The following is a 47,076-nucleotide window of genomic DNA, read 5'->3' as shown; positions in this document are numbered from 1 at the left end:
GATCACCGCCGACCGGCTCATCGACGAACTCGACCGCCTCGCCGCGACCCGCGGCTACCCGAGGGCACTGCGCTGCGACAACGGACCTGAGCTGGCGTGCGCCGCGATGGCCGATTGGGCCGGTGAACGGGTCGGGCTGGCGTTCATTCCGCCTGGTCAAAGCCGGATACGCTGCCACCTGTATCCACCGATAACCGACTCTCACTCCCGGTGGACCACATCACGGGGACCCGTCAAGACGGGATCGCCGTAGTATCAGCCGAATTTCGGGCGGACAGCGTAGCTGCTGGTCAGTGGGGTGCGGGAGGCGCCGCCACCGCATCGAACCTCACTTGAAACCCAGCGTGCCTCGTCGCTGTCCCGCGCTGAATCATAAGGGTTACGGCGCCAGCTGCACGGTCGTGCTTGTTCGACGGTCCCGTGCACCGAGGAGGTCCTTGGCCGAACTGCTCAGCTGATACCGCCGACTTGTTTGGCGATGGTGGCGAGTCGGGTTTGGGCGGCCGAGACGACACCGCTGCGGTTTTTGTGTGTTTCCTCGTAGGTGATGATCGTTCGGATGTCGGTGGGTTCGGTCAGCTCCTTGACCGCGGCGACGGCCTCGTTGACGTTCAGCTCCTCGTAGTCGTCGATGGGTAGCTCGTCGACGACGCCGGTGGCGGTGCGGATCGAATGCAGGACACCGGCGGCCGTGGCGGCGCCTTCGCGGCGGGTGACCTGCTCGGCGGTCTCGAGCGCGGCGTCGCGGGAGGCGGTGAGGGTTTTGACGGCGACATCACTGGCCTGGCTGCCTTGGGTGAGGAGGTCCCCGACCGCGGGCGGGGTGGCCCGGACGGTGTCGAGTACCCGGTCCAGGCCGCGGGTGGACCAGGTGATCGGGAGGTTGACCAGTTTCACTGCGGTGCCGGCGGCCGCCTGCAAGGGTGTGCGGCGCAGTGCGGCCGGCCCGCCGAGGGCGTCCTCGGCCAAGACGGTGCTCAACCAGTCCACGGTCGCGGTGTGTGCGGCGATCAACCGCTCCGCCAAGGCCACCACACCCGGTTGTTGGGCGGCGGTGGCCAACACCTTGAGGTATCGGGCGCGGTCGAGGAGCTGGTGTTCGAGGGCGAGGTCGCCGAGCAGGGCCTCGTCGAACGGCTGGGCCTGTTCGACCAGCGCCTTGACCACGGCGGCGGCCCGACCGAGGAGAGGGCCGGTCAGCTGCGGCACACCGCCGAGGTCGCGCAGGGCGGCCTCGATGGTCTCGGCGCGGGCGCGGGCGTTGTCGGCGTTCTCGGACAGCTCCCGGCGCACCGCATCGGTGCGGGCCTGCGCCATCCGGGTTTCGGCGGTCTGGATCTCGGTATTGGTCAGAGCGAGGACGGCACGCAACTGTGCCCGCAGAGTCATGGTGGCGAGGGTGCTCATACAGAACTTGTCCTTTCTACGGGTGAACGGCATCGAGTCGGCGCAGGACACGCCGACACTGCGACTACCCACAGAATCCAGCGGTAACCCGATCCTTGACATGTCTGCCCCGGCAGACATCGCATCCAGCGTGTCACCGGACGGTCCCGGGTGGGGCTGCGAGCATGAGCGTCCATGACCAGGGTGAAGAGGAGGACCGCCATCCAGAGCGTCTGCACGTCCATCCGTGCGGCCGGTGCGCACACCTCGAGGCGAGAGGGTGGTCTTGTCACGGCAGTGCGAGCCGACATCTGGCGTCGCCGCTACCCACCGGCGAGCGTGATGCAGGCCCTGGATACCGAATGCGGGCACCCGGTGCGCGGAGACGACAGGCGCGTATTCGTCGGGCTGGACATCCTGCTACGCGTCCGCGGCCGGCGCTTCATCGGAGAATGTTCCGGTCCGGAAGTACTCACCTTAAGCTACGAACCCTCTCAGGCCGGGTTCGAGCACCCCGGCCGCGGTCTCTGGCCTGCCGCCCCGGTCGTGGTGGTGTCGGATCGCTCGAATCGCACCGCATCGCCGCGGGATGTGCGGTCGAAGTCCTGCTGGCCGGTGCCCCACACGGCCACGCTCACCTCACCGATCTGCGCGGCCTCACCGCGTACCTGGATGTCCTCGAAACGCACCGCCCTGGTACCCCGGTCCGGGTCCCGTTCCCGATCGGCCGAGCCCGAGCCCGAGCCGGGCAACGGGGACACCGAGCCGACCCCGTAATTCCGAGCCGAAATGTCACCTGACGAAAATGTCCCGCAGTGCGTGCACGCCAGCACCATTGATGTCGAGTGCTGGTGGGGACCGGTTTCGAGGGAGGCTGTCCGGCCTGGTCGTTGAGGGATAAGATTTGAAAGGTGACTGAAGGCAATGATGCGTCGTCGGTTTCCCGAGTGGAGATCGAGCATCGGATGGCCGGCGAGGTCGCGGTCATGGCGGTGACCGGGAAGGTCGATCACGCGACCGCCCACCAGTTGGTGGAGGCGGTGCGTACGGGGTTGGACTGCACCCGCGGCGGGTTCTGCGTCCTGGATCTGACCGCGGTGCAATTCCTGGGCGGCCACGGCCTCAGCGCCTTGCTCAAAGCCGCCAGGGCTGCTGAGAATCGCCAGCAGCCGCTGCGGATCGCCGTCGACCACAACCGGCCCGTGATCCGCCCGCTCGAGATCACCGGGCTGGAGGAGTTCCTTGCGCTCTACCACAGCGTCGAGGAGGCGCTACAGGCCTGAACAGGGTCTGCGGCCACCGGCCTGGCCCTCTGCTTTGTTCGGCTACGACCGCCCAGCCGAGCCCCGGCCCCCGTACCGACCCCGCCGTCGTCGACCGACGCAGCCGAAACCACCGGAACGGCGGTCGCCTGAAACTCGCCGATACACGGGATTTGACAATATCTCTGGGCCACTGGTGGGCGGAGCGACCGGAGTGGGAACCGGTGGCATCAGCTGGTAGCCGGTTTCGGCGCCGTGCTGGCGTGCATAGATCAGCCGTTGGCGTAATTACCGCACACAGGCCGCAGCTATGCGCGGTAACCCGCTACCGCTGGTTTTTCGCAGAATTGGACTACTACCCGGGAATCCACAAGTCGAGGCGCTGCACATCACGCAAGCGCCAGATCTCGGGAATCTGGACCCCACGGGGCCGTCCCGGAACGGTCACGCTGCGACTTCGTGCACCGCGGCATGGGCCCGCGCGTCGAGAACGGCCTGCAGGACCGTTCGGGGCACCACCATGTCAGACAAGTGTCCAGGCAGTGTTATCACCGCGCAAGCGTCGGCTCGATAACATTCCTGGACGAGATCGACGAACGCCGGGGGAAGCAATCCGCTCTGTGGTGTCGGCTCGTGGAAGACCGTGCCCAGCTCGTATCCGAGGGAGCTGGCAGCGGCTCGGAGCCTGCTTTCGCTCGTATCGGTATCGCGGTCGTGAAGTAGGTCATCGCGTAGATAGCCATAGGCAAGAGGCAAGAGTGTAGTCATCAAATGAGCCAGTTCTCGATCGTTCGGCCACGCAAGGCCATATTCCTGGCAGCCGGATGGACAGGTCATCGCAGGGCAACGTAGTGCGCCTGTTCGCCGGGCTCGGCAGAAGCCGAGCTCGGCCGTCGAACTTTCGGTTATCTGAATGTGTGGACGCGGGTTCTGCGCTTCCGGGCGGTCATCGCGCTGCCACCCGGAAATTTGTGCTCCGTGACCACTCGCACCGAACGACTGCCAGTCTCGGGAACGGCCACAACCTCCGAGCGACGCTGCTCGAGCTTGGCTGCACTTCGTTGTGCGCCGAAGGTTCCGTGCCCGTCCTCGGCGCGTTCGGCCGCGCGATCGAGTAGTTCTTCGGTACGGCGCCGGCGGCTCCCACCGTCGACACGTTCAAGTCTTATCGTCTAGACATGGGCCCGAATCGGTAAGAACAGTCCTTTTCCCTTCCAACTACCTACCTAAAGTCCGATTCGGTGGGTCGAAGCGATCCCAGAGCAGCTGATTTACGACCAGAGGTTCCGGTAGTAATCGCCGAAAAGCCAACAGAAATGACTTACCCGTGGTCGGGGATGTGTGCGGCGTTAAGGCGGTCCAGGCGGCTACTAGTGTCCCGGGCCGGGAATTCGTTTGCAGATTGTCGTTGGGGGTGGCGTGTCAGGGTGTACTGGGCCTGCATGCGGGCGTCGAGCAATGCGATCCGGGCGATGACACAGCCAGGCCGAGAAGATGGCCGTGGCCATGGAGACCGACCGGGCCGGGGTCGGGCCGGGTCGGGCCGGGGGCCTCAACCGGGTGGGGTTGGGAACGCTCTCCCAATCCATATTCTGGTCGTTGCGCTGGCCGGTCCGGGCGCATTGACCAGTACAGCGGCGGTCAACGCGAGTATCGAAGCGCAAAGTCTTCCACGAACCACTTGGGTGCCTTCCGGTGTCGGCAGGCGGTGGGACAGATCTGTCGAGCACACCGCAGCCTAGACCCCATCACACAGCGGTTATGCGTAAGCCCTATGAATGGTCCTGCCAAGATGCTGGACACCTGAAATCCAGGCAGAACGAGAAACCGGTCTGCGGTAACTGCTTGCGTGACTTCTCTCGCGGATGTTCCCGGACCCCCCACACCTCCGGGAGATCTGGACAACAGCCCGGGCAGAGCCTCCCTATGCCGCCGGGCTGTCGCAGGTCCGGACGCTACGCGCCCGCGACCGGACCGTCCACCCCAATGTCCCGAATAGGTCACGAATTGGTCACGGCGGTTGGCGGGCGGCCCGGCATGGGTACTTTTCTCCGTTCCGGGGCCGCGCGGCGGGCGGCAATGTTTCCGGGTAAACCCCGGGTACCACCGCGCCGGAAACGCGCGCACACTCGAAGGCATGGGTGCCGACGAGGACGCGCGCCGCGGCGAACCCCTCGCCGACGCGGCGGTCATACTCCTGGGCCTGGTGGCCCGGGCCGAGCAGGAGCGCGCCGGCGAACCCGACGGTCCTCTGGCGCAGTGGCTCGATGCCCTGCTCGTCGAGCTGTACCCGATCGCCGAGCAGGTGCACGACCTGGTGGTCGCCCGGCAGCTCTTGGGGTCGCTGGCGGCACGGACCGGGCCGTGGCCGGCCGCGGATCTCGCGGCCATCGCGGGGGTCGACCCGGCGGGTCCTCGACCGGCTCACCGTCGCCGGGATCGCCCGCTTCGAGCCTGGCGGAGGGAGAAGTATCAGGGTGCTGACCGCCGGTAACGGAAATCCTGACAGCATGAATCGAGGGGAACCCCATGGGCATACAGACTGACAGCGGGCACGAAGGCGCGGTCCTCCACCTCTTCGCCGACGGCGCCTCCGGGAGCAGCTGGGGCGCCGGCGGCCCGCTGGAGACCACCGCCGCCGACGGCCGCCGGATCCCAGCCGACCGGTGGCCCGAGCACAGCCCCGACGAGATCGTCGGCTGGCGCGCGATCTGCACCATCTACCCACCGGACCACGGGTACCGCCGATGCTGGACCGGCCCGGCCTGGACCCGCGTCGCCACCCCGGCCGACCAGGACCTCGCCGCCCGCAAGCTCTACTGGCCGGGCGGCGCGGCCTTCCTCGACCCCGAATCCGAGGACCTGATCATGGGGGACTGGGAAATCCATGTCGGGCCGGCCGAGGAACTGCACGAAGTCGGACTGGCCGCCGACGCGGTCTCCGACGCCCAGCGCACACTCAGCCAGGCCGTGCGCGCCGCTCGCGATGCCGGCGCCTCCTGGGCAGGTATCGGCCGCGCGGTCGGGATCTCGCGGCAGTCCGCGCACGAACGCTGGGCCAAGATTGTCGTCCAGGCCGAGCGATGACCGGCACAGATGCCCGGAAGGCCCTCGCGCCGGCGATACATGCCGGCGACAACGCCGACCTGGACCAGCCGTGGACCTGGGCCGCCAACGTGCGCGCCCTCGACGCCGCGGACCTGCTCGACCACACCACTGCCCGGGAACTGATCTCTGCGCCGGGCTTCCGGGGGTAGAAGCTCATCCGCCAGCAACGCCTAATGCGCCAGGGCAACCGGACAGTTACCGCGCAGTGTGCCACTACCTGCCATAACTCGTTACCGCCGGATTTCTGGCGGATGAGCCTCTACCCCGTGAGCAGGTTCGCCCGCATCGTCACCGGCCACCGCGGCCGCGACCTCGACGACTGGATGAGCGGCGCCTGCGCTGCGGTGCTACCCCGGACTCGACCTGTTCCTGCGCGGCATCGACCGCGACTACCACGCGGTCCTGGCCGGACCCTGCATGCCCTACAGCAACGGCCCGGTCGAGGGGGTGAACACGAGAACCGAACTGATCAAACGACAAATGTATGGCCGCGCCGGATTCCGGCTGCTCCGCCACCGCATCCCCCTGGCCTGAAAACCCCAGCAGCCACCACCGAAAGTGGGCCAGAGTCGTTACTGATCGATGGCCGCGATGGTGATGCTCTGGCCGCATGGCTGCGTGCCAGACCCCTGCCGCAGATCGTCTGCCGGGACCGGGCCGGCTGCTATGCCGAAGGCGCACGGCAGGGCGCCCCGGACGCGCTGCAGGTCGCCGACCGCTTCCATCTTGTGGCAGAACCTCGGCCAAGCCGTGGAGAAAGACCTCTCAGCGATCCGCCGAGCCCTTGCTGAGGCCTTGCCAGCGGCAGCTGCCGCCGAGGCCTCCAGTCGGACGCCTGCGGCCCTCGACCATCGTGAATTGAAGGTGGTCAAACGATTCCGGCATCAGCATGCCGCGGTTCACCAGCTGCTGCAGCGGGGACTGAGCAAGTCCGCGATCGGTCGCGAGCTGGGCCTGCATCCAGCGACAGTGTGCAAGTGCGAGCCCGGATGAAATCCACGTTCTTCCGGAGCGGGCGTCATAGTTTCTTCATCCCGTACCACGTTGATCCTCTCATCAGTGCTTCACCGAGTTTCTGGTTGTCGCCGGCGAGCATGACCAACTCCCGGGGTGAAGGCCGAGGCCTCAGGACAGGTGGATCTCCCGTCGGTAAACCGTCGAACCGGGCGCGCATATCTTCGAGTAGCGCTCTGTCGCGGGGACTCAAGGCGCCGATCGCCCCGCCGAGCAGGAGATCGATGCGGGATACAGTGCGCGACGGGGAACTCTCCGCCGTCGACGGCTATAACAGAATTGCGCTACACGACGCAAAGATGCGAGAGAAATACCAGCAAGTCGGGGAATAAGTCAGTTCTTCACCTCGCGTGTCAGCGGCCATAATGGATGGGATGGTGCTGGTGTCCTCGCTGGCCACGCTGAGCTGACGGGTGCCAGCCAGCTCGCCGGGTGGCGAGACCGCTGCTCGGCTTCCGGGCATCTTGTTGATCAATCGGCCGGGCGCGAAGTGCATGTCGCAGGTTCGTGACCCCAGGAATCGAACCTGCGACATCTCACCTGGGTTTTGCGTCCAGCGGCGGCCTCGCGCGGGAGCACGGTGGCCCGGAAAACGTTTTGAACTGCGATAATAGTCGGCGCAGGTTTGTGCCCTCGGCAGGATTCGAACCTGCGACACCCGCTTTAGGAGAGCGGTGCTCTATCCCCTGAGCTACGAGGGCCCGGGCCGTGGCCGGTGGGCAGAGTCTACCGGGTCACCCGCTCCGGGGCCGCATCGTGGGGAGCGGCCCGGTGCGGTCAGGCCGCGTGGCTGGTCTCGTAGTCGGCGGGGTCGAAGCGGCGGGTCTTCCAGCGGTAGAGGACCGTGGCGCCCGGCCAGTTGTTGGTGATGCGGCCGGAGGTGTTGCGGTACCAGCTGGAGCAGAAGTTCCAGGGGGTGTCCTTCAGGCGTTTCTGGAGCCAGTCGTCCCAGCGCTGTTCGGTTTCCGGGCGGGCGGACAGGCCGCGGCCGGGGTGGGTGCGCAGGTGTTCGACGGCTTGGCGGATGTAGCGGGCCTGCGCTTCCAGCATGTAGATGATGGAGCCGGAGCCGACGTTGGTGTTCGGGCCGTACATCATGAACAGGTTGGGAAAGTTCGGTACCGAGACGCCGAGGTAGGCGCGGGCGCCTTCGGCGGCCCAGGTGTCGGCGAGTTTGCGGCCGCCGGTGCCGTAGATGTTCATGGGGGCGAGGAATTCGGTGCCCTTGAAGCCGGTGCCGTAGATGATGACGTCGACTTCGTGATGGATACCGTCGGCGGTGCGCACGCCCGTGGAGGTGATCTCGGTGATGGGGTTGGTCTCGACGGTGACGTTCGGCCGGCTCAGGGCGGGGAAGTAGTCGTTGGAGAAGAGGGCGCGTTTGCAGCCGGGGGCGTAATCGGGGGTGAGTTTCTCGCGCAGGATCGGGTCGGGGACCTGGCGGGTGCGGTGGGCGTCGGCGACCTTCACCACGGGGGCCTGGACGCCCTGGAGGTCGGTGAGGGCCAGGGCCATGACCTCGAAGAACATCCACCAGCCGAAGCGTTCGGCCCAGCGGACCGGCGGCAGGTACTTGAAGACGGCGTGGTGGCGGGGGGCGTAGGCGGCGTCGGCCTTGGGCAGGACCCAGGCGGCGGAACGCTGGAAGAGGGTGAGGTGTTCGGTGATCGGCTGGATGCGCGGGATGTACTGGATGGCGCTGGCGCCGGTGCCGATGCAGGCCACGCGTTTGCCGGTGAGGTCGACGGAGTGGTTCCATTCGGCGGAGTGGAAGGCGGGGCCGGCGAAGGTATCGATACCGGGGATGTTCGGCATGGCGGGGCGGGACAGCTGGCCGACGGCGGAGATGAGGATGTCGGCGGTCAGCCGGTCGCCGTCGGTGGTGCGGATCTGCCACTTCGCGGCGGACTCGTCGTATTCGGCGTCGCTGATCTCGGTGCCGAAGCGGATGTGGCGTTCGAGATCGTATTTGCCGACCACGCGACGCATATAGGCGTGGATATCGGACTGCTCGGAGAAGCGGCGGGGCCAATCGGAGCGCGGTTCGAAGGACCACGAGTACAGCGGGGACGGCACATCGCAGGCCGCGCCGGGGTAGGTGTTCTCGCGCCAGACGCCGCCGAAGTCCTGGGCGCGTTCGAGGATGACGAAATCTTTCACGCCGGAACGCAGGAGCTCCAGTCCCATACCGAGCCCACCGAACCCGGCTCCGATGATGATGATCGACGGCGATGTCATGCTCTCAGAGTAGGTCGAACGAGGGTGCCACCGAAGAGAACGACGGTCAGTGAATCAATATTTTCGGCCATGCGATCCAGGCTGCGGACGGCGTGCGCGTGCATATGTAAGCGCGCGCTCGCATCATCGGCCGTTACCGGCGCGAGTGGGTGAATCCGGTGGTCGACGGCCTTTCGAGCTGCGGATATTCATCCCATCAATGGGTCATGAACCGGGCTCGTGTCTCGTTTGGATGTCATTTCGTTATCTGACTTGGCAGCGGGCCGGAATCCCCGTTATCACAGTGGAGTGCTCGGCGGCGATGGCGCAGTGCCGGTGGCCCGCAGGGGGCGTCGCGGGCATTGCGTTCCATCCCGCCGTCCGGCGCCGATCATCTGCCCGCCCCTTTGCCACGCTGACCAGCGCTCCCGGTGAATCCGCCCGGTTTGTGTCTACCCTCACCACGCCCGGCTACCGCACGGTAGTGTTCGGCGGTGTGATGTGAGTCATGTCCACCCCTGTGTCTCACAGGGGCGTGACCCGGGCTCACCGCGCGACCGTCCGCCGCCCAGATGAGTTAGGGGTATTTCCGATGTTGAGCACCATGATGGACGACCAGCTGTCATTGGCCACGCTGCTGCGCTACGCGTCCACCTTCGTCGGCGATTCCACGGTGTCCACCTGGACCGGGGACGGAGTGCGCACCATGACCTATCGCGAGGTCGGGGCCGACTCGGCCCGGCTGGCCAACGCGCTCACCGATCTGGGGATCGGCGAGGGCGACCGGGTCGGCACGTTCATGTGGAACAACAACGAGCATTTCCTGGCCTATATCGCGATTCCGGCCATGGGGGCGGTGCTGCACGCGCTGAACATCCGGCTCTCGGCGGAGCAGTTGATCTTCGTGGCGAACCATGCCGAGGACCAGGTGGTACTCGTCGACGCCAGTCTGGTGCCGCTGTTCGTCCAGTACCTGCCGCATCTGAAAACGGTCCGGCACGTGATCGTGGTGAACGGCGACGCCGCCTCGCTGGCCGCGCCCGAGGGCGTAACGGTGCACGATTACACCGAGTTGCTGGCGAAATACCCGGCGGAGTTCGACTTTCCGGTGCTGGACGAGCGCTCGCCGTCGTCGATGTGCTACACCTCCGGCACCACCGGCGATCCGAAGGGTGTCGTCTACTCCCATCGGTCCAACTGGCTGCACGCCATGCAGGCGACCACGCCCTCGTCGATGGGGACGCGCAACGACGACACCATGCTCGCGATCGTGCCGCTCTTCCACGCCAACGCCTGGGGCCTGCCCTACACAGCGCTGCTCACCGGGGCGAATCTGCTGATGCCGGACCGGTTCCTGCAACCCGCGCCGCTGCTGGAGATGATGGCCGCGGTGAAACCCACCTTCGCGGCGGCGGTGCCGACCATCTGGGGCGGAGTGCTGGCCGCGCTGGAGGCGCATCCGCAGGACATCACGCATCTGCGTTCGGTGGTGGTGGGTGGTGCGGCCGCGCCGCCGTCGATGATGAAGGCGTTCGAGCAGAAGCACGGGGTGCGGGTGGTCCACGCCTGGGGGATGACCGAGACCTCACCGCTGGGCAGCGTGGCGCAGCCGCCGCAGGGCGTGACCGAGGAGGAGGCCTGGGCCTACCGGGTCACCCAGGGGCGGTTCCCGGCCGCGGTGCAGGCCCGGCTGGTCGGCGACGACGGAAATGTGGTGCCCAACGACGGCAACTCGCTCGGCGAGGTGGAGGTCCGCGGGCCGTGGATCACCGGTTCCTACTATTCGCCCGACGGGGTGGAGGTGGACCCCGGGAAGTTCGACAACGGGTGGTTGCGCACCGGCGATGTGGGCAAGATCAGCCCGGACGGCTACCTGACGCTGGTCGACCGGTCCAAGGATGTGATCAAGTCCGGCGGGGAGTGGATCTCCTCGGTGGATCTGGAGAACGCGGTGATGGGTCATCCCGCGGTGGCCGAGGCGGCGGTGATCGGTATCCCCGACGAGAAGTGGGACGAGCGCCCCCTGGTGGCGATCGTGCCGGCCGAGGGCGCGTCGGTGGAACCCGCGGAGCTGCGCGAATTCCTCGCGGATCGTTTCGCGAAATGGCAGCTGCCGGAGTACTGGACCTTCATCACCGAGGTACCCAAGACCAGCGTCGGCAAGTTCGACAAGAAGCGGCTGCGGGCCCAGCACGCGGACGGCGAGCTCATCGTCACGACCGTGCATTGAGTCTCGGGGCCGGTTGCCGGCCGGATGCGCGGTCCCCGGCGCAAATTCGCGCCGGGGACCTGCCGGATCAGCAGTTACGTAGTTCCGGGCTCTGGTTGAGTAGCTGGTTGCGGGGGCTGATGAAGCGGCTGTAGGTCTCGCCGCCGACGGCCGATAACGGGAACGCCGCCACCCGGTGGCAGTTCTGGAACGCCAGTTTGACGCCGAAGTGCCGTTCCAGGCCGCCCCGGATGGCATCCGAGGCCAGCGCGCGCAGCAGCTGGCCGCGCGCCGTCTCGTCCGGCGGGGCCACTTCGTTGTCGGCGAATTCGGCGGTGCCGGAACCGAGTTCGCCGGCGACGCGACTGACGACCTCCCACGCGTACGGCAGCGAGTTGCGGACGCATTCGACGAATTCGGCGTCGGTCACATCTCCGCGTTCGGCACGTTCCAGCAGAGCGGTGGGGACATCTAGGGACACGGCGACCTCCTGGGTCAACTGGTCTTGCGGCTGATGGTGCGGAAACCCGCGTGCAGATCTGCCGGGCCGAGTCTAATCGAAATTGGTTGTCAATAGCAGTGGATTGGTCGTGAAAGTCGTTCGAACGGTGCGGCTTTGGTGGTAGCCCGCGCATTGCTGTGCCGGCGTGCTGCCGCTGCGGCGGCGAGGGGCAGGTGCTTTCGCGTGCCGGTGCGCGGGATTTGCCGGGGGGTGACCGCGCCTGCGCGGGCTGCTGTGAGAACCTCGCAAATATTACGAAAAAGACAGTGTTCACAACTGGGCGCGAGCACTGTATTACCCGTTTGAGCTGGTCTTTTTCCGGAAAGGTTGCGATATGATCACGGGCCGGTAGAGTTACCGTCACAACGGATGCCGAAACGTTACGTTCACCCCGGCTCGAGTAGCTGGATCCGTGCACGGCGTTCGACCCTGATGACCGGATAGCGAGGACGGACCTTTGGCACACCATCGATTAGGCCCCAGCTCCATCACCGTTATGAGCCTTGTCGGTGACGATGTGCAGGTCCGCCCCCGCCGGCACCGTGCCGCCGCCACCGCGGCCGAAAAGGTCCGCGCCGCAGCCGGAGCCGCTGTCGCGGCCGGCGCCTTGATCGGTACCGCTTCCCAGCTCGCTCCCGCCATCGCCTACGCGACACCGCTGCTGCCCGGCGGTGGTGACGAGGAGGCCGTGAAGGCCGAGCCGGTCACGCCCGCCGCGGACGCGTCGCCCGCGGCCGCCGAGCGGATGGCGCAGGGCGCGCCGGTCGCCGATGCGCAGTCCATGCCGGTCCAGGCCGCCCCGATCGCCGCGCCCGCGCCGGTGGCCGCGCCGTTCGGCCTGCAGAATCTGCCGCCCGAGGTCGCCGCCCCGCTCACGCAGGCCGAGCAGACCCTGAAGCAGTTGCACCAGCAGCTCGCCCCCGCCGCCGCGGTCCGTCCGGTCGCCGGCGTCGTCAGCTCCACCTACGGCAGCAGGTGGGGAGCCATGCACTACGGTATCGACTTCGCCGATACACTCGGCGCGCCGATCAAATCGGTTGCCTCCGGCACGGTGGTCGAGGCCGGTCCGGCCTCCGGCTTCGGAATGTGGGTCCGGGTCCTGCACGACGACGGCACCACCGGCGTCTACGGGCACGTCAACGATATCTACGTCAGCGAAGGACAGCGGGTGAACGCGGGTGATGTGATCGCCACCGTGGGCAACCGCGGGCAATCCACCGGCCCTCACCTCCATCTGGAGATCTGGGACCAGGGTGGTAACAAGATCGATCCGATGACCTGGATGGTGTCCAAGGGGGTGCCACTGGAGTGGGGACCCTCGCACTGAGATCGACAGAATCGCTCGACCGCCCCGTCCTTGCCACCCCCGCGGGGTTGCAGGCAGAACTGCGGACGCCCGGCATGACCGAACTGGCCGATATCTTCGAACCCGACTCGATCCACGGGCGCGTGTACGCGGCTCTGGTACAGCGGCCGCGTTCGGGACTCGCCGATATCGCCCGGCACACCGGACTCTCCGAGACCGTGGTCGAGAACGCGCTCGGCGATCTGTGCGGACTGCGTGCCGCGATCCGGCTCACCGAGCCCGACGGCACCCCGCGCTGGGACGCCCAGGCGCCGGAATCGCTGTCCGAAGCCGAGGCTCGGCGGCGACGCCAGGAGATCAGCACCATGCACGCGGCCGCGGCCCGGCTCAGCGAGACCTTCCGTTCCGTACGGCGCTCGCAGGGCTGGAACGGGGTGATCTCGCCGGTCTTCGAGCGGGCCGAACTGCTCGCCGACTTCGAGTCGCTGCACGCCAACGCCGAGAGTTCGGTGAAAATGGTCGAGCGCAGCCCGCATATCAGCGACGCCGAACGCGACAGCCGGATCGCCGAACTCAAACGGTCCCGGATGGCCGAGGGCGTGCGATATCGGATCCTCTACCAGGACACGATCTATCAGGACGCGGACCGGCTGCGGCACACCCTGGCCACCAATGCCCGTGGCGCGCAGGCGCGCACCCTGCCCGATCCGCCGTTCAAGCTGATCATCGCCGACGACGAACGCGCCAGCCTGGTGCTGCACACCGACGAACGCCGGCCCGACCCGATGGCGCTGCGGATCAACGGGTCACCGCTGCTGGATATGTTGATCCGCAGTTTCGATGTGCTGTGGACGCTGTCCGCGCCGATCTCGGTGCAGCCCGAAGCCGACGAACTCGACGAACGCGACCGGGCGATCCTCACCATGATGGGGATGGGCGCGACCGACGATACGATCGCCCGCCGGCTCGGTATGTCGCGGCGCACCGTGGTCCGGCGCACTGCCCGGCTGCTGGAGCGGCTCGGTGCCAGCACCCGTTTCCAGGCCGGGGTACAGGCGATTCGGCGCGGTTGGTTGTGAACCCGGGCCTCGGCCGGGTCCGGGCGAGGGCGGCCGGGCTCGTTCGTTCGGCCTAGCCGTGGAACCCGGACGGCGGCAACCTCCCGGCGGGGCGTGAGGGCCATCGGTCGTGGCTCGTTCCCCGGGCGGCGACCCGGGGCAGTCCCGAATATGATGGCCACACCGCGCCGGCCCCGGTCCATATGCCCTTCCACCCCCGCTGGGTATGTGAGGGGCCGGGACCTGGCTCGATGCGAGAGGTGAACGCACCCGAATGCACACTGCCCGCCGTCCTTCTCACGGTAGTCGACGGCGTCGTTCGGGAAGCCCGCTGTTCGCCCAGCTGCTGACCGCCGCCGTCGAATCCGCCGCCACGGAGGTGGCGATCCTCTTCAACCCCACCGGCGACCCCGCCCACCAGCGCGAGATCACCTACCAGGAGCTGGACGAAGGATCCTCACGACTGGCCCGGGAACTGATCGAGCGCGGGATCGGACCGGGCGACGTGGTGGCGATCGGGCTCGCACGCAGCCCCGAATCGGTGCTCGCGATCTGGGCGATCGCGAAAACCGGGGCCGCCCATGTGCCGATCGACCCGGGCCTCCCCGGCGATCGGATCGACCGGATCGCCGCCGGTTCGGGAGCCGCCCTCGGTCTCACCACCTCCCGGTACCGGACCGCACTCGGCCGGTCCCTGTACTGGATGGAACTGGACGACCCGGTGCAGGCCGAACGAATCTCGCGACGGGCGCGGCATCCGATCTCCTACGCCGACCGGGTCCGCATGCTCGACGCGCGCCATCCCGCCTATATCGCCTACACCTCCGGGCCGGGCGGGGAACACACCGGCGTGATCGTCCCGCACAGCGGACTGGCCCCGGTGGTCACGGCGGCCGCCGACCGGTACGGCATCACCAGCGATTCCCGGGTGGCCCATATGTGCTCCCCGGACGTGGACCTCTCGGTACTGGAACTTCTGCTCACCTTCACCTCCGGCGCCACGCTGGTGCTGGTCCCCGCGGGTACACCCGACGGCCGGCACCTCACCGGCCTGCTGGCGCGGGAACAGGTCACCCATGTGCTCACCACGCCGGCGGCACTGGCCGCCGTGGACCCGGCCGAGCTCACCGATCTCCAGGTCGTCACCGCCATCGGCGGCGCAGGCGATTTCGACCCGATCGGCCGGTGGGCGCACGAGCGGAACTTCTTCACCGGTTACGGCCGCATCGAGGCCGGCGTCCTCGCCACCGGACCCGGCACGACAGCGCCCGGGGCCCCGATCACGGTCGGCACCGCCCTGACCGGATCCGGTCTCTTCGTTCTCGACACCCGGTTGCGGCCGGTACCCGTCGGGGTGGCGGGTGAGCTCTACCTGGCCGGGCCTGCGCTGGCGCACGGATATCTGGAGCGGCGCGCACTCACAGCGCAGCGTTTCGTCGCCGCGCCCTTCGGCGCCGAAATCGGCCACCCGGGCGCCCGGATGTACCGCACCGGTGATCTGGTGCGGCGGATCGTCACACCACGCGGCGAAGAGATCGAATATCTGGGCCGCATCGGTTCTCGGGTAGTCGGACGGGGAGAGGTTCCGCGGTCGGACGGCGGGCTCGGACCGGGAGTGCTGCCGGAACGTTCGTATGGATTCGACGGGGAAGCGGCCGCGCCGACTCCGAGGGGCGGGGCGGAACGGGGAACTCCGGCCGCGAACGGGTCCGGGCCGGGGCCCCTTCCCGAGCCCGGTCATGGTGGCCTGCGGGAGAGCGGACGTGCGGCGGCGTCGCCGGGGGACGCTCCGCCTTCGGGACGCGAGGGCGGGCGTGGCGTCCTGCCGCAGCGCCGGCGCGAAGCGCTCCCGGTGGCTCCGGCCCGGCAGCCCGATCAGGGTGTGCTGCCGGGATATTCGCGGGAGGTCGGGGCCGGGTCGGTTCCGGGGGTGTCGGCGGGCGAGGCCGAGCATGTTGTGTTGGCGCAGCGGTCGCGTGGGCTGGGTGGGGCAGAGCCCGCGGGGGCGTCGGCCGGCGAGGTCGATCGGCCTGTGCTGCCGGGATATCCGCGTGGACTCGGGATCGGGTCGGTTCCCGGGGCGTCGGCGGGCGAGGCCGAGCATGTTGTGTTGCCGCAGCGGTCGCGTGGGCTGGGTGGGGCAGAGACCGCGGGGGCGACGGCGGATGAGATCGAGCGTGCTGTGCTGCCGACACGCTCGCGGGGACCCGTGGGGGAGGCGCTGCCGGTTCGGGGCCGCGAGTCCGACGGAGGTGGGTTGCCGCGGACTTCCCCCGGGTTCGAGAGCAATGATTCCGCGTCGGTTCCGGGCCGGGAAACCGGTCGAGGTGGGCTGCGAGGATCTGGGCATGGAGTCGGGGTGCCGCCGGTTCCGGGTCGCGAGTTCGGTGGCGGTGGCATGCCGGGAACTTCGCTCGAGTTCGGTGGCGGTGGGGTGCCGCCCGTGTCCGGTCGCGAGTTCGGTGGGGAGGGATCGCCGGGAACCTCGCGCGAGCTCGGGGCTGCCGGGGCGCCGTCGGTTTCGGGTCGTGAGCTCGGCCGGGGCCGGCCGCCGGGAGCTGGGCATGGTGTGGGCGGTGGGGTGCTGCCCGTTTCCGGTGGGCGGCCCGGTGGGGGTGGGTCGCCGGGGGCTTCGGTCGAGTTGGGGGCTGCCGGGGCGCCGTCGGTTTCGGGTCGTGAGCTCGGCCGGGGCCGGCCGCCGGGAGCTGGGCATGGTGTGGGCGGTGGGGTGCTGCCCGTTTCGGGTGGGCGGCCCGGTGAGGGTGGGTCGCCGGAGGCTTCGGTCGAGTTGGGGGGTGGAGGGGTGCTGCCCGTTTCGGGTGGTGAGTCCACTGGAGGTGGGTTGCCGGGGACTTCGGCCGAGGTGGGCGGTGATGGGGTGTTGCCCGTTTCGGGTGGTGAGCCCGGTCGGGTTGGGTTGCCGGGAACTTCGGCCGAGTTGGGCGGCTCTGGGGCGCAGCCGGTTTCGGGTCGTGGGTTCGGTCTGGCCGGGTTCCCGGAGGCCGTGCCCGCACCCGGGCCCGGGGAGATGCCGCCGGCTCGGGGATTCGGGCCCGGAGCCCTTCCACGAAACGGAAGCGAGCCGGGTCACGGAGAGATTCCGCAGCGTGGGGACGGCGCGCCGGCCCGGAGCGCCTTGCCGCGACGTTCGCGTGGGTTCGGGGAGGAAGCGGCCGCGTCGTCCGTGGCGGGCGAGGCCGTGCGCGACGCCCGGCCCGGATACCGGCGTGCGGACAGGCAGGGGGAGAGCCCGGTGCCTTCGACCCGCCGGGCCGCGCCCGGCGCCCCGCCGGAGGACCGGCGCGACCTCCGCGAGGAAGCGATCGTGCCCGTTCCGGCGGAGCAGCCCGGACACCGGGCCCGGCGTGGGTACGCGCCCGGGTTCGGACGGCCCGAGACTCCGGCGATCCCGGCCGACGGTATCGGTGCCGTGCCGCCGACCCCGATCCTGGCCGAATACTTGGCGGGGGGCGTGCATTCCGGCTTCGCGCAGACCGCGGTACTGGCGCTACCGAAGGGAATCGACCGGGCCTGGACGGCCGCTGTCCTCGGAGCCGTGGTCGAGCGGCACGATATGTTGCGGGCGCGGCTGGTGGCCGAAGACGGGCAGTTCCGCTGGGAGGTTCCCGACAGCGGTCCTATCGGGGAGAGCTGGCTATCGGCCGAGGTCGAGGTGCCGGCGGGGACCCGCCCGGCCGAGGTCGCCGCGATCGCCGGATCGACGATGCAGACGACGGTGGCGCGCCTGGACCCGCTCGGTGGCCGGATGGTGGCCGCGACCCGGCTGTGCCGCCCGGGCGCCCGCGACGCCCTGCTGCTCGCCGTGCATCGCTACGTGATCGACAGTGTGTCCTGGCGGATTCTCCTGGCGGATCTGGCCCTGGCCTGGTCGCATGTGGCCGTGCGGCGGCGTCCCGAACTGCCGGCTGTCCCCGCCTCGTTCCGGCGCTGGGCGCAGGTAGCGGCCGAATCCGTCGCGCCGCGCGACACCGAACTCGCCCATTGGCGGGAGGTGCTGGCCACCCCGGACCCGCTGCTCGGCGATCGGGCGGTCGACACCACCGTCGATACCCACGCGTCGGTGCACCGGTTCGCGGTGGAGGTGCCAGCGGACACCGCCGAGGTGGTGCTGACCGAAGTGCCGGCGCTGTACCGGACGAATCCGGAGGCTCCGTTGCTGGCCGCGCTGGCCCTGGCGGTGCGGAACTGGCGGTCCCGCCGTGGGGTGGACTGCGCGACCACACGGGTCCGGCTGCACGGCGACGGACGGGTGGAATCGGTGCTGCCCGCGGCTGATCTCACCCGTACCGTCGGCTGGTTCGATACGGCATATCCGGTGGCCCTGGATCTGTCCGATATCGATCCCCGGGCGGCGCTGGCCGCGGGCCCGGTGACCGCCGCGCTGCTGCGTGCGGTGAAGGAACAGCTGGTGACTCGCCCGCGGCCGCTGGGTTTCGGGTTGCTGCGCCGGTCCGGCGCCGGTGAATTCGACGGGCCTGTGGCACAGATCGGCTTCGCCTGGATGGGCCGATTCGCCGCCGGCGTGCCGTCCGGTGACGACCAGGCCTGGCGGCCCATCGGTGAACTCGGCGGGTTCCGGACGGCATTCGACCGGGACATGCCGGCGGAGACGGTGATCGATATCGAGGCCGTCGCCGGCGGGGACGGCCGGATCACGGCCTCGTTCGCCTACGCCGTCGATATCGTCGACGAGCCGGCGGTCCGGGAGCTGGCCGACGAATGGCTGGCCGCCGTCAATGCCATCGCCCGGCATACCGCCGACCCCGCGGCAGGCGGGCCGACTCCCTCGGATCTGCCGCTGGTCCGGGTCGGGCAGCCGGAACTCGATACCTGGCGCGCGGAGTACCCGGGCCTGGTCGATGTGCTGCCGCTCGCTCCACTGGGCGCGGGACTGTTCTTCCGTTCCCACCTCACCCTGGATGGCCCGGACGACTACGTCATGTTGTTCGCGGTCGAGCTAGGGGGCGTCATAGATTTGGACCGGTTGCACCGGGCCGCGCAGGGGCTCGTCGACCGGCATCCGGTACTGCGCACCGCGTTCGTGACGGCCGCCGACGGGTCGCCGGTGCAATTGGTGAGCGAGGCCGTCACGGTGCCGTGGCTGGTGGCCGACGGCGTCGGTGACTACGAGATCCCGGAACTGCTGGAGAACGAGCGGCTCACCCGGTTCGCCCTGGATACCGCGCCGTTGCTGCGGGCCACGGTGTATCGCACGGTATCCGGCCGCACCCACCTCGTGCTGGCCGCGCACCAGCTGCTCTTCGACGGCCGGTCGGCGCCGATCCTGCTCGCGGATCTGCTGACCCTCTACGCCCGCCACGGTGACCCGGCGGCGCTGCCGCAGCCTCCTGCCTACCGGGAGCATCTGGGATGGCTGGCGCGACAGGACACCGCGGCCGGCCGGGCCCGCTGGGCGGAGGCGCTGCGCGGTGCCCGGCCCACCGCGCTCGCGCCGGTGCTCGCTCCCCCCACGCAACCGGAGACCGGTATCGGGAAGGTCGATCTCGCGCTCGGCGATGCCGAGACAGCCGCCATGGCGGCGTACGCGGCCGCGGCCGGGGTGACGGTCGAGACCGTGGTGCAGGCGCTGTGGGCGCTGCTGCTGGCGGGGCTGACCGGACGCCGGGACATCGTGTTCGGGGCCGTGGTGTCCGGTCGTCCCGCCGGGCCGAGCGCGGCGGACCGGACGGCCGGGCTGTTCGCGAATACCCTGCCGATGCGGGTGCGTTTCGAGCCCGGGTGGACGGTGCGGGAGCTGCTGACCCGCATCCGCTCCGAACAGGACGCCCTGCGCGACCATCACCATCTGAGCGCCGCCGAGACCGCCCCGGGTGCGGCCGGACTCTTCGACACCCTGCTGGCCTACGACCCATACCCGGTCGGCGCGGCGCGACTGCCCGGAGCCGGCGGCGGCCTGGACGGACTCGAGGTGCTGGAGCTGACCTCCCACGTCCACACCCACTATCCGGTGACACTGGTGGCGGAATCGGCGGACCGGCTGCTGCTGCGGCTGTGGTACCGGCGCGAGCTCATCGCCGAATCGGCGGCCGGCGCCCTCTCCGTCCTGCTGCACGCACTCGTGGGTCAGCTGCTGGCGGTGCCCGCGGAGCTGGGGCCCACCCCGGCCGCGGATTGGTGGCGGCCGCCCGGCGTGCTCGTCGGCCGCGCCGAACTGCCCGCCGATCGGCCGCGCCCGGCCACCCCGTCCGGGCGGTGCGGTCAGGTGACGCGGGAGCTGAGCATCGATCTGCTCGATGCGCTCAACGATATCGCGACGCATCAGGAGACGACCGCGTTCACCGTGATCCAGGCGGCGCTGGCGATTCTGCTGGCCCGGCTGTCGGGGCATCGGGATATCGCGGTCGGCGCGTTCAGTACCCGGCAGGCCGGGGCCGGATTGTCGGTATTGCATACAGATCTGGATCCGGCGCTGCGCTTCGACGAGCTGCTCGGCACCGCGCGCATCGCCGGTGGTGCGCTCTTCGAGACCGGGGGTCGCGGCACCGAACGGCTGGGGCAACTGATCGACACGGTGCGCACGGCCGCCGGGCAGCCGCCGTTCCGGGTGCTGCTGGCCACCACCGACGCGCCGGCCCGCCTGCCGGAAATGCTCGACCTGCGCGTGGACCTGCTGGACACCGGCGCCGAGGCGCGGCTGACCTTCACCTACAGCAGCGACCTGTTCGACGCGCCCACACTCGGCGACCACGCGGACCGGTTGGTGCGGATCCTGCACGCCGTAGCCGCCGACCCGTATCGGATCGTGGGCGATATCGATCTACTCGCCCCCGGCGAACGCGATCTGGTGCTGCGGGAATGGAACAGCGGCGGGGTCCGGGTACCGGCGGTGACACTGGTCGACCTGATCGAGGCCCAGGCCCGGCTGCGGCCGCGCTCGCCGGCGGTCCGGTGCGGTGGGGCCGTGCTGAGTTTCGCGGAACTGCTGAGCCGGTCGTATCAGGTGGCACGTGCCCTGATCGCGGCCGGGGCGGGCCCGGAAACACTGGTGGCCGTGGCGGTGCCGCGGACCGAGGACTTGCCGGTCGCGCTGCTCGGCGTGCTGCTGTCCGGTGCCGGTTACCTGCCGATCGACCCCACCGGTCCGCGAGAACAGGCGGAATCCGTTCTTTCCGACTTCTATCCGGTCGCCGTCCTCACCACCGCCGCCGAGCGTGACGCGATCCCGGCCGTGCACGCGCCGGTGATCCTGCTCGCCGATACCGTGAACCGGTCCACCGAGCCGGTCACCGATGCCGACCGCCGGGCGCCGCTGCGCCCGGACAACCTGGCCTATGTGGTCCACACCTCCGGCTCCACCGGTGTCCCCAGAGCTGTGGCGGCGGCGCACCGCAATGTGGTGGAACTGTTCGCCAACACCCAGCTGCTGTTCGAATTCGACGACACCGATGTGTGGACCCTGTTCCACTCGATCGGCTTCGACTTCTCGGTGTGGGAACTGTGGTGCGCGCTGGCCAGTGGCGGGTCGGTGGTGGTGGTCGACGGGCCCACCGCGAGCTCACCCGAAGAGTTCCGGGAACTACTCGTCCGCGAACGGGTCACCGTGCTCAACCAGACGCCCTCGGCCTTCTACCGGCTCGCCGAGGCCGACCGGCTCGCCCACACCGCCCGCGCGCTCGCCCTGCGCTATGTGGTGTTCGGCGGCGAGGCGCTGGACCTGCGCCGGCTGCGGAGCTGGTACGAGCGGCACGGCGGACCCGAAACGGACGGTCCGTGGCTGGTGAACATGTACGGCCTCACCGAGACCACCGTGCACGTCTCCTTCCTGGCACTCGACGAGAAGCTGGTGGACAATCCCGCCGGCGTGATCGGCCGTGCGCTGCCCGGTCTGGACGCGTTCGTCCTCGACGAGCGTTTGCACCCGGCGCCGGTCGGGGTGCCGGGCGAGATCTATGTATCGGGACGGCAACTGACCCGCGGCTACCCGAACAGCCCGGGCCTCACCGCCACCCGCTTCGTGGCCGACCCGTTCGGCGCACCGGGCTCGAGGATGTACCGCAGCGGTGATATCGGCCGCTGGGCCGCTTTCGGTGGTCGCGCCGACCTGGAATACGCCGGTCGCGCGGACGCGCAGGTGCAGCTGCGGGGGTTCCGGATCGAACTCGGTGAGGTCGAGTCGGCCCTGCTGCGCTGCCCGGGGGTTGGCCGGGCGGTCGCGCTGGTGCGTACCGACGCGGTGGCCGGAGAGCGGCTGCTCGGTTACGCGGTGCCTGCCGCGGAGCAGGAGGTGGTGCTCGACCCGGTACTGCTGCGCGAACAGGTCGCCGAGTTCTTGCCCGAATATATGGTTCCCGAGGCGCTGGTCGTCGTCGAAGAACTGCCGCTGACCGCGCACGGAAAGCTGGACCGGGACGCACTGCCGGTTCCGGCGGTGGCCGGCCGGGCGCCCTACACCGCCCCGGCGGGCCGGGTGGAAACCGTGGTGGCGGAGGTGTTCGCCGATCTGCTCGGTGTCGAAGATGTCGGCGCCGAGGACGATTTCTTCGTGCTCGGGGGTAATTCACTGACCGCCACCCGTGCGGTGGCCCGGATCAACAAGGCGCTGTCGGCCGAACTCGCGGTCCATGAGCTGTTCGAGGCGCCGACAGTGGCCGCGCTGGCCGCGCGAGTGGTCCCCGCGGTGCTCCCGCCGGTGGAACGACCGGTCTTGGCGCGGGTCGATCGGCCCGAACGAATCCCGCTGGCGCCCAGACAGTATCGGTGGTGGCCGGGCGACCGGCTCGCGCCGGATTCGGCGGCCCACAATATTCCGCTCGCCATCGGACTCAACGGCGCGCTCGATACCTCCGCGCTGCGCTACGCCCTGTCCGATGTGCTGGAACGGCACGAGGTGCTGCGCACCCGCTATCCCGGCGGTCCGGACGGTGTGCCGTATCAGGAGATCCTGCCGGTGGCGCAGGCGCTGCGCGGCGGCCTGGAATCGGAGGACACCGCGGACGCTCTCGGCCGGATCAGCGAATTGCTCGCGGCCGGTTTCGATGTCACCACCCAGGTGCCGGTGCGCGGGTTGCTGCTCACCACCGGCCCCGACCGGCATGTGCTGGCGCTGGTCGTGCACCGCATCGCCGCCGACCCGGCCTCGCTCGCACCGCTGGCGCGCGATCTGATGACCGCGTACCTGGCCCGCGTCGGCGGGGAATCGCCGCGCTGGTCACCGCTGTCGGTCCAGTACGCCGACTATGCGATCTGGCAGGGTGCGGTACTCGGTGCCGGTGCCGACGAGAACTCGGTCGCGGCAGCGCAATCGGGGTACTGGCGCGACCGGTTGCGCGGCGTGCCGGCGGAGCCGGGGCTGCCGCTGGACCGGCCGCGTCCGGCGATGCCCTCGCTGCGCGGTGGCACCACGGGTTTCGCCGTACCCGCCGAAGTACACGAGGGACTGGACCGGCTCGCCCGGGATCGCGGCGCCACGCTGTTCATGGTGTTGCACGCCGCGGTGACGGTGCTGCTGCACCAGCTGACGGGCGCGGAGGACATCGCGGTGGGCACCCCGGTCGCCGGCCGGGGCGAGCGGGCGCTCGGCGACCTCGTCGGAATGTTCGCCAATATTCTGGCCTTGCGTTCGCGCGTCGACACCGCCCGGCCGTTCGCCGAACTGCTCGATGAGACACGGGATGCCGACCTGTCGGCGTTCGACCATGCCGAGATCCCGTTCGAACAGGTCGTGGAGGTCGTGGCGCCGGATCAGGTCACCGCGCGCAGTCCACTGGTGTCCGTACTGCTGGCGGTGGGCGACGGAGAGCAGCTCGCGCTGAAACTGCCGGGCCTGTCCGTGTGGTCGCTCGATTGCCGGGAGCTCACCGCCACATTCGATCTGCGGGTGGATATCGATCCCGGCCGCGATGCCGACGGTGCGCCCGCGGAGCTACACACCGTACTGACCTATCCCACGGATCTCTTCGACGAAGAGACGGTGCGGTCGTTCGGCCACCGGCTGCGGCGGATCCTCACCGCGGTCGCCGCCGACCCCTCGGTGGCGGTGGGCGATATCGGCCGTTCGGAAGCCCCCGAGCGTCCGCGCGCACTTTCCCCCGCCGAGCAGTCGGTACCCGCCGCGACCGCGGGCACCGCGCTGGCGCAGACCCTGAGCGCTTCGGTGGAGGACGATCCGGACGGTCCCGCGGTGGTGTGCGGCGAGACGGTGGTGAGCTATCAGGAGCTCGACGCGCGGTCCTCACGACTCGCGCGGGTGCTGATCGCGCGCGGATACGGGCCGGGTACCGGCCTGGTGAGTGCGCTGGAACGCGGAGTGGACGCGGTGGTGGCGACCTGGGCGGTCCTCAAGGCGGGCGCCACCCTCGTGGCCGCCGACGCCGTGGAGGTCGCGACGGCCGCGGACCTGGTGGTCGCGGCCGGACTGGCCGTGGGCGGGGCACCGGCCGCGCCCGACCTCGAATGGCTGCTCCTCGACGATCCGGTGCTCGCCGCGGAGATCGCCGCCGAATCGCCACGCCCGGTCACCTACGCGCACCGGGCGCGACCGCTTCGCGGCAGCGATCCGGTCGTGGTGGACGGTACCGGCCGGCAGGTGAGCTACGACCAGCTGGCCACCGCGGTGAACCGGGTGCACACCCGCACCGGCCTCACCTACGAGGCCAGGACCTACCGCGCCGGCCGTGGCGACAGTGCGTCGGCGGTACTGGAAACAGTGGCCGCCGGCGCCGCGGGCGCCTCGGTGGTGCTGCTTCCGGCAGCGCGGCCGGACGCCACCCCGGCGGGTGAGTGGATCACGCATCTGTGGTCCGACGGTGCCGGTCTGGCGGTCCTCGACCCCGGCGCCCTGGAGGACCTGACCACGCTCGTCCTCGACGAGCAGGAGGAGCCGGGCCGGGCCTGGTCCGGCATCGGGACGGTACTGGACCTGCCCACGCTCCTGAGCTGAGCGGGGCCGGGACGATTTCTTGCCCGCCGCGGACTGTTTCGGTGCCGTGAGGCCCGGACGTGCCGCCGGGGCCGGATTTCGCGGGGTGTAGCTGTGCGCGGCCTCGACCGGTAACCTGCCGGGTGCCATACCGGGTACCGGCGCATTGTGGCAGGCTGCTGTCCAAGCTGCGGCACGGCAGGGCGCGGCGGTGAAGTGCGATAGGCAGGCGAGGCGGACAGATGGATGCGGTAGTCGGTCAGCGGTGTGACCACCTCCGGAGGGCGAAAACGGTATGACGCGGCCAGTCCGGACCCGGCCCCACCGAACCCGGCGGCCCCGCGTGACCACCCTTCCGCAGCTGATCGCGAACGCTGTCGAGACCAATCCCGACGGTGCGGCGCTCGTCCTCGCCGACGGCACCGGCCCGCTGGAGCAGGTCAGTTATGCCGACCTGGACGCCTGGTCGAGCCGGCTGGCACGGTCGCTCATGGCGCGCGGTATCGGTCCGGAGGATCTGGTGGCCGTGGCCATCCCGCGTTCGCTGGACGCGGTGCTGGCGGTCTGGGCGGTGGCCAAGACGGGTGCGGGGTTCGTGCCGATCGATCCCGCCTATCCGCCGAACTGGATCGCGCATCTGCTGGTCGATGTCGGCGCCGTCTACGGTCTGGCGGTCTCCTGGGTCCGTAACGAACTCCCCGACGAGATCGAATGGTTGCAGGTCGACACGGTCGACGCCGCCCGCTCGCTGGAGCAGTTCTCCTCGGAACCGGTCACCTACGCCGACCGGATCCGTCCGCTGCGGGCCGAGCATCCCGCCTATGTCAGCTATGTCAGCGACGGTGAGGCCTCACCGGACGGTGTGGTGGTCACCCAGGCCGGGTTGTCGGGTCTGTGCGCCGAACAGCAGGGCCGCTTCCGGGTCGAACCCGAGGACCGCACGCTGAACTTCGCGCCGCTCCCCTCGGATTCGGCCGTCCTCGAACTGCTGCTCGCTCTCGGTGGCGCCGCGACCATGGTGGTGGTCTCGCCACTGGTGTCCACAGCGGACGAATTGACCGAACTGCTGCGTCGCACCGGTGTCACCCATGCCTATCTGACACCCGAAGCGCTGGAGGTGATGGATCCGGCGGGGCTGGACGAACTGGGTGTGGTGATCGCCGGCCGCCGGCCGTGCCCGCCCGAACCGGTGTCGCGCTGGGCGATCCCGGTCGCCGGCGGGGCGACCCGGGTGCTGTACCAGGGTTACGGACCGGCCGAGGCCACGATCATGACCAATATCAGCACCGCGCTGACCCCCGGCCGGGCACCGACCGTGGGTGCGCCGATCCGCGGTGTGACGGCCCACATCCTGGACGGACAGCTCGCGCCGGTGCCCGCCGGTTCAGTGGGGGAGCTGTACCTCGGCGGTCCGCAACTGGCCCGCGGCTATCACCGCCGGCCCGGGCGGACAGCGCAATTGCTGGTCGCCGACCCGTACGCCGACGACGGTTCCCGGCTCTTCCGCACCGGTGACCTGGTGCGCCGCGCCGACGACGGCGAGCTGGAATATGTGGGCCGGGTCGAACTGCCGGCCCTCTCGGATGCCACGGGCCCGAGATCTCTGGATACACCGGGGGTCGCCGTCGTCGAAGCGGCCGCGGATCCGGAGGTGGCGCTCGACGAATCGCCGGCCGACTTCGAACAGAGCCTGCCGATCCGGGAAGTCGCGGCTCTGCCCGGGACATCCGATCTCCCGGCCGCCGAAGCGGAGCCGCCGGTCGCGGAGAACACCTTCGCCGGCTACGGCTACGGTCTGTCCCATCAGGAACCCGTCGCCGATGCGGCGCCCGTGTCGCCCGCGCGCGGACTGTCCGGGGAGGACAGCAGGCTCGCGTCCGAGCGGCGCGATATGGAACTGCCCGGCCGCGGCTACCTGGATATGCCCGACCGTTCACATCCCTTGGGCGCGCGCGGCGCCCGGGCCGCGGAAACCGCCTCTCCCACGGCGGAGACGAACGAACTCGCGGATCCGGACGCCGGCTCCTGGCCGAGCGGCAGCCGGCAACTGCCCGCGGCGAGTGACTCCCAGACCTCCCGCGGGAGTTCGTTCCGGGCGGCCGGTGACGCGCTGGCGTTCTACGAGAACATGCCGGAGGGCGCCGCCGCCCCGCGCCCGGAGAACCGGGGACCGAGCCCGGCCGTACTACCCGCCACCCGCCCGGAGCCCGGGGCCGCGGAGTTCCCGTTCGGCGCCCGGGACAGCAATGCCCGGAGCCCGCTCTGGCCCGAGGCCGCCGGTGCCGCGGCGGAACATCCGGCGCCGGAACCGGTGTCGGCGCCCGACGACCGCACGGCACAACGACCGGATTCCATCCCGCTCTCGCCGGGGCAGCTGCGGTTGTGGGAGCGCAACCGGTTCACTCCCGAAGAAGGCGTCGACACCGTCACCGCCGCGATGACCCTGACCGGCACCTTGGACGCGGCGGCCATGCAGGCCGCCGTCGCCGATGTGGTCGACCGGCACGAAACGCTGCGCACCGTCTACCCGGAAGTCGGCGGTACACCGCATCAGGTGGTCCTGCCGCGTGAGCGGGCTGTCCCGGAGGTCGTCGCCGAACCGGTCACCTCCGCCGAACTGGCCGGCTGGCTGCAGGCACTGTCACGGACCGATTTCGATGTCGCCGATCCCGAGCAGGTGCCGGTCCGGTTCGCCCTGGCCGAAACCGGTCCCCGCGAACATGTGGTCGCGGTGGTCGTGCACCGCATCCTCGCCGACGAGGTGTCGGCCGGGCTGCTACTGCGGGACCTGCTGCGCGCATTCCTGGGCCGGCGCAACCGGTCGCGGCCGCTGTGGCAGCCGCTGTCGGTGCAGTATCTGGACTATTTCCTGAGCCGGCAGGCCGAACTCGGCGACAGCACCGATCCGGACTCGCTCGCCGCGGCGCGGCTGGCGTTCTGGCGTGAATACCTGGCCGGGTTGCCGCCGCGGCTGGAGATTCCGGCCGCCGGCGGCCGTTCCGGCGCCACGGGCTACGGCGTGCACGGTTTCGAGATCGGCACCCGCACCCATCGGCGGATCGCCGATATCGCCCGCCGGGGTGAGGTCTCCGAATTCATCGTGGTGCGCGCGGCGTTCGCGGTGCTGCTGGCCCGCTCGGCCGCCGTCACCGATATCGTGCTCGGCAGCTCGGTGCGTGGGCACGACGAACGCGAACTCGACGACGCGATCGGCCCCTACGCCAACACCGTCGTCCTGCGCACCCGCATCGACCCCGCGGAGTCCTTCCTCGACCTGGTCGCGCGGGTCGCCGAATCCGATCGCGCGGCATTCGCCCACGCGGATCTGCCCTTCGAGATCCTGGACGCGGCGATCGGCGCCGGTGCGCCGCTGTTCGATATGGCGATCGCGTTACGGCACAACGATGTGCCGCGCCTGGAGATGCCGAGCCTGTCCACCGAGCCGATCGAGATGGCGAACTCGTCCGCCGAGTGCGGTTTGCGGCTGGTGATCGATCCGCACCGCGCGCCCGACGGTTCCCCGGACGGGATCGCGGCCGCGGTGCACTACGCGGCCGACCGGTTCGATATCGCCACCGTCACCGAATTCGCCCGCAGGCTGCAGCGCGTGCTCACCGTCGCCGGTGGCGACCCGGACAGTCCGGTCGGCGATATCGACCTGCTGTCCCGGGCCGATCTGGATCGGTTGCTGGTGGTCTGGAACGACACCCGGTATCCGGTCGCGCCGGATCTGCTGCTCGACGGTTACCGCCGCACCGCGGCCACCCGCCCCGATACCGTGGCGGTGGCCGACGCGGAATCCGAGCTCACCTATCAGGAATTCGACGCTCGGGTGAACCGGCTGGCACGGCGTTTGATCGAGGCCGGTGTCGGCACCGAGACCCCGGTGGCTGTGGCGCTGCGGAACTCCACCGAACTGCTGGTGGCGATCTACGCGGTGCTGACCGCCGGCGGCGTCTGCCTGCCGCTGGACCCCGACGATCCGGCCGGCTGGAACGCGCGGATCGTCGACCTCGCCGGACCGGCCTGTGTGCTGGTGGCCCCGGCCGACGAAGCGCGGCTCGCGGCCGCGGTGGAAAACACCGCCCGGCCGCCGATCATCGTGACCGGTGCCGAGGATCTCGCTCGCCACGCCGCCGATCCGGTGCGCCCGGAGGAACTGATCCGGCCGGTACGTCCCGGTCACGCGGCCTATCTGCTGTGCGCCTCGGTGTCGGCGGACGGGCCGGAACTGGCGGTGCTCTCGCACGCTGCGATCAACAACCAGATCACGCTGATGCTCGCCCAGTATCCGATGGGTTTCACCGACGTCTACCTCCAGCGGAATCCACCGACCCGCGACACCTCGCTGTGGGGTACTTTCCTGCCGCTGCGCGCCGGCGCGGAACTGGCCCTGGCCCCGGCCGGGGCGGAGGATCCGGAAGGTATCGCCGCGACGATCGCCGCGCGGGCCGTGACGGTCAGCGATTTCGGGCCCGGCGAACTCGCCGCGTTCGCCGAGCATGCCGATCCGGGCCCGGTGCGCAGTCTGCGTGAGGTGTTCGTGACCGGCGGTCCGCTGGCGCCGGAAACCGCGCGGGCGGTACGGGAACGTTGCGGTGCGCGGGCGCAGAATCTGTACGGGACCGCGGAAACCGCGGTGTCGGCGACCTCCTGGCCGGCGGCCGGGTCGGCCGATCGATCGGTGCCGATCGGCCTGCCGCAGTGGAACACCCGGGTCTACGTTCTGGATTCGCGGTTGCGGCCGGTCCCGCCCGGGGTGCCCGGTGAGCTGTACCTGGCCGGTGACCAGTTGGCCCGCGGATACCTCGGCCGGCGCGGCCGCACCGCGGACCGGTTCGTGGCCAACCCCTTCGGCTACGGCCAGCGCATGTACCGGACCGGCGACCTGGTGCGCTGGCGCGATGCCACCGCCACCACCCCGCAGCGACTCGACTACCTGGGCCGCACCGATGACCAGTTCGGTTACCGGGGGCACCGGATCCGTCCGGCCGCGGTCGCGGCCGCGCTGCGCACCCTGCCCGGTGTCGCCGCGGCCGCGGTGCTCACCCGCGGCAGCGGTCCGTCCTTGTCGTCGGCCGCGCGTCCCGGCGCCCGCCTGGTCGCCTACATCGTTCCCGAGCAGGCCGGGACCGAACCGGATGTCGTACAGATCCGGGCGGCCCTCGCGCAGACGATGCCCGCAGATCTGGTGCCGTCGGCTTTCTCGGTGGTCGAGCAGATTCCGCTCACCGTCGCCGGCACACCTGATCGGGACCGGCTCCCGGACCCCGACGACATCGCCCCGCTGCCGCCGGACCCGGGTCCCTGGGCCGCGGACGCGCTCGTCGAGACCACCGGCGCGCCCGATGCCGCGGCGACCACACCGGCCCGACCGCAACCGCAGCGGACCGAACCCGCCGGTGCCACGCCGGCCCCGTTCACCGGCGCCGCACCGGAGGCCACCGGTGAGCTGCCCGTGACCCCCACCGCCGCCCGGCTGCTGGACAATCCCGTGCCCGGCGTCGAGGTCCGGTCGGTGGTGCTGGATCTACCGGCCGACCAGCCGCTGAGCCGGACCGAGATCGCGGTGCGGTCGCTGATGGCCCGGCATCCGATGCTGTCGGCCCGGCTCGACACCGGCGAACGGCCACCCGTTCTGCGGATTCCGCCGCGGGAGCAGCGGGGCGAGCGTCAGTACTGGTGGCTCGGCCCGGAATCCGGTGAGAACACCGTGGCCACCGACGACGTGGTGCAGGCGGCCGCCGACGCGCTCGACCCCGCGACCGGCCGCAATATCCATTTCGTCGTCACCGGTACCGAACCGGACCGGCGGCTCGTGGTGGTGGCCAACGGACTGGCCGTCGACGACCGCTCGTGGCGGATCGTCATCGACGAGCTGATCGCCGGGTGGACCGGCGCCGAACTCGCCGCGGCCGCCCCCGAGAACAAACTGCCGCAGCTGGTGCACGCCCTGGACGCGCGCGCCCGCTCCATCGAACTCCTGGACGAGTCCGGCTGGTGGCGGCGCAACCTGGCCGGCGCGCAGATCGCGGCCCCGCTCGGGACCGCCGATCTCCGGGTCCGCCGTCGGGTCTCGCTGGCCATCACCGCCGAGGGCACGGCCGCGGTGACCGCCGCGGCCGGTGCCTACGGGGCAACCGTGCCCGAGGTGCTGCTGACCGCTGTCGCCGTCGCCCTGCACACCGGTGCCCAGGGTAAGGTCGCCCGCGCGATCGGCTCGCTGGTGCGCTGTGACGCCGACGCCCGATCGTTCGCGAACGGCACCGGCGACCTGGTCGGCGGATTCGCCACGGAATTCCCGCTGTCGGTCCGGATCGCCGATATCGATACCACCGAAGCACTGGTCGGGGGGCCCGCCGCGGGCAGTGCCCTGGTGCAGATCCGTGACCTGTACCGGTCGGTACCCGACGGCGGCGCGGGATACGCGCTCCTGCGCCATCTGAACCCGGAGACCACCGCCGAATTCGCCGCCGCCGAATCCGGCCGGCTCACCCTGCGCTACCGGGATCTGCGCCCGGCCCGGGTGCACACCGACGGCCCGGCCGACGGCGTCCCGCTGGCGCTGACCGTCGACGCCACCGACGACGGGCTGCTGTGCCGGTTCGACTACGCGACCGACGTCTTCGCCGGGGAGGATGTGAAGACCTTCGCCGAGCACTGGGTCCGCGCGCTCGGCGGTCTCGCCGAACACGGTTTGCGCCCGGACGCCGGACCCGCGGCCACACCGCAACCCACGTCCGCGCCCCGACCCGGGGCGGAGCCGGAGACCGCGTATGCGCCGGATCCGGTGCCCGACGCGGAGGTCACCTCACTGCTCCGCCCGGTCACCGGCATACCGGATACCGCGCCGCGCGAGCCCGGCCCCGGCACGCTACCGCGAGGTCACGCTCACCCCGCGGCCGCCGCGGACCCGCTGCCGGACACCGCCGGCGCACCCGCCCGAGGCGAACCGCCGCGGCGGCGGGTCCCCGACGCGGAGACACCGGCTCCGGGTACGCACGCCGCGGCGGCCGGGACCGGGCTTCCACAACGTCGCTCGATCACCGGGGACGGCGCGCCCGCGCAACCGGAGCCGACCGCGCCCCCCGCGCGCGACACGACGCTCCCGGCGGAGCTCGGAACCGGCGCGGGCGGTACCGATTCGGCCGCGACATCGTCACCGTCCTCGCTGCCGCAGCGTCGTCGGCGACCGGAGGTGGATTCGGCGGCGGTAGCCGATCCCGACGCGGTGCCGCTGCCGCAGCGCCGCTCGGGGTTCGACGTGGACGCTGTCGGTCCGGCGGATTCGTCGCCGCAGCGTCGTCCGGGGTTCGACGTGGACGCTGTCGGTCCGGCGGATTCGTCGCCGCAGCGTCGTCCGGGGTTCGACGAGGGTTCCGCCGGCCCGCCGGATTCGGGCTCGGTCTCGCTGCCGCAGCGTCGCCCGGGACCGTCGGATTCGTCGCCCGACGCCGCGGCGCCGGAACCGGCTGTCCGGTCCGCCGCCCTGCCGCAGCGCCGGTCCCGGCACGACAGTGGTCCGACCGGTGAGCAGGACCAGGCCGCCGAACCCTCGGCGATGCCGCAGGATGGGCCTCGGTACGGCGGTGGCTCTGTCGCCGAACCGGCGGCCACCGTCGATCCCACGCCGCCGCTGCTGCCCCGGCGCCGACCCGACGCCACCGGGCAACCGGAACATCCCGGAACAGAAGCGGATCCGCCCAACGCTTCCGCGACACCGGGACTGCCCCAGCGTCGTCCGCGGCACGACAGCGGCTCGCCCTCGGAAGCAGAAGCGGAACCGGCCGGGGTATCCGAGCCGTCACCGGCGTTGCCGCAGCGCCGCTCTCGGCTCGGTGCGCAGCCCGGCGCCGATTCCGCGGCGCTTCTTTCCGAGCCCGTGTCCACCGCGAGCGGGTTCGGCCGGGAACCGCTGCCGGAGTACCGCTCCGCCACGGAAGCGGGACCCCCGCCCGCCGACACCGCCGCCGGTTCGGCGAGCGCCCCGGCGCTGCCGCAGCGCGGCACGGCGGAAGCCGACGGTCCGGCCGCCGGAACCGCGGCCGCCCCGGATCCGGCCCCGCTGCCGCGACGCGCGCCGCGCGATGAGCTCGAATCGGCGCCGGTCGAGCTCCCGCCGGCATTGCCGCGCCGCCGACCGCAACCCCTGCGGGACGAGACGGCGTCGTCCGAACCGCGCGACTGGACTCTGAAGCGCTCGAAGCCCGCGGCCCCCGCGCCCGCAGCGGCGGACACCCCGGGGCCCGAGCTCACCGCGGACCCGGAGCCGACCACCTTCCTGCGGCCGATCCCCGATGTGGAGACGACCGCCTACATGTCTCCGGTCACCGACCTGGCCGCGCGCGACGACCAGAGCACCCTGCTGTCGCTGTTCGACGAACAGGTGAGCCGGACCCCGATGGTCCCGGCCGTGCGGCAGGGCGCGCGGGTGCTCGGTTACAGCGAGCTGGACCGCAAGTCCCGGGCGCTGGCCGTGGAACTGATCCGCTTCGGCGTCGGCGCCGGAACCCTGGTCGCCGTGGCCATGCGACCCGGTATCGACCTGGTGGTCGCGGTCTGCGCGGTACTGCGCGCGGGCGGCGGATATGTGCCGGTCGATCCCGGTCGCCCGGCCGCGGAGGTCGACGAGTTGCTGGCCACGGCGGCCCCGATCTGTGTGCTGAGCACCTCGGACGAGGGCTTCACCACCGGTACCGGTATCTCGGTGGTCGCCATCGACCTGCTGTATCTGGACCTGCCCACCGACCCGTCCACCGACCCGTCCGTCGCCGCCGACGACCTCGCCGATATCCGCTACGTCCCGGGCGGTACGGCCGGTGTCACGAGCACCCACCGGCAACTGGTCGAGAGACTGCGGCGCGCCCAGCGCAGCCACCCCTACGATTCGTCGGACCTGGTGCTGCACGCGGCGCCGACCGTCACCGACGTCACGCTGTGGGAGCTGTTCCGGCCGCTGCACCACGGCGCCCAGATCCTGATGCCCGATCATCCGGGCCGGGCCGCCGACCTGTCCCGTTCGATCGCCGCCCACAAGGTGACGATCGTGCACGTGGTCCCGTCCCTGCTGGACCGGTTCCTCGATTCGGTGACCGACGGCGGCGGCCGCGCCGCGCATCCCAGCCTGCGCCGGGTCGTCGTGGACGGCGCCGCGCTCCCGCCCGGCGGCGTCGAACGATTCACCACCGTGCTGCCCGGCGCGGAACTGGTGATCTGGTACGGCCACAACGAGACGGGTGTGATCACCGTGGGGTCGGTCGGCGGGCGGCCGGTCACCAACGACCGGGTGTATCTCCTGGACGAGCAGTTGCGTCCGGTACCGCCGGGCGCCGTCGGCGAGATGTACATCGGGGGTCCGCAGCTGGCCCGGGGCTATCACGCCGCGCCCGCGGAGACGGCTTCGCGGTTCGTCGCCACCGGCGGTGGTGGACGGTTGTTCCGGACGGGGGACCTGGTGCGTCGTCGAGACGGTGTGCTGGAATATCTCGGGCGTGTCGAACGCGTCGGCGGGTCGCTCATGAGCGGTTCCCGGCGTGGCGGGCATGATTGACCCGGCTGTGCGGTGGCCCGGACCACCGAGCCCGGTCGGCGGCGGTATGAGATCCCACGGTCCGGTCGACCGTAACGGGACATCCGAGCAACGCTACGGTAACGATATGTCCGCGAGGTACGACTACAGCGACAGAACCCCAGGGGTGGGTGAAGCCGGCCCCGTTACTGTGAGGCGTTCGGGTCCTGGAGCCGGTTGTTGCGGTGCGGGAAGAGCCCGGATGAAATTTCGAGACGAAGCGAAGGTGCGAAATTGATACGTCGACTCACCCGGCGTGGCGGGAGGCGCGCCGCGGCGATGGTCGCGGCCACGGCAGTGCTGACCGGTGTGATGACCGGCCTGGGCGGTAGTACCGCCGGGGCGGATCCGATCATCGAATCCAAGACGCTGCTCGCCGACCCCACCGCGCCCGACGGGTCACGCATCGTCAAGGCCGAGTACAAGGACGACCGCAATCTGCGGCTGTACGTGAACTCGGTGGCCATGGACAAGGATATCGTCGTCGACGTCCAGCGTCCGGCCGACGCCTCGGTGCCCCGGCCGACTCTCTACCTGCTCAACGGTGCCGGTGGCGGCGAGGACTCGGCCTCCTGGCAGGCCCAGACCAATACGCTCGAATTCCTGTCCGACAAGAACGTCAATGTGATCCAGCCCATCGGCGGTGCCTGGAGTTACTACACCGACTGGATCAAGGACGACCCGGCGCTGGGCCGCAACAAGTGGAAGACCTTCTTCACCGAAGAGCTCCCGCCGCTGGTCGACGGCGCGCTGGGCACCAACGGTGTGAATGCCATCGCCGGTCTGTCCACCTCGGGCACCACCGTGCTGGCCCTGCCGATCGCCAAGCCCGGGCTCTACAAGGCGGCCGCCGCCTACAGCGGTTGCGCGCAGACCAGCGACCCGGTCGGTTCGGAATTCGTCAAACTCACCGTGAACACGTGGGGTGGCGGGAACACCGACAACATGTGGGGTCCGCAGGGCTCGCCCGAATGGGCCGCGAACGACCCCTACGTGCACGCCGAGGGCCTGCGCGGTCTCGAACTGTACGTCTCGACCGGTAACGGCCTGCCCGGCCGCTGGGACACCTTGAACGGCCCGCACACTCTGCCGGGCTCCTACGGGCTGGCCAACCAGATCCTGGTCGGCGGCGTCATCGAGGCGGGTACCAACTTCTGCACCCACAACCTGAAGACGCGGCTGGATTCGCTCGGCATCCCGGCCACCTTCAACTTCCGTGACTCGGGTAGCCACTCCTGGGGTTACTGGGAGGACGAGTTCAAGGTTTCGTGGCCGGTCCTGGCCCGCGGCCTGGGCCTCTAGTCCCACCGCTGTTCCTCGCGCCCGTGCCGGGGCGGCCACGCGCCGCCCCGGCACGGGCTTTCTCGTATCTCGGCCGCCGTGTACCGGGGCCCGTGCGGCCTCGGGCCGGGTCCGCTCCGGCAGCGCTCGGCACCCTCCGGCCGTCATCTCCATTACGGAAAACACCCGCCCTGCCGGTGGCAGGACGGGTGTTCGTGGTCGCAGTTCGCCTACTCCGCGAAGACCGCCTTGCGTTTGCCGAGCATGGCGCCGGCGCCTTCGAAGAAGTCGGGGGATCGCAGCAGTTCGACCTGACCGGCCTTCTCGTCGGCCAGGGCGGAGTCCAGCGCGCCGAGAGTGGCCCGGTTGAGGGCCTTCTTGGTGAGTTCGAGCGCGCGCCGCGGACCGTGGGAGATCTTCTCGGCGGCGGCCTCCACCGCGGCGTCGAGCTCCTCGGTGGTGGCCAGGACCTCGGTGAGCAGACCTTCGGCGCGCGCCGCGGGGGCCGGCAGGCGTTCGCCGAGCAGCGCCATCCGCGCGGCCAGCGGGCGGCCCGCGGCCGCGGCCACCAGCGCCGCGGCGCCACCGTCGGGCATCAGGCCGATATTGATGAACGCCAGCAGCAGGTAGGAGTCGGCTTCGGCGTAGACCAGGTCGGCGGCCAGCGCGATACCGACACCCACCCCGGCGGTGGCGCCCCGGAGGCGGACGACAACCGGTACCGGTAGGTCCACGATGGCGCGAACGAGCCGGTTGGCGGCGTCCATCACCTGGTCCGGGGTGATGCCGCGGGCGCCCTCCTCGGCGCTGGCGGCCAGATCGGCGCCGGTGCAGAAGTCGCCCCCCTCCCCGGTGAGGACGACCACGCGCACGGCTTTGTCCTGCGCGGCGGCGAGGAAGGTGTCACCCAGCGCGACCAGGGAGTCGTAATCGAGCGCGTTCTTGCGTTTGGGCTTGGTGAGGGTGACCCGCAGTATCCGGCCGTCCTGCACGGCGGAGAAACCCGCCGGCTGCGTGGTGGGGGAATCTGTGTTGACCATGCGCGCTCCATAGGGGGCCCTCCGGTGCCGACCGGGTGGCGAATAGCGGTTAACGTTGCGAATTGTGGTTAACTTAGGTTGACTTGTCGGGCGCTGTCAACACCGGCGGCGCCGCCGAGGCGAACGGAGAATGCATGGTCGCGGATAGCAGCCGGGTGGACCCGGTGCGCGTGCGTCCGGTCGACCGTGGCGCCGGCCAGGGCGGGCGGCGCCGGCCCAAGGACCGCAAGGTGCAGATCATGCGCGCCGCGGCCCGGGCCTTCAGCGAGCGTGGCTACTACCCGGTCGGCGTGGACGAGATCGCGGCCGAGGTCGGGATCTCCGGCCCCGCACTGTACCGCCATTTCGCCAATAAATACGCCCTTCTGGTCGCCGCCGCGGAGGAGGGCGCCCGGCAACTGCTCGAGGCCGCCCGGGCCGCCGACGAGCCGGAAGCGAAGCCGGACGAACGTCTCGACGCCCTCATCCGGGCAGTGGCCGAGCACACCATCGAGATCCGGCGCGAGGCGGGTCTGTACCGGTGGGAGGGCCGCTATCTGGAACAACCCGACCGCGCCCGCATCCGGACTCTCTACAACGAGATCAACGACACGCTGGCCGCGCCGATCGAACAGCTCCGCCCGGACGCCCCCCCGGAGGACATCGCGCTGCTGGCCGCGGCCGTACTCAGCGTGATCGGCAGTATCTCGGCCCATCGCACCGCGCTGTCCAGTGCCAAACTGCTGCCACTGCTGCACGATATGGCCTGGTCGATCGTGCGTACCGAACTGCCGCCCGCACCCGGGGCGGGCGAACCCGACAGCACCCCGCGCGGCCTGCCGGTCACCTCCAAACGCGAGCAGTTGCTCACCGAGGCGATCAAGATCTTCGGCCGCCGCGGCTACCACGAGGCCAGTATCGAGGAGATAGGCGCGGCCGTCGGGATCAACGCCTCCAGCGTCTACCGGTACTTCAGCAGTAAATCCGATCTGCTGGCGGCGGCCTTCCACCGCACCGGCGACCGGCTGGCCTTCGCCATCACCGAGGCGCTCGCCGAGGCGAGCGGGCGCGCCGACGCGGTGGACAAGATCGCCGACCGCTACGTCCGGCTCAGTTTCACGATGCCGGAGATCATGCCGGTGTACTACGCGGAATTCCCGAATCTGCCCCCGGCCGAGCAGCACAAACTACGGGCCATCCAGCGGCAGAACGTGCACGAATGGGCGAATCTGCTCGACGGTGATCCGACCGAGGCACGCTTCCGGGTGCATTCGGCGATCGGCCAGGTCATCGATGTGGGGCGGTTGATCCGCTTCGATTCCCGGCCCCAGCACATGGCCCGGGTGCACGCCCTCATGATGGCGGCCATGCTCGGTTCTCCGATTCGCTGACCGGCGGCGCGGGCGCCGAGGTGGCGCCGACCGTGACGCGGCGTCGGTCCTCCGCCGCGAGCCGCGTACTCGCCGGTTCGACGAGCCGATTGCCGGGAAGGGCTTGACCTTGCCCCAGGGGCAACGTTCGACCATCGTTCCATGAGCGAAATGGAACAGGAACTGGCCGAATTCGTCGCGGTGTCGGCAGCCGAACTCGGAGTGCCGGGTGTGGCGGTGGGTGTCTCGGTCGCGGGCCGGGAGTACATCGCATGCCATGGGGTGACCAGTGTGGACAACCCGCTTCCGGTGGATGCCGACACCGGGTTCGTCATCGGCTCCGTCAGTAAGACATTCACCGCCACCGCGCTCATGCGACTGGTCGATCAGGGGCTCCTGGAACTGGACGCACCGGTGCGCCAGTACGTTCCGGAATTCGCCGGACCCCACGTCGCGGCGCGTGCGGTGACCGTAGCGCAGCTGCTCAACCACACCGCCGGTATGGAATGGAAGCTGAGTACCGATACCGGCGAAGGGGAGGACGCGCTGGCCCGGCATGCGGAGCTGCTCGCGGCGGCGCCGCTGGTCGCCGAACCGGGCACCCGGGCGTCCTACAGCCAGGCCGGGTTCAATCTCGCGGGCCGGATCGTCGAGAACATCACCGGACAGACCTTCGAACGGGCCGTGGCCACTCTGCTGTTCGAGCCGCTGGGCCTCACGCACAGCGGCTACCTGCACAACGAGGTGATGACCCGTCGTTTCGCGGTCGGCCACAACACCGGCGACAACGGCGACCTCACGGTGGCCGCGCAGTGGAAGGACAACCGTTCCGACAATCCCGGTGGCGGGCTGGTGTCCTCGGTCGGCGATCTCCTGCGCTGGGCCCGGTTCCATCTCGGCGACGGCCGGGCCGCCGACGGTACCCGGATCATGGGCGCCGGCTCCCTGCACCGGATGCGGGAGCGGACGGTGGAACTGCGCGGCAGCACGCTGGGCGACGCGTTCGGCATCTGCTGGTTCCTGCGCGAGGTGGACGGCGTCGCGACCATCGGGCACGGCGGATCCGGCAACGGGCAGTTCGCCGAGCTGCTGCTCGTACCGGAGCGGGAATTCGCCGTGGTCGTGCTGTCCAATGCGGGGCCGGACGCGGGCCTCGAATTCGATCGCGCGGCGGTGCACTGGGCGCTGGAGCATTTTCTCGGGCTGCGGGAACACGACCCGGAGCCGCTACCGTACGACCCGGCGCGGGCAGCCGAGATCATCGGGGCCTACGAGAACGAGATGATGCGACTCACCCTGGAAACCGACGGCACCGCACTGGCGATCGGATGCGCCATCAAACCCGAGATCCGGGCGGCCGCGAATACCGAGCTGCCGCCCGACCTGCCGCCCGCGGCGCTCGGCCTGCTGCCCGAACCGCCGCGCGACTCCTCCGGCTATCGGCGTTACCGTGCCGAGGACGCCGTCGAACTGGTCAGGATCAGGACGCTGGCGCAGGCGGGAGTACCGCTGGCGCGGATCGCGGAATTGCTGGCCGCCGAGCCCGACGAGTTCGCGGCGGCGCTCGTCGAGATCGATGCCGGGCTCGCCGAACGCGCCGCGGCGATCCGGCGCACCCGGGCCCGGCTCACCGAGCTGGTCGGCGGCGATCGGCTTTTCGTCTCGGCCGAAGTCGCCGGGTATCTCGACCGGCTGCGGCGACTCGGTGCGAGCGAACGAGCGGTACGGATGGAACGCGATATCTGGATCCTGCTGCATTCGGTGGCGTCCGAGCAGGCGGCGGAGTGGGTCGCCGACAAGCCGGCCGCCCTGGACGATCCCGAGTTCGGGCTCCTGTACCTGGCTCACGATGTCGCGTTCGACTGGTCGCCCGACGATCCGCGGCTACCGGAACTGGCCGAGCGCACCGCGCGCTGGCTGGCGGAACGGGACGGCGCGCCGGGTCGTGCCGTCCTCGCCCTGGACCCGGAGCTGCTCCGGCTGGTGACCGGGTCGGTCGCCGGCACCTCACCCGCGTGGGATCGGCTCTCCTCCCTGGCGCGCGACCCGGCCGGGTGAGGGTGGCTGCCGGGTTGTGGCGACGGCCCTCTGCCGGGCGGCCGGACACCTCGGCAACCACGACGGCAGAGCGTTCTCCGCGACCGGCCGGGCGCCGGCGATGATTTCGCAGGGCGCCATTCGTCGTACGTGGTCGCCGCGCGTCCGGCCGGGGAATGCCGGCAAGCCGCCGGTCAGCCGTGCCGGAACCGGAAAACCGTGCGCGCCACCCGCAACCGCCGCACATTGCGATGGAAGCTGGACAGGCCCAGCGGTTCCCCGTACCGGTTGCGGGCGATGGACAGGGTCCGGCTGAACTCGCGGAGCCCGTGTACGCCGTGGCTGTGCCCCTGCCCGTATTCGCCGACCCCACCGAAGGGCAGCGCCGGAATACTGGCGTAGGTGGTGGCGGTATTGACCGTGACCACCCCGACCCGTAGCCGCTCGGCATAGACCTCGACCTCGGCGATATCGCGGGTGAACACCGAGACCGCGATACCGCGGCCGGCATCGTTGATCCGGTCCACCGCGTCGTCGAGGTCGCGCACTTTGTTCACGATGAGGACCGGGCCGATGCCCTCCTCGGTGATGGCGACGCTCTCCTCCGGTACATCGGCCAGCACGATGGGCTCGACGTAGGGTTCACGAATGGAATCCAGTCCGCCGACCACCGCGCGCCCGCCGCGCGCCAGGGCGTCGCGGACCTGTTTGCGCACCACCTCTGTCTGCGATTCCAGGATCATCGGCCCGTAGGACGAACGGCGGTCCGCGCCGGGCTTCAGGGCGCGCGCCCGCTCGACCACCAGGTCGAGGAACTGGTCGTAGACCGAGGCCGCGACATAGGCCCGCTGGACGCCGGTCGCGTTCTGGCCCGCATTGGCCATGGCCCCGAAGACCGCGGCGTCGGCGGCGTCGTCGAGTTTGGCGTCGACGTGCACGATCATCGCGCCTTTACCGGAGTTCTCGACCACCACCGGGGTCATGGTCTGGGAGCACAGCGAGATCACTTCGCGGCCTTCGGCTTCCGGCCCCGCGTACGCGATCTTGTCGACCCCGGCGCGGCACAGTGCGGCCACGGTCGAATCATCGCCGGTGACCGCCGCGAGAACGGGCTTGTCCGGGGCGATCTCGCGCCAGGTCTCGGCCAGCCACAGTCCGGTGCCGCTGGTCACCGCGTGCGGTTTGAAGACCACCGCGTTGCCCGCGGCCATGGCGTAGGCGATCGAACCCATCGGCGTGAACACCGGGTTCTGCCAGGGCCCGAGCACACCGATCACGCCCAGCGGCAGGTAGCCGACCGAGGCCCGCTGATTCCGGGTGAGCCAGTTGGAGGCCAGCGGTTTCCGGCTCAGCGCGGCACCGGCGTTACGGGCCGCCCAGTCCAGATTCTCCACGGCGAGCATGACTTCGATCGCCGCGTCGGCTTCGGGTTTGCCGGTTTCCTCGCGCAGGACGTCCACCAGTTGCGCGGCCCGGCGCGCGATGACCCGTTTCCACTCCAGCAGGAGCCGCTTACGGGTTCCGAAACCCGCTGTCGACCACCAGTTCTCGACTGTGCGCGCGGCATGGACCGCGCGTTCGAGGTCGCTGGGGCCGGCAACGGTATAATTGCCCACCACCTCGCCGGTACGGGGGTCGTGGGATGTGAGCACGCTCGGTCGGCCGGGTCCTCCCGAACGCGCCGCCACCTCGGGCTGCGCGGTATCGGCCATGGCACTCAGATTATGGTGGTGGCGTAGCGCCGACAAGGTACGAGCACTGCCCATGGACTGTCCCTGCGCCGCCGAGCAGGGGGGATGACCGGCCGCGTCGCTGCTGTGAGCAAAGGCGCATCTGGTTCGACCCGGAATGGGGTAGAAGGGCGCGCTCCGGCGCCCGCTATCCCAGCCGGTAACATCGCGCCCGGCGCCAGGGATCATCCAGGGGGTACCGATGCGCCGGTCACCCCGCCCGCCGATAAGGCCGACAGTGGAGAGTTGATGCCGAGTTCGAACGAAGCCGTGACAGCCGCCGGCGAGAATGCCCCGCCGCTTCGACCGGTGCATTCCCGCCCACCCGGCGCCGAGACGTCCAGGTACGGGAACGGCAGTGCCGCGCCGGCGCTCGCGCCCGTCCGGCCCCACGGTGCCGGACCCGCCTGGGCGGACGCCGTCCGCGTCGAGGGCATCACCAAATCCTTCGGTGATGTACAGGCGTTGCGCGGGGTGAGCTTCTCGGCCGCTCGCGGCACCGTGCTCGGCATCCTGGGGCCCAACGGCGCGGGCAAGACCACCAGCGTGAAGGTGCTGTCCACCCTGCTGCGCCCGGATTCCGGGAACGCGATGGTGGCCGGTCACGATATCCGTAAGGATCCCGCCGGGGTGCGCCGCTCGATCATGATGACCGGCCAGTACGCCGCCCTCGACGAAAACCTCTCGGGCCGGGAGAACCTGGAACTGTTCGGCCGGTTGATGGGCCTGAGCAAGTCGGCGGCGCGCAAGCGCGCGGACGCGCTGCTCGAGGAATTCGATCTCGTGGCCTCCGGTCGCCGCGCGGTGCGCCAGTACTCCGGCGGTATGCGGCGGCGGGTCGATATCGCCTGCGGCCTGGTGGTCCGGCCCGAAGTGGTATTCCTCGACGAACCGACCACCGGCCTCGACCCGCGTAGTCGGCAGGGTGTCTGGGACCTGGTGAGCGCATTGAAAGAGCAGGGCATCACCGTGCTGCTCACCACCCAGTACCTCGAAGAAGCCGATGTGCTGTCGGACAACATCATCGTGATCGACAAGGGCACTGTGATCGCGGAGGGTACCGCCGACGAACTCAAGGAGAAGACCGGCGGCAGCTACTGTGAGGTCGTCCCGCTGGACCCGACCCTACTCGCCCGGGCCGCCACGGCCCTGGGGGAACTGGTTCCGCCGGCGGTCGCCGCCGACCTCGCGGGGTCGGGGCGCCTCTCCATCCCGGCGCCCGACGGTGCCGCGACGCTGGCCGAGGCGCTGCGCCGGCTGGACGCCGCCGGAATCACGCTGGCCGATATCGCACTGCGCCGCCCTTCCCTCGACGACGTGTTCCTCTCCATCACCGGCCATGCGGGTGGCACCGAACAGCCGGGGAACACGGCATGAGCGAGTCAGGCCCGGAGGCGGTAGCGGAGCGTGGCCACGCAGGGCCCTCGCTCGTGCCCGATGAGCACCGCATGAGCGAGTCAGGCCCGGAGGCGGTAGCGGAGCGTGGCCACGCAGGGCCCTCGCTCGTGCCCGAGGGACACCGCATGAGCGAGTCAGGCCCGGAGGCGGTAGCGGAGCGTGGCCACGCAGGGCCCTCGCTCGTGCCCGAGAAACACCGCGTGAATGCTTCCGCGGTCGCCGCGCGCTCCCATCTGTTCGGCGACCTCCCCGGCACGCGGGTGTCCGCGTTCGCGCAGTGGTGGGCGCTGACCGGACGCGTCGTCTGGACCATGGTCACCAAGGGCGAGATGATCGCCGCGATCATCATGCCACTGGTCTTCACCGTCGGTTTCTATCTGCCGCTGCGCTATGTGATGCAGTTCCAGGGCATCGACTACGCGCAGTTCGTGATGCCGATCGTGGTGTTGCAGACCATGGCGTTCACCATGATGTCCAATGCGCAGCTGGCCGCCGTCGAGGCGCTCACCGGGTTCAGCACCCGGTTGCAGACCATGCCGATCGGTATGCTGGTCCCGCTGACCTCGCGGATCGCGGCCGGACTGTTCCGCTCGGTCGTCTCCTTGATCGCGGCCTTGATCTACGGCCACATCATCGGTTTCGAGTTCACCGCCGGCTGGGGCCAGACCGTCGGTTTCTGTGCTTTCGCCCTCGCCGTCGGGACCGTGCTGGCGGTCGGCGCGGACGGGCTGGGCAGCCTGACCAAGAGCCCCGCCTCGCTGAGCCAGGCGCTCACCCTGCCGACGCTGATCTTCGGCATGATGTCGTGCGGTTTCGTGCCCGAAACCGGCTTCCCCGAGTGGGTGCGGCCGTTCGTGCGCAATCAGCCGATCACCCAGTTCTCCTACGCGCTCCGCGATATGGCGAGTGACGGGGTGACCTGGGAGGTGCTGCGCGTGGGATTGTTCTGGCTGGTCGGCGCCGCGGCGGTGTTCACGCCGTTCGCGGTCTGGGCGAGTGTGAGGCGATCATGAGCGAGTCAGGCCCGGCGACGGTAGCGGAGCGTGACCATGGAGGGCCCTCGCTCATGACCGAAGGACACAGCATGAGCGTTGTCGAAGAACCCACAGCGACCGGAACCGAGGCGGCGTCGGTGCATATCGCCGCCCTCGACCTGCCACGGGTCACGCCACGGTCCGAGCGATCGCCGGTGGTGTGGGCGATACACAGTTGGATCCAGTGCAAACGGCTGCTGACGGCCTGGCTGCGCGATCCGGCCACCACCATCCAGACGATCGTGTACCCGGCGTTGACCCTGGTGATGTTCTGGATCGTGCTCGACGATTCCATCTCCGGTTTCACCGGTAAGCCCGCCATCTACGGCACCGTCCCGATGATCACCCTCGTCGCGGCGATGACGGGCGCGGTGGTCAGCGCGCTGGGCTTCAAGGTCGAGAAGGCCACCGGGCTGCTCGGCAGGTTCTGGACCATGCCGATCCATCGCGCGGCGGGCCTGACCGGCCGGCTGCTCGCCGAGGTGATCCGGATCGCGCTCACCACGGTGATCGTCATCGCCGTCGGTTTCGCTCTCGGATTCCGCTTCGACCAGGGGCCGTGGGCCGCACTCGGCCTGATGGGGATCCCGATTCTGTTCGGTATCGCGTTCGCGGTCTTCATCACCGGGATCGCTGCGTCCACCCAGGGCCCGCTGCTGGTCCAGTTGGTCGCGATCTTCATGAACCTGCTGCTGTTCTTCAACTCGGGTTTCGTCCCGGTGCTCGCCTATCCGAGCTGGCTGCGGTCGACGGTGGAGAACCAGCCGATGAGCTGCGCCATCGAGGCGATGAAGGGGCTGTCCCTGGGTGGACCGGTCGCCGAACCGCTGGTCGACACCCTGCTGTGGATGGCCGGCGCCATCCTGGTGTTCGGCTATCCCGCCGTTCGCGGCTACCGTAAGTCCGCCGAGAACAGCGGCTGAGCGCGGTCGGCTACTTCCGGGATTCGGGTGACCGCGTCTCGGAAGTGGCCGGTGCGAACGGGTAGCCGACCCAGCGGTCCCGGTTGGTCCAGCCGACCAGGTCGTAGCGCCAGCGGAACGGCCAGGTGTGCGAGACGGTGTTGAAGAGAACCGCGCCGAGCGCCGCGTAATCGTCGTGGGCCGAGAGCAGGGCGCGCTGCCCGCGCGGCGAGGCGGAGAAAAAGGAGTCGAACATGGCGATCGACTGCTCGGTCGTCAACCGGCCCAACCCCCACAGACCGCGCATCCGCATCCAATAGGTGAGCCGGGCCTGCCACGGCCACAGCGCGGCGATCGGATCCTCGCCGGCCAGGATCGCGGTGACCGCGGTATCGGCCAGCGCGAACGAATCGGCGACGCTGTAGCCGGTACAGGGGTGCATCATCCCGCCGCGCGACCCGTAGGGCACCACCTTTCCCACCCCGTTCTTCGGTGGCGGGGTGTCCAGCGGGTAGTGCGCGGCCTCACTGGGCTCCGCGCCGGTCAGTTCGATACCGTGTGCGGCCAACCGCGCGAGGGTGCGTCGGCGCAGTTCGTGCTGCGGCATCCCGCCGCGCAGACCGAGACTGGTCTCCTCGAAGATCACGGTGCCGTCGCCGAGTGGCACCGAGTACAGGAACGACGGCGGCTCGTCGGGCCCGGCCCCGTTCTCCGGCCGCCAGTCCAGCAGCAGGCCCTCGCCCTCCCCGACCATCGGCGCCGCGGTCTCGGCGTTCACGAAGATTCCGTGCGCGCTGGCCGCGCGCCGATCGCCGAGCGCGGGCATCCCCCGCGAATCCACCACCACCGCCGCGCGGATCACCGTGCCGTCGGCCAGCTCGACCTCGCGCGCGTCCACCCGGGTCGCCCGCCCCGTGTACACCCGGGCGTCGTCGAGCGATAGTGCCGCGTGCAGCAGCGGCTTGGACAGCACGCAATAGGGCCGCTCGATCTCGATCGCGGACGTCGTCCAGACCACCGGCGCCGGAATCCGGCTCGCGATCACGCTGTGCGGCAACCAGTCCGGGAGCTCGTCGATCCAGCAGGAGAAAGTCGGCGGCCACAGGCGGTCCGGGCGGGGATCCACGGCGGCGACACGGAGACCGGCCACGACGGCCCGATGGGCCAGCGCCCGCCCGGACGGGCCCAGCCCGACCACGCAGATATCGAACTCACGGACCACGCTGTCTGCCATGTACTGCATTCAACGGGGCGGGGCGGGGGAGGGCAACAAGAGTGGTCGGCCCCCGCTCGACGGATCGCGGGGCCAGGGCGGCCCTTCATCGGCGGTTTCGCCACTGTTCCGCTCGATGCCTCGCGTCTCGTCTCCGAGCAGACCTCGCGTCTGATCGCCTACGAACCTCCACACCCTCTCGGCGCCGAGTTCAGCGAGGCCCGCAGGGGGTCGAGGCCCGTCCCGTCGTTCCGGCCTCGAAGTGCATCGCCGAAGGCGCGAGTCTCGAGGCTTGAACGACGGGACCTCCGGGGGCCTCGACCCCGCGCCGCCGTAGGCGGCGCCGATAAACACCGGGCCTTGGCGAGTGAGCTCACCTCTCCGCCTCGGCGAGTGAGCCCGCGCCCCTGACCGGCGCTGTGAGCCCACGGGCAAAGGTGCGGTGTGAACTCGCCCGTCGAGGTGCTGTGTTTTTCGGCGCGCCTTCGGCGCGCGGGGTTGAGGCCCCCTTGGTCTCGCCGTTTCGGCCTCGAGACTTGCGCTTCGCGCGGCGCTTTCGAGG

At 70.1% G+C, this 47,076-nt stretch carries 22 protein-coding genes, 1 tRNA gene and 2 pseudogenes; 17 read left to right on the top strand and 8 right to left on the bottom strand.

Annotated elements, in window-relative coordinates; translation table 11 throughout:
• Nucleotides 1-157, top strand: a pseudogene (locus ABZV91_RS23005) (IS3 family transposase); the annotation flags it as partial.
• 293 nt (nucleotides 158-450) lie between these two features.
• Here ABZV91_RS23005 and ABZV91_RS23000 read toward each other — a convergent pair.
• Nucleotides 451-1,407, bottom strand: a complete 957-nt coding sequence (locus ABZV91_RS23000; protein ID WP_355245203.1) for a ferritin-like domain-containing protein — start codon at nucleotides 1,405-1,407, stop codon at nucleotides 451-453.
• Nucleotides 1,408-2,297: 890 nt separating this feature from the next.
• Between ABZV91_RS23000 and ABZV91_RS22995 the strand changes: the two genes are divergently transcribed.
• From ABZV91_RS22995 to ABZV91_RS22975, 5 genes and pseudogenes are all read left to right on the top strand, one after another.
• Nucleotides 2,298-2,669, top strand: coding sequence for an STAS domain-containing protein (locus tag ABZV91_RS22995; protein WP_355245200.1), 372 nt, complete (start codon nucleotides 2,298-2,300; stop codon nucleotides 2,667-2,669).
• 2,116 nt (nucleotides 2,670-4,785) lie between these two features.
• Nucleotides 4,786-5,142, top strand: a complete 357-nt coding sequence (locus tag ABZV91_RS22990; protein WP_355245197.1) for a hypothetical protein — start codon at nucleotides 4,786-4,788, stop codon at nucleotides 5,140-5,142.
• A 35-nt stretch (nucleotides 5,143-5,177) separates the two neighbouring features.
• Nucleotides 5,178-5,735: a hypothetical protein gene (locus ABZV91_RS22985; RefSeq protein ID WP_355245194.1), complete on the top strand. Its 558-nt coding sequence runs from the start codon at nucleotides 5,178-5,180 to the stop codon at nucleotides 5,733-5,735.
• Nucleotides 5,732-5,905 (top strand): hypothetical protein, encoded by a 174-nt coding sequence (locus tag ABZV91_RS22980; protein WP_355245192.1) that lies wholly within the window; start codon nucleotides 5,732-5,734, stop codon nucleotides 5,903-5,905. The genes ABZV91_RS22985 and ABZV91_RS22980 overlap by 4 nt, the downstream gene beginning before the upstream one ends.
• 271 nt (nucleotides 5,906-6,176) lie before the next feature.
• A pseudogene (locus ABZV91_RS22975) lies at nucleotides 6,177-6,290 on the top strand (transposase); the annotation flags it as partial.
• Between the two features lie 231 nt (nucleotides 6,291-6,521).
• Here ABZV91_RS22975 and ABZV91_RS22970 read toward each other — a convergent pair.
• From ABZV91_RS22970 to ABZV91_RS22960, 3 genes are all read right to left on the bottom strand, one after another.
• Nucleotides 6,522-6,716: a hypothetical protein gene (locus tag ABZV91_RS22970; protein WP_355245190.1), complete on the bottom strand. Its 195-nt coding sequence runs from the start codon at nucleotides 6,714-6,716 to the stop codon at nucleotides 6,522-6,524.
• Nucleotides 6,717-7,398: 682 nt separating this feature from the next.
• Nucleotides 7,399-7,471 (bottom strand) — tRNA-Arg (locus ABZV91_RS22965).
• A 76-nt stretch (nucleotides 7,472-7,547) separates the two neighbouring features.
• The gene (locus ABZV91_RS22960) at nucleotides 7,548-9,008 is read right to left on the bottom strand and encodes an NAD(P)/FAD-dependent oxidoreductase (RefSeq protein ID WP_355245187.1); all 1,461 of its coding nucleotides are present in this window, start codon (nucleotides 9,006-9,008) and stop codon (nucleotides 7,548-7,550) included.
• A gap of 571 nt (nucleotides 9,009-9,579) precedes the next feature.
• Here ABZV91_RS22960 and ABZV91_RS22955 point away from each other — a divergent pair.
• Complete coding sequence (locus ABZV91_RS22955; RefSeq protein ID WP_355245184.1) at nucleotides 9,580-11,217, top strand: long-chain fatty acid--CoA ligase; 1,638 nt, start codon at nucleotides 9,580-9,582, stop codon at nucleotides 11,215-11,217.
• A gap of 67 nt (nucleotides 11,218-11,284) precedes the next feature.
• On the opposite strand, the gene ABZV91_RS22950 is transcribed toward ABZV91_RS22955, so the two are convergent.
• The gene (locus ABZV91_RS22950) at nucleotides 11,285-11,677 is read right to left on the bottom strand and encodes an SCO5389 family protein (RefSeq protein ID WP_039828431.1); all 393 of its coding nucleotides are present in this window, start codon (nucleotides 11,675-11,677) and stop codon (nucleotides 11,285-11,287) included.
• Between the two features lie 517 nt (nucleotides 11,678-12,194).
• On the opposite strand from ABZV91_RS22950, the gene ABZV91_RS22945 reads away from it, so the two are divergent.
• The 5 genes from ABZV91_RS22945 to ABZV91_RS22925 all read left to right on the top strand — a co-directional run bounded on the left by ABZV91_RS22945 (nucleotide 12,195) and on the right by ABZV91_RS22925 (nucleotide 35,832).
• The gene (locus ABZV91_RS22945; RefSeq protein WP_355245181.1) at nucleotides 12,195-13,025 is read left to right on the top strand and encodes a M23 family metallopeptidase; all 831 of its coding nucleotides are present in this window, start codon (nucleotides 12,195-12,197) and stop codon (nucleotides 13,023-13,025) included.
• A gap of 74 nt (nucleotides 13,026-13,099) precedes the next feature.
• On the top strand, nucleotides 13,100-14,083 hold the full coding sequence (locus tag ABZV91_RS22940; protein ID WP_355245179.1) for a LuxR C-terminal-related transcriptional regulator: 984 nt from the start codon (nucleotides 13,100-13,102) through the stop codon (nucleotides 14,081-14,083).
• A gap of 253 nt (nucleotides 14,084-14,336) precedes the next feature.
• Nucleotides 14,337-24,983, top strand: coding sequence for an amino acid adenylation domain-containing protein (locus ABZV91_RS22935; protein WP_355245176.1), 10,647 nt, complete (start codon nucleotides 14,337-14,339; stop codon nucleotides 24,981-24,983).
• A gap of 322 nt (nucleotides 24,984-25,305) precedes the next feature.
• The gene (locus ABZV91_RS22930) at nucleotides 25,306-34,512 is read left to right on the top strand and encodes an AMP-binding protein (protein ID WP_355245173.1); all 9,207 of its coding nucleotides are present in this window, start codon (nucleotides 25,306-25,308) and stop codon (nucleotides 34,510-34,512) included.
• 330 nt (nucleotides 34,513-34,842) lie between these two features.
• A complete protein-coding gene (locus ABZV91_RS22925; protein WP_355245209.1) occupies nucleotides 34,843-35,832 on the top strand; it encodes an alpha/beta hydrolase family protein in 990 nt (329 codons plus the stop codon).
• A 209-nt stretch (nucleotides 35,833-36,041) separates the two neighbouring features.
• On the opposite strand, the gene ABZV91_RS22920 is transcribed toward ABZV91_RS22925, so the two are convergent.
• Nucleotides 36,042-36,851: an enoyl-CoA hydratase-related protein gene (locus ABZV91_RS22920; protein WP_355245170.1), complete on the bottom strand. Its 810-nt coding sequence runs from the start codon at nucleotides 36,849-36,851 to the stop codon at nucleotides 36,042-36,044.
• A gap of 134 nt (nucleotides 36,852-36,985) precedes the next feature.
• On the opposite strand from ABZV91_RS22920, the gene ABZV91_RS22915 reads away from it, so the two are divergent.
• Both ABZV91_RS22915 and ABZV91_RS22910 read left to right on the top strand, forming a co-directional pair.
• A complete protein-coding gene (locus tag ABZV91_RS22915; RefSeq protein ID WP_355245168.1) occupies nucleotides 36,986-38,221 on the top strand; it encodes a TetR/AcrR family transcriptional regulator in 1,236 nt (411 codons plus the stop codon).
• 141 nt (nucleotides 38,222-38,362) lie between these two features.
• Nucleotides 38,363-40,258 carry a serine hydrolase gene (locus tag ABZV91_RS22910; protein WP_355245165.1) on the top strand — a complete coding sequence of 632 codons (1,896 nt, stop codon included), beginning with the start codon at nucleotides 38,363-38,365 and terminating at the stop codon, nucleotides 40,256-40,258.
• A 173-nt stretch (nucleotides 40,259-40,431) separates the two neighbouring features.
• Here ABZV91_RS22910 and ABZV91_RS22905 read toward each other — a convergent pair whose 3' ends face one another.
• A complete protein-coding gene (locus ABZV91_RS22905; RefSeq protein WP_355245162.1) occupies nucleotides 40,432-42,003 on the bottom strand; it encodes an aldehyde dehydrogenase family protein in 1,572 nt (523 codons plus the stop codon).
• A gap of 213 nt (nucleotides 42,004-42,216) precedes the next feature.
• On the opposite strand from ABZV91_RS22905, the gene ABZV91_RS22900 reads away from it, so the two are divergent.
• From ABZV91_RS22900 to ABZV91_RS22890, 3 genes are all read left to right on the top strand, one after another.
• Nucleotides 42,217-43,344, top strand: a complete 1,128-nt coding sequence (locus tag ABZV91_RS22900; protein ID WP_355245159.1) for an ATP-binding cassette domain-containing protein — start codon at nucleotides 42,217-42,219, stop codon at nucleotides 43,342-43,344.
• A 254-nt stretch (nucleotides 43,345-43,598) separates the two neighbouring features.
• The gene (locus ABZV91_RS22895) at nucleotides 43,599-44,378 is read left to right on the top strand and encodes an ABC transporter permease (protein WP_355245206.1); all 780 of its coding nucleotides are present in this window, start codon (nucleotides 43,599-43,601) and stop codon (nucleotides 44,376-44,378) included.
• A gap of 71 nt (nucleotides 44,379-44,449) precedes the next feature.
• On the top strand, nucleotides 44,450-45,322 hold the full coding sequence (locus tag ABZV91_RS22890; RefSeq protein ID WP_355245156.1) for an ABC transporter permease: 873 nt from the start codon (nucleotides 44,450-44,452) through the stop codon (nucleotides 45,320-45,322).
• A gap of 10 nt (nucleotides 45,323-45,332) precedes the next feature.
• Here the strand turns inward: ABZV91_RS22890 and ABZV91_RS22885 are convergent, their stop codons facing one another.
• A complete protein-coding gene (locus ABZV91_RS22885; RefSeq protein ID WP_355245153.1) occupies nucleotides 45,333-46,535 on the bottom strand; it encodes a lycopene cyclase family protein in 1,203 nt (400 codons plus the stop codon).
• Nucleotides 46,536-47,076 lie beyond the last annotated feature (541 nt).

This window comes from Nocardia sp. NPDC004568, assembly GCF_040609955.1.
Lineage (GTDB): Bacteria > Actinomycetota > Actinomycetes > Mycobacteriales > Mycobacteriaceae > Nocardia.
This window is presented reverse-complemented; position numbering and strand designations above follow the sequence as displayed.

What these genes read in the sequence shown, in the direction of transcription:
- ABZV91_RS22915 (WP_355245168.1), top strand. Translation starts at nt 36,986, where the DNA reads ATGGTCGCGGATAGCAGCCGGGTGGACCCGGTGCGCGTGCGTCCGGTC.
- ABZV91_RS22960 (WP_355245187.1), bottom strand. Translation starts at nt 9,008, where the DNA reads ATGACATCGCCGTCGATCATCATCATCGGAGCCGGGTTCGGTGGGCTC.
- ABZV91_RS22955 (WP_355245184.1), top strand. Translation starts at nt 9,580, where the DNA reads ATGTTGAGCACCATGATGGACGACCAGCTGTCATTGGCCACGCTGCTG.
- ABZV91_RS22885 (WP_355245153.1), bottom strand. Translation starts at nt 46,535, where the DNA reads ATGGCAGACAGCGTGGTCCGTGAGTTCGATATCTGCGTGGTCGGGCTG.
- ABZV91_RS22940 (WP_355245179.1), top strand. Translation starts at nt 13,100, where the DNA reads ATGACCGAACTGGCCGATATCTTCGAACCCGACTCGATCCACGGGCGC.
- ABZV91_RS22905 (WP_355245162.1), bottom strand. Translation starts at nt 42,003, where the DNA reads ATGGGCAGTGCTCGTACCTTGTCGGCGCTACGCCACCACCATAATCTG.
- ABZV91_RS22990 (WP_355245197.1), top strand. Translation starts at nt 4,786, where the DNA reads ATGGGTGCCGACGAGGACGCGCGCCGCGGCGAACCCCTCGCCGACGCG.
- ABZV91_RS22890 (WP_355245156.1), top strand. Translation starts at nt 44,450, where the DNA reads ATGAGCGTTGTCGAAGAACCCACAGCGACCGGAACCGAGGCGGCGTCG.
- ABZV91_RS22985 (WP_355245194.1), top strand. Translation starts at nt 5,178, where the DNA reads ATGGGCATACAGACTGACAGCGGGCACGAAGGCGCGGTCCTCCACCTC.
- ABZV91_RS22970 (WP_355245190.1), bottom strand. Translation starts at nt 6,716, where the DNA reads ATGCAGGCCCAGCTCGCGACCGATCGCGGACTTGCTCAGTCCCCGCTG.
- ABZV91_RS22925 (WP_355245209.1), top strand. Translation starts at nt 34,843, where the DNA reads ATGACCGGCCTGGGCGGTAGTACCGCCGGGGCGGATCCGATCATCGAA.
- ABZV91_RS22945 (WP_355245181.1), top strand. Translation starts at nt 12,195, where the DNA reads ATGAGCCTTGTCGGTGACGATGTGCAGGTCCGCCCCCGCCGGCACCGT.
- ABZV91_RS23000 (WP_355245203.1), bottom strand. Translation starts at nt 1,407, where the DNA reads ATGAGCACCCTCGCCACCATGACTCTGCGGGCACAGTTGCGTGCCGTC.
- ABZV91_RS22920 (WP_355245170.1), bottom strand. Translation starts at nt 36,851, where the DNA reads ATGGTCAACACAGATTCCCCCACCACGCAGCCGGCGGGTTTCTCCGCC.
- ABZV91_RS22900 (WP_355245159.1), top strand. Translation starts at nt 42,217, where the DNA reads ATGCCGAGTTCGAACGAAGCCGTGACAGCCGCCGGCGAGAATGCCCCG.
- ABZV91_RS22980 (WP_355245192.1), top strand. Translation starts at nt 5,732, where the DNA reads ATGACCGGCACAGATGCCCGGAAGGCCCTCGCGCCGGCGATACATGCC.
- ABZV91_RS22910 (WP_355245165.1), top strand. Translation starts at nt 38,363, where the DNA reads ATGAGCGAAATGGAACAGGAACTGGCCGAATTCGTCGCGGTGTCGGCA.
- ABZV91_RS22935 (WP_355245176.1), top strand. Translation starts at nt 14,337, where the DNA reads ATGCACACTGCCCGCCGTCCTTCTCACGGTAGTCGACGGCGTCGTTCG.